The sequence below is a fragment of the uncultured Sphingomonas sp. genome (genome assembly GCF_913776855.1).
In the GTDB taxonomy this organism is placed as follows: domain Bacteria; phylum Pseudomonadota; class Alphaproteobacteria; order Sphingomonadales; family Sphingomonadaceae; genus Sphingomonas.
In genome coordinates, this window is the sequence record NZ_CAJYQD010000047.1 from 1 (window position 1) to 57,671 (window position 57,671).

Below are 57,671 nucleotides of genomic sequence, written 5' to 3' on the forward strand. Positions count from 1 at the left end.
TCTCGATCCAGTAGCCGTCGGGATCGGTGATGAAGGCGATGTCCTTCATCCGTCCCTCGTCGGGCCGCTTGCGGAACGTCACACCCAGTTCCTCGAACCGCGCGCACGCCGCGGCCACATCGGGCACGCTGATGCCGATATGCCCGAACCCACGTGGATCGTCGTTACCGCTGTGATAGCCGGCAAAGTCGGGATCGTCCTCGGTCCCCCAGTTATGCGTCAGCTCCAGCGTGGTTTCGCGCGTGAACACGAACCGCGCACGCTCCTTTGGGTCGCTCGGCACGGCTTCGCCATCGCGCAGGAAACCGAGAAAATAAAGCGAGAACGCCGCCTCCTCGAAATCCAGTTTCTGCAGCAACGTCATGCCCAGCACGTCCTGATAAAAGGCCAGGCTGGCACTGGGATCGCGGACGCGCAGCATCGTCTGGTTCAGTGCAAAGCCTTCGGTGCCGGTCGGTCGGGTCATCGCAATTTCCTTGAAGATGGTCGCCGCCGCAAACGCACGGGAACCGATTTCGCCGCCTCGTACGCGGACGCTTATGGTTGACGCGCATCGTATCCCGCGCAACGATCAGCGCCATGCATTCGTCCGAAAGGCCCACCCGCTTGTCCGCTGCCCCCCGCCTCGCGCTGATCGCGCTGCTGCTCGGCACCACGCCCGCCCTTGCCGACCCGATCCGCCAGACCAAGGGCGACTGGCAGGACAAGTTCCGCCAGCTGGAGGGCGAGGATTGGCCGACCCCGACCGATTACCGCAACGCATCGGGCGCGCCGGGCTATCGCTACTGGCAGCAAAAGGTCGATTACGACGTCAAGGTGTCGCTGAACGAGAACACCAAGGTCGTCACCGGCACGGAAACGATCCGCTATCGCAACAACTCGCCCGATGCGCTGCCCTATCTCTGGCTGCTGCTCGACCAGAACCAGTATAAGCGCTCGTCGATCGCCGAGCTGACGAAAACCGTGCCCGACGCGAAGTCGATCAGCATCCGCGACATCCGCCAGGTAGAGGCGATGAAAACGTGGGAAGGCGGCTTCACCATTTCCGCCGTGCGCGGTGCCGATGGCCAGCCGCTCGCCCACCGCGTCACCGACACGCTGCTGCGCATCGAACTGCCGCAGCCGGTCGCGGGCAATGGCGGCGAGGTCACGTTGTCGATCGACTGGTCGTTCCCGATGGCCGAGCAAAAGGTGGTCGACGGCCGCTCCGGCTATGAATGTTTCACGCAGCGGGGCGAGGACGGCAACTGCATCTTCGAAGGGGCGCAGTGGTTTCCCCGCCTCGCCGTCTATTCGGACTATGAGGGCTGGCATAACAAGGCGTTCCTCGACGCCGGCGAATTCACGCTGGAATTCGGCGACTACAAGGTCGCGCTGACCGTTCCCGCCGATCATGTCGTCTCGGCGACCGGCGTCCTGCAAAACCCCGATCAGGTGCTGACCCCGACCCAGCGCCAGCGACTGGAGCAGGCGAAGTCGGCGACCGCGCCGATGTATATCGTCACCCCCGACGAAGCACTCGCCGCCGAACGCAGCCGCGCGTCGGGTACGAAGACCTGGACCTTCGCCGCGCAGAATGTCCGCGACTTCGGCTGGGCATCGTCGCGCAAGTTCGCATGGGACGCGATGAACGTGCGGCAGGATTACGCCGCCAATCCCAACGTCATGGCGATGTCCTTCTATCCAAAGGAAGCGCGCCCGCTGTGGGACGCCTTCTCGACCAAGGCGATCGCCCACACCATCGACGTGTACGGCAAGTTCGCCTTCCCCTACCCCTATCCGGTGGCGCAGTCGGTGAACGGCCCGGTCGGCGGGATGGAATATCCGATGATTACCTTCAACGGCCCTAGGCCCGTGAAGGACCCAAAGACCGGCCAGCTGACCTATACCGAACGCGCCAAGACCGGGCTGATCGGCGTGGTGATCCACGAGGTGGGCCATGACTGGTTCCCGATGATCGTCAACAGCGACGAACGCCAATGGACGTGGATGGACGAAGGGCTGAACACCTTCCTCCAGTTCCAGGCGGAAAAACTGTGGGACAAGGATTTCCCGTCGCGGCGTGGCGAGCCGAAGGACATTGCCGAATATATGCTGTCCGACAATCAGGTTCCCCTGATGACTCAGTCGGATTCGGTGCTGCAATTCGGCGCCAACGGCTATGGCAAGCCCGCCACCGCGCTGACCATTTTGCGTGAGACCGTGCTGGGCCGTGAGTTGTTCGACCGTGCGTTCCGCGAATATGCCACCCGCTGGCGCTTCAAGCGGCCGACGCCCTACGACTTCTTCCGCACGATGGAGGAAAGTTCGGGCGTCGATCTCGACTGGTTCTGGCGCGGCTGGTTCTATTCGACCGACCATGTCGACATCGCGCTCGACAAGGTTGTCGAGGGCCGCATCGCCGGCGGCGACCTGGAGGCGAATGCCCGCGAACGCCGCGCGCTCGACGCCGCCGACAACACCTCGCTGACCGTGCGGGGCAATGCCGGACAGAAGACGGTGACCGAACGCGATCCGTCGACCCGCGACTTCTACGACCGGCAAGACCGCTTCGCCGTCAGCCCGCAACAGCGCCGCGACCTTGCCGAAAAGCTCGCCAAGCTGACGCCGGAGGAACGCGCCGCGTTCCAGGTGAAGGACAAATTCTATCGCTTCTCGTTCCGCAACATCGGCGGCCTGGTCATGCCGATCCCGCTGAAGCTGACCTTCAGCGACAACACGACCGAGATCGTCCGCATCCCGGCCGAGGTGTGGCGCTATAATCCAAAGGCGGTGACGTGGCAGTATGTCACGGGCAAGACGATCACCGGCGCGGAGGTCGATCCGCTGCTGGAAATCGCCGATGCCGACCGCTCGAACAATGTCTATCGTGGCAGCATCCGCCCGGTCGTGCTGGAGATCGAGGATGTCGAGGAACTGGAAAACCGGATGAAGGACTTTGACGTGCAGGTGAAGCCCGGCTCGCTCCAGACCTATCCCGCGCCGGTGTCGAAGTGAGGGCGCCGCTCGTCCTCCTTGCCGCTGTCACGGTGATCGCCCCGGCACAGGCGCATCGCGGGCATGACTCGCTCGCGGTGGTGACGGTGGCCGATGGCAAGGTCACCGTGTCGCACCGGTTCGAGGCGCACGACATCGAACCGGCCCTGTCGAAGATCGCTCCGCAAGCACAGGTCAGCCTCGACGATCCGAAGGCGGTTGCCGCGCTCCAGGCCTATGTGCTGCGCCATTTCACGCTCACGATCGACGGCAAGCCGGTGCCCCTGACCCATGTCACCACCGACCTCACCCATTCGCAGGTCCGCATCGACTATGTGGGAAAAGCTCCGCGCAAGCCGAAGATGGTGGCGGTCCGCTCGACCGTGCTGACCGATGTGTACCGCGCACAGGTCAATCAGGTGAATGTCCGACAGGGCAATGTGGTGAAGTCGCTGACCCTGCGCGGCGGCACGGGGGGCAGCGTCACGCTGTAGGCGCCGATGGTACCCCAGCCCAGGCTGGGGTACCGCTTCTCATCGGCCCGCGAACGCGAGACCTCCGATACCGAATCCCCGCGCAGGCGGGGGTCCAGAGCCAAGCAGAACAACGGCTTGTGCCCGGAACCCTGGCCCCCGCCTGCGCGGGGGTACGCGGTACGTTAATCGACAAGTACCGTCGCAACGAACTCCATCAAATTAGGCCTCACGCAAGGCGAGGTCACGCACCTCCACAGCCCGCCCGCAATGCCGCCACCCGCGCGGCACTCAACACCCCGCGATGCGACCCGCACGGCCGCCCGTCACCGCCGATCGCAACACTGAACGGCAACCCCGCCGTCTCTCCGAACAGGTCCTCGCGGATCGCCGCCAGTTGCACCGCATCCGGCACCCATCGCCCGGCCGACGGGACGCCCGCCATCATCGCCGCCGTCGCCCGCCCGCGATCGATCGGCACCACCAGCACCCGCCACGACCCCGCCGCCTCCCGCAGCCGGGGCAGTCCCGCGATCTCTCCATGGCACGGCGCACACCATGAGGCGACGAACAACAGGATCGTCCGCGGCGGATAGGCGGGCGGCGTCGCCCCCGCCGGCACCGCCGCCAGCAACAACGCCGCCGCCCATCCTCCAAAACCGGCCCCTCGCTTCATCGCATCCCCCATCGACGCTGTAACAATGCCGTGCTTTCTTCCGCACAAACAGGGGGGAAAGATGGTCGATCCGATTCTGCACGGCCTGCTGGCGCTGGTTCAGGCCACCGTCCCCGCACCGCCGGCCGCCATTGCCAAGCCGTTGACCCTGCAGGAACAGTTCGACGCCGCCAACGCCGCCTATTCCGCCAGGAACTGCGTCGAGGCGCTGAAGCTGTACGACGCGCTCGAACGACGCACCGCGACCAGCAAGAACCCGCTGCTGACCGGAGCGATCGCGGTGCGCAGCGGCATCTGCCGCGTCCGCACCGGCGACAGCGCGGCCGGTGCCGCCGCGATCCGTCGCGGCCTCCCCGCGCTTGCTGCAAAGCCCGACGAATTCGTCGCCGACCTCGGCGCCGCGCATCGGGCACTGGGCGACGTCGCCTATGACGCATTCGATTATGATACGGCCGCGACCGCGTACAAGGCTGCGCTCGACCTGGCCAAGGGCGTCGACCGGGTGATCCCGCTGCTGGCGCTGGCCCGCACCCTGTCGTTCGATCATGACGGCCGCGCGCTCGCCTACGCCGAGGAAGCGCGCAGGCTGACCGAAGCCGAACCTGATATCGACAAGGCGACGGTCGCGGCGGTCCAGACCCGCTATGCCCGCGTGCTGCTGAACGAAGGGCGCCATGCCGACGCCTATAGCGTGCTGAAGGATTCGCTGAAGAAACAGGGTGGCCTCGACAATCGCGTCAACCTGTCGGAGGTCGCGACCCGTGCCGACCTGGCGCAGGCCGCACTGCTGAACGGCGATCGCGAACGCGCACGGACCTATCTCTCCTATACCGGCGCGGCGCGGATGGAAAAGGCGCCCTTCGCCGGCGCGCGCCAGATGGAGCTGCCGCCCTGCGGTGCGGCCACCGGGCTGAAGCCGACCGATGTCGCGGTCATCGAATTTTCGCTGGGCGACGACGGCATCGTCCGCAACGTCTCGCCCATCTACACCACCGGCAACCGCACGGTGGCGCTGGCGCTGGCCCGATCGGTCGGCGACTGGTCGTGGCAGCCCTCCGACGCGGTGACCATCCCCGCCTTCTGGCGACAGACGGCGCGGGTGGAACTGCGCTGCTCGACCGCCGCCGAACGCCCGTCGATCAGCCAGCCGCTCGACGAAGCGTTCGACGCCTGGCTGACGTCGAAGGGATCGCCCGCCTTCGCCTGGGAAGAACAGCCCGCCGCCCGCGCCCTGCCGCTGGCCCGCGCGGAGGTACAGCGCGCCCGCGCCGCCGGCGACCGGATCGCCGAGTTGCGCGCGCTCGGCTGGATGTTCAATTCGCAACTCGTCAATGCCGAAGAAGCCCGCCCGCTCGTGGCCGAAGCGCTGACCCTCGCCCAGGCGACGAACGCCCCCGTGGCGGTCGCCACCCGTTTCCGGATCAGCGATGCCTATGTCGCGGCAAAGGAATATCGACAGGTCCTCGACGGCTTCCGCACGGTCCTGCGCCGACCGGAGGTCGCCGCCGATCCGCTGTCTGCGGCGACGGTGCGGATGATGCTGGCCAATGGCGGCAGTCAGGTCCGCGCGGCCGAACGCACCCAACTGATCGATGCCGTGCTGGCCGCGCCGCTGCCCGACACCCATCCGCTGAAGGTCGCCGCCCTGCTCAACCGCGCCGACCTGGCGGCACAAAGCGGCGACACCGCCGCAGCGCAGGCCGCCTTCACCCGCACCGGCCTCAGCAGCGATCAATGCGCGCTGATCGCCCCCACGCCGGCCATCGCCCGCTCGGGCGCGCCCGGCGGCTATCCGCAGGAAGCATTGCAGATGGGCTTCGAAGGCTGGGCCAAGGTCGAGTTCGACATCGCCGCCGATGGCCACACGCTGACCCCGCGCACCGTCGCTGCCTATCCCCCGTTCGTGTTCGGCGATGCCGCGCAGAAGATCGTGACCGACACCCGCTTCCGCAGCAGCTACCGCCCCGACAACAACACCGCCTGCACCGGCAACGCGCAGCGCTTCATGTTCCAGCTGCCGCGCTGATCGGCAGCGTGACGGCGGCGGCCAACCCGCCGCCGTCCGCCTCGCCAAGCTCCAGCCGCCCACCATAGAGGGCCGCAAGGTCGCGCACGATCGCCAGGCCGAAGCCATGCCCGTCGCCGCGTTCGTCCAGCCGCACGCCCGGATCGGTCGCCCGCGCCCGGTCGACGGCGGGGATGCCGGGACCGTCGTCACTGACCGACAGGCGCACCATCGCGCCCTCGCGCACCGCTACGACCCGCACGGCGGACCGGGCATGGCGCGCGGCATTGTCGATCAGGTTGCCGGCCAGTTCGTCCAGGTCCGCCGCATCGACCGCCACCGTCACATCGGCGATATCGGCCGCAACCGTCACGCCCCCGCCCCGGTGCAGCGCCCGCACCACCCCGACCAGCGCCTCGACCGCCGGCCGCAGCGCCGTCGCCGCCCGCCGGTCGACCACCCCGCCCCGCGCCCGCGACAGGTGATGGCGGATCGTCGCATCGATCCGCGCCACCTGCCCCGCCCTGGGATCGTCACCGAGGTCCAATGCCAGCGTCGCCACCGGAGTCTTCAATGCATGGGCCAGGTTCGCCGCCGACGCGCGCGCACTCGCCAGCGCGGCGTCATTGTCGCGCAGCAGCGCGTTCAGCTCGATTGCCAGCGGCCGCAGTTCGTCGGGCTGATCCTCCGGCACGTCGCCCGCCGCCCCGGTCCGCACCGCCGCCACCCGTTCGCGCAACGTCCTGAGCGGTCGCAGCCCCAGCCGCAGCTGCACCAACGTCGCCGCCGCCAGCACCAGCGCGACGATCGCCAGCGTCGCCAGCAACGGCAGCATCGCCCCGCGCAGCGGCTGTTCGATGTCCTGTCGCGGCACCGCCACGCCCAGCCGCACCGGCCCGGCCGGCGTATCGCGCACCAGCATCACCCCGTGCATCCGCGTGCCGTCGGCCAGTTCGGTATCGAACGGCTCCCCCTCCGCACGGCCGACCGGCGGACGCGGCCCGCGCGGTACCGGTGGCGCGGGCGGTCCGGCGATCGGCAGCATCGCACTGCCGATCGCGCCACCTGGCGCATCGATCGTCCATACGGCGCCGCGCGCAAAAGCGTCCTCCACCCCCGGCCGGGCCAACAGCGCGCGGTCGATGCTGCCATCGTCGCGGACCACCGCGCCCAGCAGGCGCAGCCGGTCGGCCAGCCGTTCGTCGACGCCGTGCGTGACGAACCGCTCCAGCACCTGCCCGATCGACACGCCTGCCACCGGCAACGCCACCAGCGTCATCGCGACCGACAGCGCCAGCATCCGCCCATGGATCGACCGGGGCACCATCATGGCTGTCCCGCCGTCAGCCGGTATCCCCGCCCGCGCACCGTTTCGATCAACGACGCGCCGATCTTCTTGCGCAGCCGCCCGATAATGACCTCCAGGCTGTTGGAATCGACATCGGCATCGCCTTCATAGACTCGCTCCATCAGGTCCAGCCGCTCGATCACCGTCTCCTTCGCCAGCATCAGTGCGGCCAGCACCCGGTGTTCCAGCGCGGTCAGCTTGATCGGCAGCCCGTCCAGTTCGAACACCCCGGTCTGCGTCTCATACGCCAGTGGCCCGCACGTTATCCGCGTCGCGCCATGCCCGGCCGACCGCCGCACCAGCGCGCGCAGCCGCATCATCAGCTCCTCGACCCGGAACGGCTTGGTCAGGAAATCATCGGCCCCGGCCTTGAACCCGGCCACCTTGTCCGACCAACCGTCGCGCGCGGTCAACACCAGCACCGGCAGGTCGCGCCCCCCCTCGCGCCATCCCTTCAACACCGCCGTCCCCTCGCGGTCGGGCAGCCCCAGGTCCAGCACCGCCACGTCATAGCGCTCGGTCTCGCCCAGATGCTGTGCGTCGATCCCGCTGGCACACAGGTCGACCGCGCAGTGTTCGCCACGCAACGCCCGCGCGATGGCGGGGCCCAGATCGGGATCGTCCTCGACAAGCAATATGCGCATGGGTCCTCCGCTATCCGCCCGGCTTAAACCGAAACTGAACCGCCGGGTTCAGCGTGGCGAGGGGACGAATCGCTAGAACGGCTTCATCGAACAACCAAGGAGTGAAGCACATGGCGAAATTTTCTCTCGGCAGTCCGGCCAAGCTGGGCCTCGGCGTGGCGATCGGCCTTGCCATCGGCGCGGCGGGCGGGGCCGGCGCGGTATCGCTGACCCGGCCGGGCGTCGAAATGGCGCCGACCGTGGCAACGCCGGTCGCGAAGCTGGCCAGCAGCAGCGGCGTGGTGACGGTCAAGGGCCGCGTCGCCGAAGTCTATGGCGATCGCTTCGTCGTACAGGACGGCACCGGCAAGGCGATGATCGACGGCGCCCGCGACGCCGGCGTGACGAAGGGCGCCCCGGTACAGGTCCAGGGCCGCTATGACGACGGACAGCTGCGCGCATCCTATGTGGTCGATGCGGCGGGTAAGGTGACGCCGGTCGGCCCGCCGCCGCCGCGCCCCGGCCACGGCCCCGAAGGCCGCGGCCCCGGCCCGCACGGTCCGGATGGTCCTGACGCGCGCGGTCCCGGTGGGCCGGGTGGCCCCGGCGGTCCGGGTGGTCCGGGTTGCGCTCCCGGTGCCATGCCTCCGCCCCCGCCGCCCGCCGACGGTGCAGCCCCGCCGCCGCCGCCGGCTAATGGCCAGCTCCCGCCGCCGCCGCCGGTTGGCGCCGCTCCTGCCGGAACCCCGCCGGTAGCCACTGCGCCGGCACCGGCACCAGTCCGGGCAACCCGCTAACCCCACCCCGATCGTGCATCGGCCTCAGCCGAGGTGCGTCGGGGAAGAACAGCCCCCGCCAACCAACTGCAGTATCCCCGCCTGCGCGGGGATACGGCCATGCGCGGTCCACCGGCCGGTGCCCCCCAGCAACCGCCTTTGCAGCCATACGCCAACACCCCCAAGACAAACCGAGGCAACCCGTGTAGGGCGTCCCGCCGCTGCCCGGAGCTTCCATGTCCCTCGGCCTAGATTTCGGCACTACCAATTCCGTCCTCGCCCGCACCGATGCCGATGGTGCGACCCTCGTTCCGCTCGACGGTCCCGACGGCACGGACGCCGTGTTCCGCTCCGCGCTGTGTTTCTGGCAGGACGACGTCCCCGGCGGCATCGCGGTCGAGGCCGGCCCCTGGGCGATCGACGAATATCTGCAATTCCCGGAAGGCTGCCGCTTCCTGCAATCGTTCAAGTCGGTCGCCGCCAGCCCCAGCTTCGACACCGCGCCGATCTTCACCAAACGCTACCGGTTCGAAGACCTCGGCCGCGCGTTCCTCGACCGCCTCGCCGCCCGCGCGCATGGCGTGCTGAACGGCGCAAAGCGGATCGTCGTCGGCCGCCCGATCACCTATGCCGGCCACCGCCCCGACGAAGCGCTCGCACGGGCACGCTACGACGCGATGTTCGCCGCGCTGGGTGCGGAGATCGTCTATGTCTACGAACCGCTCGGCGCCGCGTTCAGCCATGCCGCGACGCTGACCGACGCCGCGACGATCCTCGTCGCCGATTTCGGCGGCGGCACCAGCGACTTCTCGGTCGTCCGATTGGAAGCACCCGGCAGCGACCGCCGCGCGCGGCCCTTGGGCCATGCCGGCATCGGCATCGCCGGCGACCAGTTCGACCGCCGCATCCTCGACAAGCTGGTCCTGCCGCTGCTCGGCAAGGGCGGCACCTATCGCTCGTTCGACAAGGTGCTGGAAATCCCGGCGGGCCATTTCACCGACTTCACCGACTGGTCGCGCCTCGCACTGATGCGCAATCGCAAGACCATGGCCGAACTCGACAAGCTCCGCCGCGCCGCGACCGATCCCGCCACGATCGAACGGATGATCGCGGTGATCGAGGGCGAACAGGGCTATCCGCTCTACGACGCAGTCGGTCAGGTGAAGCGCGCGCTGTCCACGGGCGACGAGGCGACCTTCGCGTTCGAAGGGGGCGGCATCGCCATCGAAGCGCAGGTCACCCGCGACCAGTTCGAAGCATGGATCACCGACGACCTCGCCCGGATCATGGCGACGGTCGACCGCGCGCTGGCGGAGGCCGGGCTGGAAGCGGACGGCATCGACCGCGTGTTCCTGACCGGCGGCACCTCGCTCACCCCCGCCATCCGCCGCGCCTTTGCCGACCGGTTCGGGCAGGACCGGCTGGCGTCGGGCAACGAACTGACCTCGGTCGCCCACGGCCTCGCGCTGATCGGGCGGCAGGACGATGTGGCGGCGTGGACGGCATGAGCTTTCCTACACGGTCGCGGGATGCCATCCTCGGCGTCGCTGTTTGAACCGTCCGCCACCCTGCCCGCCCCGATCGTCGCCCCAGCGAAGGCTGGGGTCTCGTTCGGTTCCTGTCCCGCGCTACAACCAGAAGATCCCAGCCTTCGCTGGGATGACGTCCGTGGCAATAGGGTTCAACATCCACAGCGCAAACCGCGCACGAGTGTGAACTTAGTGAACTTTGACCCCGCGCGTCACCGGCCGGCCCGCACCATCAGCGCCCGCGTGACGCCGTTGGTCCACCCGAATCCGTCCTGCAACGCATATTCCCCGCCACCGCCGGGCTTCACTTCCTCGACGTCATATTTCTCGACCAGCTTGCCCGACGCCGCATATTCCCGCTCCACCGTCGCCAGGAACCGCCGCGCGATCTTGTCCGCCAGTGCGCGGTTGCCGCTACGGTCCAGCCCGTCGATCGCGATCCATTGCAGCGGGGCCCAGCCATTGGGCTTGTCCCATTGCTGCCCGGTATCGACCGTGGTCGTGCGCAGGCCGCCGGGCGCCAGCAACCGCCGCTCGATCGTATCCGCCACCCGTGCCGCGCGCGGTCCGGTGGCCAGGCCGACGAACAAGGGATAGGCGGTCGCCGCCGTCACCCCGTCGCGCAGCAGCGCCCGCTTGACGTCGTAATCGCCATAGCGTCCCCCGGCCTCGCTCCACAGCCAGCGATCGATCGCCGCACCGCGCTTCGCCGCCCGGTCGGCAAAGTCGCGCGCGGTCGCCGTGTCGCCAGCCTTCGCCGCCCCTTCAGCGATCGCCCGTTCCATACCCCAGAGCAGGCTGTTGAGGTCGGCGGGCAGGATGTCGGTCGTGTCGATCGTCGCCAGCGTCCGCCCGTCGCCCAGCCAGCGCGACGAATAGTCCCAGCCGCTCTCCGCCCCGGCGCGCAGGTCGCGATAGGTGTCGCGCGCCGGCCGACCCGCCGCATTCGCCGTCTCGACATCCTCGCGCCACGATTCGTCGCGGGGGCTGGTCCGCGCATCCCAATAATGCTGCAACACCGCGCCATCGGGCAGCGTCACCGTCCGCTCCGGCGACGTGAAGAACGCATGTTCGCGCTTCAGCGCCGCCAGTCGCCGCGCCGCAACCTTGGGGTCACGGTTCTGCGACAGACCCATCATCAGGTACAGGAACGGCGGCTGCGACCGGCTGAGATAATAGGTCCGCGTGCCGTTGGGCACATGACCGTACCGCTCGACCAGGTCGACGAACCCGTCGAGCATCGATTCGACCAGGTCCTGCCGCTTGTCAGCGACCAGCCCCAGCATCGTGAAATAGCTGTCCCAATAATATAGCTCGCGAAACCGCCCGCCCGGCACCACGAACCGGTCCTTGACCGCCAGCGCACTCGACCCCCGCTCCGGCGTCACCGGATCGCGGGTCAAATGCGGCCATAGCGCGGCGATATGCCGCTCGATCGGCAGGCGCGGGCCGTGGTCGGATTCGGGCACCGGCAACAGCCCCGGTACGTCGAAATTGGCAAGCACGAATGCCTTGAGCGCCGCATCGTCCAGCGGTCGCTTGCGGAAATCGGCTATGATGTCGGCATCGGGCCGCCGCGGCACCGCATCGACGAACGTCTTTCCATCGGGAAAGATGCGGCGCATCTGTACCGCTTCGAACAGCGGCCCGAACCGGTCGGCAGGCGTCGGCACCGCCTTCGTCGTCGTTGTCGCAGGCGTGGACGCGACCGTCGCGACCGGCCGCGTCCCTTCCGCCATGGTGCAGCCCGCCAACAGGGCCGGCATCAGCCAGCGGCAGCTTCGAACGACGGACATGGCACCCCCGGATAGTTGCGATACCGGTTCAATCCGCAACCGCCGGGGGCGTTCCATCCGCGTCAGGCGACCGTCTGCTCGATCACGCCGAAGATCGGATGATGCCGGTCGTCCTCCGCCCAGATGCGGACCGTGTCGCCGCTCTGCAGGAACGGCGTCTCCGCCTTGCCGCCGCGGATCGTCTCGACCGTGCGGATTTCGGCGAGGCAGGAATAACCGACGCCGCCGTCCGCCACCGGCTTGCCCGGCCCGCCATCGGCGTCGCGGTTCGATACCGTCCCCGACCCGATGATCGTCCCCGCGCCCAGCGCCCGCGTTTTCGCGGCATGGGCGATCAGCGTGCCGAAATCGAACGTCATGTCCTCGCCCGCCTGCGCCCGGCCGAACGGCTTGCCGTTCAGGTCTACGCACATCCGCCGATGCAGCTTGCCGTTCTGCCACCAGTCGCCCAGCGCGTCCGGCGTCACGAAGACAGGGGAGAATGCCGATGCCGGCTTCGACTGGAAGAAGCCGAACCCCTTGGCCAGCTCGCCCGGAATCAACCCGCGCAGCGACACGTCGTTGGTCAGCCCGACCAGCCGCACCGCCGCCAGCGCCTCCTCGCGCGAAGCACCCATGGCCACATCACCGGTGACGACCACCACCTCGGCCTCGAAATCGCAGCCCCACGCCGCATCGCCAAGCGGGATCGGATCGCGGGGGCTGAGGAAGCCGTCCGACCCGCCCTGATACATCAGCGGATCGTGCCAGAACGTCTCCGGCATCTCCGCCCCGCGTGCCTGCCGCACCAGAGCGACATGGTTCACATAGGCCGATCCGTCCGCCCATTGATACGCCCGCGGCAGCGGCGATGCGGCGTCCCGCTCATGGAACCGCTCCTTCGGGATGACGTCATGGTCGAGATCGGTGGCCAGGTTGCGCAGGTCGCCGGCATAGCGGTCCCAATCGTCCAGCGCGGCCTGCAGCGTCGGCACGACTCCGCTCGCATCGGCATACCATGCCAGATCGGAGGACACGACGACCAACCGGCCATCGCGACCGTGCTTGAGGCTGGCAAGTTTCATGGATGCGCTCTCCTGTCGGCTATCGTTGGGCCTCAGTCTTGCGCGGTTGGGCCGGCGATGTCGAGTGGGGCACGGCGATACGGTTTGTTAACCCGCGGGGGCGAAGGCTGACGGTCTTCCGATAGCAAGGACGTACCGATGCTGAGCCACGATACGCTGGTCGCCGAACACCTCGACATCGAAACGACCGCCGCCGACCTGCTGCTGCACGCGCGGCAGCGTCCACTCGATCCGGTGGCGGTCGCCACTGCCCGCTGGTCGCTCAGCCGCAAGTTGCTGGCCCATCTCGCGAAGGAGGATCTGCTGCTGTACCCGATGCTCCGGCGCAGCCCGGCGGCGGCGGTCGCGGATCTCGCCCGGCGATCGGCCGAGGAGGTCGGCGGGCTGGCCGACGGGTTCAAGGCGTATATTCGCCACTGGACCAGCGAGGCGATTGCCGGCGACGCCGACGGCTTCGAACGCGATACGCAGGCGGTCCTCGCCGCGCTGCACGCCCGCATCCTGCACGAGGAATCGCAACTCTATCGTCATATTCCGGGCGCTCCGGCCTCGCCCAAGGTGGACGGCAGCGCCCGAGCGGCCTAGTGCAGCGCGGAAACGCGCATTGCATGAGGGTATGGACGTGGCGAACGTAGCGGTGATCGGCGCCCAATGGGGTGACGAGGGCAAGGGCAAGATCGTCGACTGGCTGGCGGAACGCGCCGACATGGTCGTCCGGTTCCAGGGCGGGCACAATGCCGGCCACACGCTGGTCGTCGGTGGCACCACCTATAAACTGTCGCTGCTACCCTCGGGCATCGTGCGCGGCACGCCGTCGATCGTCGGCAACGGCGTTGTCCTCGACCCGTGGGCGCTGAAGGCGGAGGTCGAACGCCTGCGCGAACAGGGCGTGTCGGTCACGCCCGACACGCTGATGATCGCCGAGACCTGCTCGCTGATCCTCCCCTTCCACCGCGACCTCGACGGTTTGCGCGAGGATGCGAGCGGCGCGGGCAAGATCGGCACCACCCGTCGCGGCATCGGCCCGGCATATGAGGACAAGGTCGGCCGCCGCGCGATCCGCGTGTGCGACCTCGCCCATCTCGACCAGCTGGAGCCGCAGCTCGACCGCCTGACCGCGCATCACGACGCGCTGCGCGCCGGCTTCAACGAACCCGCCATCGACCGTGAACAGCTGATCGCCGAGCTGCGTGCGATCGCCGATTTCGTCCTGCCCTATGCACAGCCGGTATGGCGCGTGCTGGCGCAGGCCAAGTCGACTGGCAAGCGCATCCTGTTCGAAGGCGCGCAGGGTGTGCTGCTCGACATCGACCACGGCACCTATCCCTTCGTCACCTCATCCAACACCATCGCCGGCACGGCGGCGGGTGGGTCGGGGATGGGTCCGGGCGCGGTCGGCTTCGTGCTGGGCATTGCCAAGGCCTACACCACCCGCGTCGGTTCGGGTCCGTTCCCGACCGAGCTGGAGAATGAAACCGGCGAGCGCCTCGGCGTGCGCGGCCATGAATTCGGCACCGTGACGGGGCGCAAGCGCCGCTGTGGATGGTTCGACAGCGTGCTGGTGCGGCAGGCGGCGGCGGTCGGCGGCATCACCGGCATTGCCCTCACCAAGATCGACGTGCTTGACGGGTTCGAGGAAGTGGCAATCTGCACCGGCTATCGCCTCGGCGACCAGGTGCTCGACTATTTCCCCGCCCATGCCGCCGATCAGGCACGGGTCGAGCCGATCTACGAAACCATGCCCGGCTGGTCGGAATCGACGGCCGGCGCGCGCAGCTGGGCCGAACTGCCGGCACAGGCGATCAAATATATCCGCCGCATCGAGGAACTGATCCAGTGCCCGGTGACGCTGGTGTCGACCAGCCCGGAGCGCGACGACACGATCCTTGTCCGCGATCCGTTCGCGGACTGACGGCCTCTTCCCCCGCCCCCGTTCGGTTCGAGCAGCTTCGAGCTTGCCGAGAAGCGATAGTCGAGAACGCCCAGTTTGGGGCACCCCCTTCTCGACTTCGGTTCTCGACAGGCTCGAACCTCCGCTCGAAGCAAACGGGATGGCAATAGGGTTGGCCAGTTGAGCTTCAGACATAGCAAAAGGCCCGCCCGGACATGCTCCGGGCGGGCCTTTTCACATCACCGGATCAGCGCGGCGTACCGGTGGTCGGCGGGGTGGTCGTCGTCGAATCGCCGGTGGTCGGCGTGGTCGTGTCGTCGGTCGTCGTATCGTCCGTGGTCGGCGTACCGGGCCGCGACGGGCTGTTCGGCTGCGTCGGCACCGGATTGGTCGGGCCGGTCGTCTGCGGCGACGGCTGGGTCGGCCGCATCGGATCGGGCGTGCCCTGCGTGGTCGTCGGCTGGGTCGGCTGGGTCTGCGACGGCACCTGTGCCACAGCGGCGGTGGCGCCACCCAGGATCAACAGGCTCGCGAAAAGGGTCTTGCGCATCGAAATTCTCCTTGCGTCAGTCAGGAGTTTCAATGCCTTGGCTCGACAAAAGGGTCCGCCAGTTCCCTTCGGCCCATCGCGCGAAAGGATCGGAACGCGGACGGCCCGTGGCACGACGACGACCGACTGCCCCGGCCGGCATCCCCAAAACCGCCTCTGGCGAACGCCAAGCTGACCTTAGTGGCGGGGAATAGCGGAGGTCCTGCCAAACGCTCCGGGAGCGCCGAACCTGCCGTAAATGGGGCGGGCGCCCTACCCCACCTGTCCGCGATGGCGCAGCTTCTGGTCGGCCAGTACCAGCGCGACCATCGCCTCGACCACCGGCACCCCGCGAATGCCGACACACGGGTCATGCCGCCCCTTGGTCGCGATCGTCGTCGCCTGCCCATCCGGCCCGATCGTCTCGACCGGTGTCAGGATCGAACTGGTCGGCTTGAACGCCACCCGCAGCGTCACCGGCTGCCCGGTCGAAATACCGCCGGCGATCCCGCCCGCGTGGTTGGCCAGGAACTCCGGCCCACCAGCGCCCGGCCGCATCGGGTCGGCATTCGCCTCACCCGACAGCGAAGCCGCCGCAAAGCCATCGCCGATCTCCACGCCCTTCACCGCATTGATCGACATGGCGGCACTCGCCAGTTCGGCATCCAGCTTGGCATAGAGCGGCGCGCCCCAGCCTGCCGGCACGCCCTCGGCCCGGCACGCCACGACCGCGCCCAGCGACGACCCGGCCTTCCGCGCGCCGTCGACCAGCGCTTCCCACCGCGCCGCCGCCGCCGCATCGGGGCAGAAGAACGGGTTGCGGCCGATCTCCGCCGCATCGAAGTTCGCCGGGTCGATCGCGTCGCCGCCAATCGATTCGACCCAGGCAGTGATCGTCGCTTCCGGGATCACCAGCCGCGCCACCGCACCTGCCGCAACCCGCGCCGCCGTCTCGCGCGCCGACGACCGCCCGCCACCGCGATAGTCGCGAAAACCGTATTTCGCGTCATAGGCATAATCGGCATGGCCGGGGCGATAGGCCTTGGCGACGTCCGAATAATCCTTCGATCGCTGGTCGACATTCTCGATCATCAGGCTGATCGGCGTGCCCGTCGTGCGCCCATCGAACACGCCCGACAGGATGCGCACCGCGTCCGGCTCGCGCCGCTGCGTCGTGAAGCGGCTGGTACCCGGCCGCCGCGCGTCGAGAAACGGCTGGATGTCCCCTTCCGACAGCGCCAGCCCCGGCGGGCACCCGTCGACCACCGCGCCCATTGCCGGGCCATGGCTCTCGCCCCAGGTCGTGAAGCGGAACAAATGCCCGAAGCTGTTGTGGCTCATGCGTCCTCCCCCAAAGCCGCAAAGGCACGGGCATGGACGGCCGCGCCGGGTGTGTGGACGCACGGTCCGTCGTTCAGGCGGATGCCCATGAAGTTTTCACCGGCGTAGGGGCTGTCGAACCCCCGCGCCGTCGCCGCCTCGAACCCGAAGCGGCCATAATATGCCGGATCGCCCAGCACGAAGCCCAGCTCAACCCGCGCACTGCGCAGATGGGCGATGGCGGCAGCGACCAGCGCCTCACCCACGCCCTGCCCCCGCACGCGACGATCTACGGCCAGGGGGGCCAAGGCGACAGCAGCGACCTCGCGCGTATCAGCGGTGACCTGCATCCGGCTGGCGGCAATCATACCGACCACCGCGCCGGCATCCTCGGCGACCAGCACCAGCACCAGATCGCCGTCGATCGCCAGCTGCTGCACCAGCCGCGCCTCTTCGTTACGCGGGAAACAGGCACGCAGCAATGCATCCACCGCCGGCGCGTCTGCACCGGTCGCCGCCCGGATGACGCTCACCGCCTTACGACAGCGCGATGTCGGGCGCGTCCTCGGCCTTCATGCCGATGACGTTGTAGCCGGCATCGACATGGTGGATTTCACCGGTGACGCCGCTCGACAAATCGCTCAGCAGGTACAGCCCGGCCCCGCCCACATCGTCGATCGTGACGTTGCGGCGCAGCGGCGAGTTCAGTTCGTTCCACTTCAGGATGTAGCGGAAATCGCCGATGCCGCTGGCGGCCAGCGTCTTGATCGGCCCGGCCGAAATGGCGTTCACCCGGATGTTTTCCGGCCCCATGTCCATCGCCAGATACTTGACCGACATGTCGAGCGCGGCTTTGGCGACGCCCATCACGTTATAGTGCGGCACGACCTTTTCCGACCCGTAATAGGTCAGCGTGAGCAGCGTACCACCGTTCGGCATCAGCGCCCGCGCCCGCTTTGCGACCGCCGTGAACGAATACACGCTGATGTTCATCGTCATCAGGAAATTGTCGAGGCTGGTGTCGTAATAATGACCGCGCAGCTCGTTCTTGTCCGAGAAGCCGATGGCGTGGACCACGAAGTCGATCGTCGGCCAGCGTGCCGCGATCGTGTCGAACGCGGCGTCCAGCGCGCCCATGTCGGACACGTCGCATTCGATCAGGAAATCGGCACCCAGTTCGGTCGCGAGCGGCCGCACGCGACGCTCCAGCGCCTCGCCCTGATAGGTGAAGGCAAGCTCGGCGCCCTGCGCAGCCAGCTGCTTGGCGATGCCCCAGGCCAGCGACCGATCGTTGGCGAGGCCCATGATGACCCCCCGCTTGCCCTGCATCAAACCGTTCACGCGACTTTCCCTTTTTCGTCTGTTGCCGCACCCTCTAGCGCAGGGTCGGGTGTTTCCGCCAGCGCCGCGTTCAATTCGCCGCCGATGACCACGCCCAGGCCGACGATGTAGAAGAAGAACAGCGCGATCATCACGCCGGCCAGGCTGCCATAGGTACGGTCATATCCCCCCAGCGCATCGATCGCCAGCGGCAGCAGTTGCGTCGTCCCGATCCACACGGTCGCCGTCGCCACCGCCCCCGGCCATTTCGGGCAGTTCGAGTGCCGATATTTCTTGGGACTGAGCGAATAGAACAGCGTGTAGAGCGCGATGAACAGCGCCAGTGCCGGAAACAGCTTCGCGATCGACAGATAGGCGGCATAGGGCTGCAGGAACGGCAGCAGGCGATAGATGACCTGCTCGATACCGACCAGCACGACCTGAAGGCTGAACGCGATCATCAGCATCACGACCGATCCGACGATCAGTCCGATCGACCCCAGCCGATATTCCCAGAAGGGTCGCGAGAACGGGATGCCGTACGCCTGGCGCAGGATCGACCGCACCGTTTCGATGAAGCCGGTCGTGGTCCACAGTCCGACCAGCGCGCCCAGCCACAGCAGCGACCCCGACCGCGCCTGCAGCACGTCGAGGATCGGCTGTTGCAGGACATTCGCCACCTCGGGCGGCACGGTCTGCAGGAACGCGGTCACCGCATGGATGCTGTCCCCGCTGCGCCCCACGGCCCGCGCGATCGCCGCCGCGACGATGAAGAACGGGAACAGCGTCAGCAGCGAGAGATAGGCAAGGTTCCCGGCATGGGTGAAGCCGTCGTTGAACGTGCCGATCGCAACCCGCTTCATCACCTCGATCGCGCGCGCGGACGGCCGCAGCCGCGACAGCGCCGGGCGCCCTTCGCGGTGCCGGGCCTCGGGACTGGTCGGGGACGGCAGCTCGGTCATTCGGTTCGTTTCGGAAAGTTTCGCAGCCGGATCAAACGCCCAGCTTCGCCCGCAGGTCCGTGTCCGCGCCGCTCCAACCGGTGACGAACGCCGTCAGCTCGGCGTCATCGGCCGGAAGTTCGACCATCAGCGTGACCAGCTGATCGCCGCGCGTGCCGTCTTTCCGGTGGAATCCCCGCCCCTTGAGGCGCAGCGTCTTGCCCGACGTCGCACCCTTGGGCACGCTCAGCATCACTGCGCCCTCGACGGTCGGCACGCGCACTTTTCCGCCCAGTACCGCTTCGGCTAGGTTGATCGGCAGGTCGACGCGCACGTCGTCGCCATCGCGGGTATAGAAACGGTGCGGCTGCACTTCGACCGTGACGATCGCGTCGCCCGCGCCGCCGGGGCCGACATCGCCCTTGCCGGTCAGGCGCATCTGCGTACCGGTGTCGACGCCGGCGGGCAGCTTCAGGTCGATCGTCTTGCCATCGGCCAGCGTGATACGCTGCGGGCTGAGCTTCGCCGCATCCTCGAACGGCACCTGCAACCGATAGGCGACATTGCCGCCCTTTGGCTGCGGCCGCCGCCCGAAACCGCTGGCGAACCCACCGCCGCCGCCGCCGCGCCCGCCGAACAGCCCTTCGAAAATGTCCGAAAAATCGCCGCCCTGCCCTTCGGGACCCATATCGAACCCACCGCGTCCGCCGGGACCGGGACGGAAGCCGCCGGTGCCACCCCCGGCGCCGAAGCCGAACGGCGATGCCGGATTGCCGTCGCCATCGATCTCACCCCGGTCGAACCGCGCGCGCTTGTCCTTGTCGGTCAGCAGGTCATAGGCCTGCGTGACCTTGGTAAAGCGGTCGGACGCGGCCTTGTTGTCCTTGTTCCGGTCGGGGTGCAGTTCCTTGGCGAGCTTGCGATACGCCTTCTTGATGTCTGCTTCGGTCGCGCCGCGCGCGACGCCAAGGGTTGCATAGGGATCAGCCATGTCCCGGTAGCTAAGGCGCGCGGTCCGTGTCGGCAATGGCCTATGCCGACGAAACGGAAGCAAAACGAACGGCGGTTCAACGTCGGTTCACGGCGGACGCGGCACCGGATGGCGTCGCCTGCGTTGGCAGCGCAATCGCTTACCGGAGAATCCGCCATGATCCATGCCCCGCTGTCGCGTCGCCGCATTATTGGCGGCGCTGCCCTGCTCCTTCCGGTCGCCCTGCTCGGCGGCTGTGCCACGCCGCTGGGCAGCTACAGCGTGGAGGAAGGGGTCCGCCGCCTGCTCACTCTGTCCAGCCAGCGGGCGTTCGAACGGCTGATCCGTCCGGGCGGCTTCTATGACGATCAGCTCACCCGCCTGACGCTGCCGGATACCGGCGGGCAGAACAATGTGCTGGCGGCCGTGCTGCGGACCAATGCGGTGCGCGGGCGGATCGCGATGGCGCTGAACGACATTGCCGTCGATGCCGCCGATCGTGCCACGCCGGTCGTGCTGGATTCGATCCGCGGACTGACGCTGGCCGATGCCGTCGCGGTGCTGCGCGGCGGACCGACCGCCGCCACCGACCTGTTGGCGCAATCGGCACGCGGCGCGGTGATCGAGGCGATGTTCCCCGAATTTTCCAGCGGCCTGCGATCGGACGCGACCGAGATCCTGTCGGCGATCGTCACCGCGCAGACCGGCATCGACTATACTGCCATCGCCCGCAGCGCGGCGGACCAGGCGGGGAACGCGATCTTCCGCGCGATCGGGCGCGAGGAAGCGGCGATCCGCGCCGATCCGCGCCGCACCGGCGATCCGGTGCTGACCGCGCTGCTGCTCGGCACGGGCCGCTGAACCGCGCGGGCTTGGCAAGGGGGCCGGGCGGGCGGATAAGCCGCCCATGCCGACCCCCGCCCCGCCCGAACCCGAACTCGATGTCGCGATCATCGGTGCCGGCATCTCCGGCATCGACGCCGCATGGCACCTGCAACGGCGCTGCCCCGATCGAAGCTATGCGATCTTCGAGGCGCGCGGCGCGATCGGCGGGACCTGGGACCTGTTCCGCTATCCGGGGGTCCGGTCCGATTCCGACATGCATACGCTGGGCTTCCCGTTCCGGCCGTGGCGCGGGGACAAGGCGATCGCCGATGGCGGCGACATTCGCGACTATATCGCGGATACGGCCCGCGCCTTCGGCATCGACCGCCATATCCGTTTCCGCCATCGCATCGTCGCCGCCGACTGGTCGTCCGATACCGCGCGCTGGACGCTGACCTGCGACGTCGATGGCGTGATGTCGAAGATCACCTGCCGCTTCCTGTTCATGGGTTGCGGCTATTACGACTATGCCGGCGGCCATGCGCCGGATTTCGAGGGACAGGCCGACTTTGCCGGGCGGATCGTCCACCCCCAGCATTGGCCGCAGGACCTCGATGTCGGAGGAAAGCGCGTGGCGGTGATCGGCAGCGGGGCGACCGCGGTGACGCTGGTCCCGGCACTTGCCGCACGCGGCGCGCAGGTGACGATGGTCCAGCGCTCGCCCAGCCACATCGTCGCGCAACCCTCACGCGACCGCGTTGCCCACTGGCTCTACCGCCTGCTGCCCGAATCGATCGCCGGGCGGCTCGCCCGGTGGAAGAGCGCGGGGCTGGGCCTCGCCGCCTACACCTTCGCCCGCAAATGGCCCCGCCGGATGGAGGCGCTGATCCTGAAGGGCGTCCGAGCCGAACTGCCCGACATGGCCGATGTCGACCGCCACTTCACCCCGCGCTACGACCCGTGGGACCAGCGACTGTGCCTGGTGCCGGATGCCGACCTGTTCGCGGCGCTGCGCGACGGGTCGGCGACCATCGCTACCGACACCATCCGCCGCTTCACCCCGAACGGCATCGAACTGGGGTCGGGCGCGCAGGTGGATGCCGACATCATCGTCACCGCCACGGGGCTGAAGCTGCACCTGCTGGGCGGCATTCGGCTGCGGATCGACGGCGATCGCTTCGTTCCCGCCGATCACCTGATCTATCGGGGCATGATGGCGTCGGGCGTGCCCAACCTCGTGCTGGCGCTCGGCTACACCAATGCGTCGTGGACGCTGAAGATCGATCTGGTGTCGCGCCGCATGTGCCGGATGCTGAACCATATGCGGCGGCTCGGCTACGACATCTGCACCCCCGCGCCGCCCGGCCCCGATGTCGAACGGCGCCCGCTGCTCGATTTCAGTTCGGGCTATGTCACCCGCGCCGCAGCGATCTCTCCGGCGCAGGGGTCGCGCGCGCCGTGGCGGCTGCGACAGAATTACTTTCTCGACTATGCGACGCTGCGCTTCGCATCGCTGGGCGACGGCGTCCTGCACTTCGCCCGGAGCGACCGGGAATCAGAGGACGCCTGACGCCTCGACCGCCACACGATCGTCCAGCACGACGCGATTCCGGCCGTCCCGCTTGGCCTGGTACAGTGCCAGATCGGCCCGGTGGAGCAGTTCGGCAGGCGGTGTCTCGCCGGTCGCCAGCGCGATCCCGCCGCTGACCGTCACCTGCACCGCGACGCCGTTCGCCACGATCGGCGACTCCGCGACGGCGGTCCGTACCCGCTCGGTGGTCGCCAGCGCCTCTTGCGGCGACACGTCGGCGAACAGGATCGCGATCTCCTCGCCACCATAGCGCGCCACCACATCGACCGCCCGCACGGCCCCCGCGATCCGGCCCGCGACCGCTTCGATCACCAGGTCGCCGACCTGATGCCCGTGCGCATCGTTGATCCGCTTGAACAGGTCGATATCGAGCATTGCGACGACATAGGTTCGGCCGCTCTGCAACGCCGCCTCGCGGGCGGTGTCCAGCAACGCGATCATGGTACGCCGGTTGGCCAGCACGGTCAGCGGATCGGTGCTGGCCAGCAATTCCAGCCGGGCATTGGCCGCACGCAGCTCCTGCGTCTGCTGTCCGACGACCGTCTCCAGCATACGGGTCCTGCGGCGCAGCACGACCGTCCGTAGCTGGACGATCCCGACGATCGCCAGCACCGCGATCGCCAGCAACGCCAGCCGGACCCACCACCATTCATGCCACGCCCGCGCGACGATCAGGTCGAGCCGGGTCGTGACGACGCGGGGATGCACGCCCGGAATTTGCGCCTGCAGTTCAAGGATATAGGCACCACCGGGCAGGTTGGTATAGATCGCCGTCGCCGGGCTGGCCTGCGGAATTTCCACCCAGTCCTGATCGAACCCGCGCAGGCGGTAGCGATAGCGTATCTCCTCCGGCGCGGCATAATCGCTGAGTGCAAAGGCGATGCGGATGCCATGGCCATCGGACCGGATCGTCCGCGACCCGGTGCGCGGATCAAAGGGGACGATGCGGCCATCCTCCTCGATCTCGCTGGGCGCCAGCACCGGCGCCGCCACCGGGTGCAGGGTCAGCATCCGTTCCGGTCGCAGGACCAGCAACCCGCCGGTACCCCCGAACAACACGTCGCCGGCCTGGGTGATCGCCGTCACCCGCTGGCTGAACGAATCGGTGGTCAGCCCGTCGCGGCGGCTGACGGCCAGGACCTTTTCGTGGCGCGGATCGATCACCGAAACGCCGCTGGCACCGGTTGCCCAGATGCGGCCGGCATGATCGACCTGCACCGCCGCGACATTGTCGTTGGCCAGGCCCCGCGCCTCGTTGATCGCGTGGAAGCGCCAGCGCTGCCCCCTGAACTGGCCGCGTGCGACCCCGCCATAGGTGCCGACCCACAACGTATCACCCAGCGGCAGGATCGACCCGGTATAGTTTTGCGGCAGGCTGGCCGGATCGGCCGGGTCGTTGCGATAGGTGACGAAGCGGCCGGTTGCCGGATCGAACCAGTTGATCCCGCGCGGCGTCGCCAGCCACACGCCCCCGCCCGGCGCCGCAACGATATTGATGACTTCGTTGTTGGCCAGCGACGCATTGTTGCCGGGGACATGGCGATAGCGTTGCATCCGCCGGGTCCGCTCGTCCCACACGAACAGCCCCTTGTATGTGCCGATCAACAGCCGCTGGTCCTGGCGCAGCATCGAAATGACCGGGAGGTCGCCCAGGTCGGGCACCGGCAGCGACCGTTCGGCCAGCGTCTCCGGATCGATCTGCACGATGCCGCGTCCGCCGGCCAGGATCGTCCCGTCGGGGTTCTCTGCGAACGCCTTGATGTCCTGTCCGGCATGGGCACCATCCAGCCGCAGGTGCCGCACCACGCCGTCCGCCCGATCGATCCGGTCGATCATGCCGTTGCTCATCCCGACCCAGATCCGGTCGCGGCGGTCGACCATCAGTCCGCGGACGTTGCGATCGGACAGCGAGTGCCGTGGATTGGGCATTGCATTGCCGATGGTGAAGATTCCGTCGATCCGCGGGTCGGTATGCGATGCGCCGACCTCGGTCGCGGCCCATAGCCGGCCGGTACGATCGATCGTCAGGTCGCGCACGGTATCCCCGGCCAGCGAACCGGGATTGCCCTGGATGTTGCGCATCGACCGCACCGAGAACGCACCCTGCGTCGCGATGCGCAGCACGCCCACCCCGTCCGTCCCGACCCATACCACGCCGTCCGGCCCGATCGCGAAGGCGCGGATCGTGCGATGCGCGATCTGCGGCGCGCCGCCCGACAGCGCCGCCGGCTGGACGAAGCGTCCACCCGGCAACTGCACGAAGATGCCGTGCGACCCCGTTCCGACCCACAGCCGCCCCGCCATGTCGCGGGTGATGGCCCATACGTCGCCGATGTCGGGCGTCGCGACGGCGGCAAACTCGCCTTTCCCGCGGCGAAGGACGAACAGGCCGTTTTCGCCGCCGGCATAGAGCGTTCCGTCGGCATCGCGATGCACCGCGAACGCCCCCTCGGCCAGCGCGTTGCCCGGTCCGGCCACCGGGTCCACCCGGTCGCGCGCCGCATCATAGCGGAACACGCCCTGGTCCGATGCGATGAACGCCCCGCCCCGCCCGTCCGGCTCGATCGCCATGATGCGGGTTCCCAGCCCCACCCCCTTCGCCCCGGCCAGGGGCACGAAACGGTTGGAAGACGGATCGAACCGCACCAGCCCGCCGACATTGGTGCCGACCAGCACGCCGCCACGCGGCAGTTCGAGCAGCGACCGGATATAATTGTCGGGCAGCCCGCCGGGCGCGCCGATAGTCTGGCGAAACACCCGCAACCGCTGCCCGTCATAGCGCGCCAGCCCGCCGCGCGTGCCGATCCACATCAGCCCGTCGCTGCTCTGCACGATCGCCGTCGCCGTCGCGTGGTGCAGCCCCGCATCGCCATCCAGCGTCTGGAACCACGGCGTGCGCCACGTCGCCCATGCATCGGGCATCGACGATGCCGAAGCGCTCCATGGAAGCATTCCCAGCACGAGCAGGATCAAGAGGACGAGGGGTCGCATTGCCATTTCCGGCAGCAAACCTCGCAGAAGCTGGTTTAAACAGGCTTAACGCTGGTTATGATTCAGAGCGGTATCGCGCGCCAGCCGCACCGCCCCGTCCAACGGATCGCCCAGCGGCGGGCACAGATGCGCCGCCGTCCGCACGCGCAACCATGGCTGCAACCGGGGGGCCAGCCCGCCGACCAGCGTACAGCGCGCGACGCCCCGCGCCACGATCGTCTCGACAAAGCGTTCGACATGGCCCGCCGCATCCTCGACGATCGACCGGGCGATAGGATCGTCGGCATCGGCATGGTCCATCACGATCGGTGCCAGCGCGCCGTAATCGCGTGGGGAGGCGGTTGCCATCCACGCCACCGCCTGCAGCACGTCGTGGCCGAATCGCGCCGCGACGGCATCGGCCAGCGGCGTCCGCCGCGTCCGTCCGTCCAGCGCGCGCAGCGCGTGGCGCACCGCGCTCAGCCCCAGCGCCGCCCCGCTCCCCTCGTCCGACACCGGAAAGCCATAGCCGCCCAGCGCGACCTCCTGCCCGTCGATCCGCAGCAACGCCGCGCTGCCGGTGCCCAGGATCAGGATCGCACCATCCCCGCCGCCATGCGCGCCCAGATGCGCGACCTGCGCATCGCTCGCCAACGCGACGGAGGCGACACCGAAATCGGTGGCCTCCAACGCGGCGCGAATGCCGGGGCGTCGGATGCCGGCAATGCCCATGCCGACGCGCACCTGCGCCCGTTCAGGCGGCGACAATCCGGCCGTGGCCTGTCCGATGACGTCGGACAGCACGCCGCGCAGCGCGTCGATGCCGATGCCGGCATTGGCCGCCCCCGCCTGCCCCGCCCCGATTTCCCGACCGCTCCCGTCGACCAGTCGCGCGCGGCAATGGCTGCCGCCGGCATCGATGCCCAGGGTGAACGTCACGCCTCCCCCTCCCACTGCCGCGCGCGCGACGTGTGACCGATACCGGGGTTCAGCTGGTTGCGCGGATCGAGGTCGCGATAGAAGCCGGCCAGCGCCGGTCCGGCATGATACAGATGCCCGACATTATGCTCCGCCGGATATTTCGCGCCCACCGCGTCCAGCCGGTCCCACAGCGCATGTTCGAACGCCAGCGGGTCCGCACCTTTCCGCACGATATAGTCGCGGTGGAACACATGGCAGAAGAAATGCCCGTAATAGAGCGTATCGACCACCTGCCCGCCCAGCTCGTCCGGCAGCACCTCTGCCCAGTCACGGGTGTTGCGCGGCAGGGCGACGTCCAGCGCGACGATGTCCTCCACCCGGTCGGCATGGACCGCGCGATACCGCACCGCCGCCCCCGCCGCGACGAAGCGGTGGAGGAACGCCTTGGCCGATTCCTCGGCCGAACATTCGAACCATGCGTCGGGCAACAGCGTGTCGAGCAGCGCCGCGGTCGCAGGTGCGTCGGCCGCCGGCATCTTCAGCAGCAGATGATGTTCGAACCGGTCGCGAAACGCGCGCATCCGCCGGGGCAGGTGATCGCCCAGCAGGCTGCCCGCCCGCTGCAATACCCGATCGCTCAGGTTGCGTACGAACCGCCCGGTCACGCCATCGACCCACGCCTTGGCCGCGAACAGGCGCGGCAGCCGGTCGGTGCCCAGCCGCTCGATCGCGCGGAACGTGTCGCGGCCATAACGATCGGCGATGTCGAACGCCCCGCGATGCATATATTCGCCCGCGATCGGCAACGCCGCGAACGCGGCGAGCATCGTCCGGCGCAACTCGGTCAGCCGGTCGGGATCGTTCGTCCCGATATAGAAGGTAACCGTCGCATCCTCTCGCGCGAACGTGTCCAGCCGCACCGCGAACACGATCAGCTTGCCCGCACTTCCCGCCGCTTCGAACAGGCAGCGCGGGTCGGCATTGAACCGCGCCGGAACCGCGCTGTCGATGTCGCGGACATGGGTGACGTAGCGATGGTCGTGCGCCGGCCGGTCCGCTGCCGGATCGACATCGGCGGCGGTGAAGTCGCCCCGGTCCAGCCGCCTCAGCACCACCTCCGGATCGTCGCCCAGCGCGATGCCCAGATGGTTGACCAGCCGCAACGTGCCGTCCGCGCCGACGCGGCCGAACAGTGCCAGTTCGGTATAGGCCGGCCCCCGCCGGATCAGCGACCCGCCCGAATTGTTGCAGACCCCGCCGACCACCGACGCGCCCAGGCACGACGACCCGATCACCGAATGCGGCTCCCGCCCCAGTGGCCGCAGCGCCGCCTCGAGGCCGTAGAGCGTGGTGCCCGGCAGGCACACGACCTGCGCGCCACCGCCCAGCAGATGCAGCCGGTCGAGCCGCGTCGTGCTGATGATGACCAGCCCGCCGGGATAGTCGTCGCCGTCCGGGGTCGACCCGCCGGTCAGCCCGGTATTCGACGCCTGCATCAGGATCGATACGTCGGCGGCGACGCACGCCTGCGCCACGCGCCACAATTCGACCAGCGTGGCGGGCCGCACCACCGCGATCGCCGCGCCGCCACCGGTCCGATACCCCTGCCGGAACCGCGCGGTCCGGCGCGGATCGGTCAGCACGTGCCGCCGCCCGACTGCGGCGCGCAGTCGGGCGATCAGTTGTCCGGTTGCCGAAGAGTCCGTCATGCAATCCCGTCCGCCACACTCATCCGTACCCCGGCGAAGGCCGGGGTCCAGTTGGGGGACCTCCGTCATCTACGGAAAATCCTTGCCAACTGGACCCCGGCCTTCGCCGGGGTACGGCATCTCGACTTACGCCAGATCCTGTAAACGGCCCATCACCGCGTCTGCATCCGGATGCCCACCCGGAACGACCGCCCCAGTAGGTCCGAATAGGTGCTGTTCGCCGCCAGCCCCGTCTCCGGCAGCAGGATCGGCTCGCGATTGAACAGGTTGGTGACGTTCAGGAACAGTTCGGCCTTGGCCCCGGCCCCCATATCGACCTTGCCGGTCAGGTTGAGGTCGAAATAGGTCGCGCCGTCGATCCTGTTGCTGTCGATCGTCGGGAATTGCGACACGATCCCCGATGGCCGCCCGACCGGGCAATTGGTCGAACACACGATATAGTTGTTTGAATAGGTACCCCCGGAAACCCCGCGCGCCGTACCGGTGATGGCGAAGCTGTCGGTGTCGTAGGTCGCGTTGAAGCGATAGATCCAGCTCGGCAGGCTGGCCCCGCCCAGCTGCCCGACGATATCGACCGGCACGACGTTCGGCACGCCGGTATCGGTGATGTTATCGATATAACGTGTCGCCAGCGCCTTCAGCGTGACATTGCCCGGCGCGCTGTCGACCACATCGGCCAGCGGCAGACGATAGGTCGCGTCGAAATCGACCCCGCGCACCGTCTGCCGCGCGAAGTTGAACGGGCTGGCGCGGAAGAAGAACTCGCGATCGCCCAGCGGGTCGGCGCCGTACGCCGCGCAGAACTCCGTCCGTCCCTCGAAACAGCGATTGATGATGTCCTGCGCAAAGAACTGCCCGATCGCATCCTGCAGCTTGATGAGGAATCCGTCGGCCGAAAACGAGAAGCCGGGGATGAAGCGCGGTTGCAACACCACGCCGACGCTGGTCGAATCGGCGATCTCGGGCTTCAGGTTCAGGTTGCCCGTGGTCGTCTCGCGGAAGGTGACGCCGGTCCGCCCGGTGAACGGATCGGTCAGCGTGTTGGTGCGCGACGTGCCCGCCTGGAACAGCTCGCTCAGATTGGGTGCGCGGATGTCACGCGACCGGGTGACGCGGAACCGGATGTCGTCGACCGGCGCCCAGGTCGTCCCGACCTTCCACGTCGTCACATAGCCCGAGGTCGAATAATCGGTCGCACGCACCGCGCCGTTGAACTCGACGCCGGCCCCCAGCGGCACGACGGTTTCGAGATATGCTTCCTTGACGTTGTAGCTGCCCCTGGTCGGCAGGAAGTTGCCGACCGACCAGCCGGTCTGGAACTCGGGCGGGACATAGCCCGACACCTCTTCCTTGCGATATTCGCCGCCCACCGCGACGCTGACATCGCCGGCCCAGGTGGCGAACGGCACGACCGACAGGTTGATGCCCGCCACCGTCTGCTTCAGCGTCTGGTCGCGATACGGGTCGCCCAGCGCGTAATCGATCGCGCCCTGGCTGGTGACGCCGACGCCCAGCCGGTTCATCGGCACGCAGCCGTTGGTCGGCGCGGTGAGCGTCGACCGGCACACGATCGTGCCTGCCGCGACGCCCAGCGCGTTGCCGGCCGGCGCGAACACCGCGTCGGTCGCATTCGCCATGCGCGCGACGTTCATGATGTCGCGCAGCTGCTCGCGCGCATTCGTCTCGCCATATTGGCCATAGGCGCTCCACACCGCCTTGTTGCCGAACAGCTGGAAATCGCCCTCCGCACCGATGGCATAGCGCTGCACGTCGCGGCTGCTGTTGTTCTTGCGATAGGGCAGGTCGACGGCGGTGGTGCCGATCGTGACCGACGTGATCCCGGCCAGCCGCGCCGCGCCCAGCGTGTTGATCAGATACGCATTGTCGCTGCGCAGCGTCGTCGTGGTCGACAGCTGCGGTCCGGCATTGAACAGCGTCTTCTGCCAGTTGTACGACGCTTCGCCGAACACCGTGATCCAGTCGGCCAGCTGATAGCTGACGCGCCCGAACACGCCGTGCCGGTCGTCATCGGCGTCTAGGCCGATATTGCGCCCCTGGTCGTTCAGCTGCCAGTCGCCGCCCTGCGTCCGGGTCGGCGCGGTGCTGCCGCCAAGGGCCGGCGAATTGAAGCTGCCGTAGTTGAACTGGTTGATCGACCCGCCGGCCCCGAAATAGATGCCACGCAGCCGGTTGGCGGTGCCGCCGGTCGAATTCAGGATGATCCCGCCCGGCGTCGCATTGGCGACCCCGATCTGGTTCAGCGTCAGGAACTGCGGCAGGCCGTTGGTATTGGTATAGGCCGGGTTGGTGACCACCACCCGCCCACGCGCGTTCCATTCGCGATCGACCTGGAAGATGCCGTCGCGATGCGCGACCTCCCCGCTCAGCAGCACATGGCCGCGCCCGTCGGCAAAGCTGGTCCCGCCCGCCACGCTGAACGAATAATTGAACCCGTCGCCATATTCGGTGATGCCGCTGTCGGCGGAGACCTTCAGCCCCTCATAGGTCTTGTCGAGCGCGAAGTTGACCACGCCCGCGACCGCATCCGACCCATATGCCGCCGACGCGCCGCCGGTCACGATCTCGACGCTCTTCACCAATGCCTGCGGAAAGGTGTTGATGTCGACCAGCCCGGTGACGCTCGACCCGACCGAGCGCCGCCCGTCGAGCAGCACCAGCGTGCGGATTTCGCCCAGCGCGCGCAGGTTCAGCGCGTTGATGCCGGCCAGCCCCGAACTGATCGCGAGGCGCGAATTGGCCGGGCGCAGGCTGCCCGCCACCGCCGGGATCTGGTTCACGAAATCGGCCAGGTTGTTGGTCGGCGAGCTGTTCTGGATCTCGGCCGTCGTCAGCACGGTCAGCGGCGTCGGCGACTGGAACCCGTCGCGCACCACGCGCGATCCGGTGACGAGGATTTCGCCCTCCGCCTGCGTCGCGGGATCGGCGGCCTGTTCGGTCGGGGCGGGCACGGCCTCCTGCGCGAACGCCGGGGTCGCGATGCACGTCGCGATGCACAGGGCGGCAAGGCTGGTCGCGCGGGCCAGTGCCGGGATGGTCCGCCGGAAGGGCATGGTCGTCGTCATGGAATGCTCCCCTTCGCCCGTAGGTCGGGCTGCATCTGTTACCGTGTTGGTTCCTGCGGCATCGCCGGATCGATCCAACGTCGTCCGTGTCGAAGGCGAAAGCTGCGCGGTGGGAGGGACCAGCGTCAAGCGATGCACGGCTTCTATCGCTTCACCAAACCATAGCCGCAGATTATGGGCGGCCCTGCCATAAACGCGCCCTATGGGCCGGGGCGCGGTTGTCATACCCTGCGCGCGCGCCACTGGCCTAGCCTTTGGCCGCCTGCAGCTTTGGGGACGCCAAGTGATGATGAACCGCCGTGCCTTCCTTCAGGGGTCGGCCGCCATGGTCGCCCTCGCGCCCGTAGCCGCCCATGCCGCACCCGACACGCTCTCCGCCCCGATCGAGATCGTCGACGACATCTACGGCGTGCCCCATATCTGCGCCGCGACCATTCCCGACGCATTCTACGGACAGGGCTATGTCGTCGCGCGCGACCGGCTGTTCCAGATCGACCTGGGCCATCGACGCGAACTGGGTCGGCTGGCCGAGGCGTTCGGCGTGGACTTCGCGAAACACGATGCCGCCGCACGCCTGTTCCACTATCGCGGCGACCTGAACGCCGAACTGCGCAAAGTGCCGGCCGACGTGCTGGCCTGCACCCGCGCCTATATCGCCGGCATCAACGCCCGCATCGACGAAGTGCTGGCCGACCCGACCTTGCTGCCGCAGGAATATGCGATCCTCGGCGTGCAGCCGATCAAATGGGCGATCGAGGATTTCGTCCTCGCCCGCGGCGGCGCGATCGGCAACGCCGATGACGAAATCCGCCGGGCGCAACTGGCGGCGATCGGTCTGCTCGACCTCGACGCGATCGTCGCGCCGCTGCGCCCCAGCTGGCAGATGACCGTCCCCGACGGCCTCGACACCGCCGCCGTCTCCCCCGCCGACCTCGGCGTGCTGCGCCAGGGCGGGCTGCCCTTCGGCCCCGACACCCCGACCCGCGATCCAGCCGAAGGGCCGATGGAGCGCGCCAACGCCGGCAGCAATGCGTGGACCGTCGCCGGGAACCGTACCGCGACCGGCCGCCCGATCCTGGCGAACGATCCGCATCTCGGCATCGGTGGCTTCGGCCCGCGCCATGTCGCGCATCTGACCGCCCCCGGCCTCGACGTGATCGGCGGCGGCGCGCCCGGCCTGCCCGGCATCATGCAGGGCCATACCGACCGCTTCGCCTTTGGCCGCACCAATTTCCATATCGACCAGCAGGACCTGTTCATCCTCGACCTCGATCCGGCCGATCCCGAACGCTACCGCCACAATGGCGGCTGGAAACGCTTCACGAAGATCGACGTGGCGATCCCCGTCAAAGGCACCGCGCCCTATGTCGCGACGCTGCGCTATTCGGTGCAGGGCCCGGTCGTGTCGCACGATCCGGCGAAACGCCGCGCCAGCGTGCTGGCGTCGATCGCGATGCAGCCGGGCGGCGGCGGCGCCTTCGCGATGGTCGCGATCAATCTTGCGCGCGACTGGGCGTCGCTGCGCAAGGCATTCCGCCTCCACCCTTCGCCGACCAATTTCCACTACGCCGATACGGCGGGGAATACCGGGTGGCAGGTGATCGGCTTTGCCCCCATCCGCAAGCGCGGCGACGGGCTGTTGCCGGTGCCGGGCGACGGGCGCTACGACTGGACCGGGATGCGTGATTTCGCGTCGCTGCCCAACGAATATAACCCGAAGAAAGGCTGGTTCGCCTCCGCCAACCAGAACAACCTGCCCGCCGACTGGCCGCGCGACCGCATCCCCGCCTTCTCGTTCCGCGCGCCCTATCGCTACGAACGGATCGCCGACGTCCTCGCCGCCCAGCCGAAGCACAGCGTGGCCGACAGCGTGGCGTTGCAGTTCGACACGGTATCGACGCCCGCGCGCCAGTTGCTGGCCGTCCTGCCCGCCACCCCTTCGCCGGCGGGCGACATGCTGCGGCGCTGGGACGGGCGCCTCACCGCCGATAGCGGCCCCGCCGCGCTGTTCGAAATCCTGTGGCGCGACGTGTCGAAACGCGTGCTGGCGGATGTCGTCCCGGCGCGGGGCAAGGCGCTGATTACGGAGATCGATTCGTCGGTGTTGCTGACCATGCTTACCAATCCCCATGGCACGCTGCGCGAAACGGTCCTGGCGCCTGCGCTGGCGTCGGCATGGGCCACCGCCCAGTCGCTGCTCGGCCCCGATCCGGCCAAATGGCGCTGGGGCAGCCTGCATCAGGTCCGCATCGCCCACCCCCTGTCGCGCATCCCCGCCATCGCCGCCGCCTTCCCCCCGATTGAGGGCGGGGCATCGGGCGGCGACAGCTACACCGTCATGGCCCGCTGGCTGGGCGATGGCCCCGGCTGGCGTGTCGGCGGCGGGGCCAGCTATCTGCAGGTCATCGATGTCGGCGCATGGGACAATTCGGTGTTCCTGAACCTGCCCGGCCAGTCGAACGATGCGCGCAGCCCGCATTATCGCGACCAGGTTGCGCCATGGATCGCCGGACGCCCCCTGCCGCTGCTGTTCAGCCGAAGCGCGGTGGACGGAAAGGCCGCGCGCCGTGCTACGCTCACGCCCAATTCGCAAAGGAATCGCCGATGACGCGCCTGCCCCTGATCGCCCTGCTCGCCGCGCTTGCGGGTCCGGCCGTCGCCGCAGCACCTCGGGTCGACATCGTGATCCGCGGCGGCACCGTCTATAGCGGGGCGAATGCAGAGCCGATCACCGGCGACATCGAAATCGCCGGCGATCGCATCGTCTATGTCGGCCCGACCCGCCGGACACCGGCGGCGCAGGTGATCGACGCGAAGGGCCAGATCGTCGCCCCCGGCTTCATCGACGCCCACACCCATCCCGACAGCTATATCCGCTCGACCGATGCGAAGGAGCGGCTGAACCTCCCATGGCTGGCGCAGGGCGTGTCGACCATCGTCATCGGCGTCGACGGATATGGCACGCCCGATGTCGCGGAGGATGCGCGCAAGCTGATGGCCGGCGGCATCGGCACCAATGTCGCGCCGTTCGTCGGCTTCGGCGCGGTGCGCGGCCGGGTGCTGGGACAGGACGACCGCGCCCCCACCCCCGCCGAACTGGCCCGCGAAAAGGCGCTGGTGGCCAAGGCGATGTGCGAAGGCGCGTACGGCTTTTCCACCGGCCTGTTCTACGCGCCGCAGAGCTTCGCCAAGACCGACGAAGTGGTCGCCATCGCCCGCGAGGCCGCGATCCGCGGCGGGATGTACGACACGCACCAGCGCGACGAATCCAACTATTCGATCGGCCTGATCAACTCGACGAAGGAAGTGATCGAGATCGGTCGCGAGGCGAAGATGCCGGTCCATATCGCCCATCTGAAGGCGCTGGGCGTCGATGTGCAGGGCAAGGCCCCCGAACTGATCGCCACGATCGAGGCTGCACGGAAAGCCGGACAGAACGTCACCGCCGACCAATATCCCTGGCTGGCGTCCGGCTCCAGCGTCGACGCCTCGCTCGTCCCCCGCTGGGCCAATGACGGCGGCTATCCCCGCCTGATCCAGCGGTTCGACGACCCGGCGACGCTGGCGAAGATCAGGCAAGAAATGGCCGAGAATCTCCGCCGCCGCGGCGGCAAGGATTGGCTGCTGCTGACCAGCGCCGGGATGCCGTGGACCGGCAAGACGCTGGGCCAGATGGCGGACCAGTGGAAGCTCGACCCGATCGACGCCGCGATCAAGATCCTGCGCGTCGCCGATGCGACGGGCAAGGAACCGGCCGGCGTCTCGGTCGCCAGCTTCAACATGATCGACGCCGATGCCGACCTCATCATGCGCCAGCCTTGGGTCGTGACCAGCTCGGACGGATCGAACGGCCACCCGCGCCAATACGCGACCTTCCCGCGCAAATATCAGGTCTATGTCCGCGAGCGGAAGGTCATCACGCTGCGCGACTTCATCCACCGTTCGACCGGCGCGACGGCGGACATGTACCGGGTGGACCATCGCGGTTACCTGAAGCCCGGCTATTATGCCGATGTCGTCGTGTTCGACCCGGTGAACTATGCCCCCCGCGCAACCTATGTGAACCCCCGCATCCCCAGCGTCGGGGTCAAGGCGCTGTTCGTGAACGGCAAGCTGGCGCTGAAGGACGGCGCGACCACCGGCGCCGCCCCCGGCCGCGCGCTGTTGCGCCCGACGCCGAAACAGTGTCCGGCGACCTGACCCGCCCGTCACTCCGGATCAAGTCGAGACCTTCGCGAAACACGCCTCTTGTACCCCGGCGAAGGCCGGGGCCCAGTTGGGGGACGTCGGCAAGGTACGGAAAAGCCTGTCCAACTGGACCCCGGCCTTCGCCGGGGTACGGGATTTTCGAGTGATCGGACCACTTCGCACAGGTCTCGATCTAGTCCGGCGTGAAGACCCCAACCGCAACCTCCGACCACCCCATAACCAACCGCTATACCTCCCCGCGACAGCATGATTGGGCACCCGCCCACCCCCCGCCCTATCCCGGTGTCCCGACAGCCAGCAGGGTGCGCGATGATCCCCGGTCCCTTCCTCCTCTATCTCGGCCATTCCGACGACGCGGTCGGTATCAAGACCTCGCGCGGGGTCGCCACCTTCCGCCCCGACGAATGCGTCGGCGAATGGCGGCATGACGACTGCCCGCTGACCCTCGGCCTGCCACGCATGGATGCCGCACAGGGCCGTGCCGCCGGGGCCAACACGCTGATCCTCGGCATCGCCAATGCCGGCGGCCGCATGGGCGACGCGCTCATCCACGACGCGCTCGCCGCGATCGCGGTCGGCATGAACGTCGCCTCCGGCCTGCACCAGCGGCTGCGTGACGTGCCGCAGATCGTCAAGGCTGCGCAGGACGCCGGCGTCCAGCTGTTCGACGTGCGCGATCCGCCCGCCCACCTGCCGGTCGGCAATGGCAGGCGCCGCGCGGGCAACCGCCTGCTGACGGTCGGCACCGATTGTTCGGTCGGCAAGATGTATTCGACCCTTGCCCTTGAGCGCACAATGGTCGCGCGCGGGATGAAGGCCGACTTCCGCGCCACCGGACAGACCGGCATCCTGATCGCCGGATCGGGCGTCCCCGTCGACGCGGTGGTCGCCGACTTCATCTCCGGCGCGATCGAAACGATCACCCCGGCACGCACCGACGATGGCTGGGACCTGATCGAGGGGCAGGGGTCGCTGTTCCACCCGTCCTTCGCCGGCGTGTCGACCGGCCTGCTCCACGGCGCGCAGCCCCGCGCGATCGTCATGTGCCACGACCCGGCACGCGACCATATGCGTGGCCTGCCGCACTATGCCGTGCCGGGCATCGCCGAATGCCTCGCCGCCAACCTGTCGGTCGCGCGCCTGACCAGCCCGGACGTGCAGGCGGTCGGCATCGCACTCAACACGGTGAAGCTGCCCGAGGACGAGGCCCGCCGTCTGTGCGCCGAAACCGCCGAAGCGCACGGCCTGCCCTGCACCGATCCCTATCGCTTCGGCGCGGACCCGATCATCGACTGGATGCAGACATGCTTCGACATCTCGACGTCGCCCATGACCGTTTCGGCCTGAGCAACCCTTTCCGCATTTCGCGGGGGGTCAAGACGGCGGCCGATGTCGTCACGGTCACGATCGCGCAAGGCGACGTGACCGGCCAGGGCGAGGCCGTCCCCTATGCCCGCTATGGCGAGGGGATCGACGACACGCTGGCCGCGATCCGTGCCGTCGCCCCCTCCATCGCCGATGGCGCCTGCCGCAAGGACCTCGCCGCCCTGCTTCCCGCCGGTGCGGCGCGCAACGCAACCGACTGCGCGCTGTGGGACCTGGAGGCGCGCCTCGCCGGGCGGAGCGTCGCCGCGCTCGCCGGCCTGGGCGAACCGGTCGCGGTGCCCTCCGCCATCACCATCGGCCTCGATACCCCCGATGCGATGGCCCGCGCGGCGGCAAAGGTCGCGACTGTGCCCTTGCTGAAGATCAAGGTCGACCGCACCGACCCTGCCGCGCAGATCGCCGCCGTCCGCGCCGCAGCGCGTGCCCCGCGCCTGATCGTCGATCCCAATGAAAGCTGGACGATCGACACGCTCGAAACGCTGAAGCCTCACCTCCTCGACTGGCGCGTCGACCTGCTCGAACAGCCGCTGCCCGCGGGCGAGGACGGCGCGCTGGCGCAGTTCGACAGTCCGGTCCCGATCGCCGCCGACGAAGCGCTCCACACCGCTGCCGACCTCGATCGCCTTGCCGGCCGCTACGACGTGGTGAACATCAAGCTCGACAAGACCGGCGGGCTGACCGAAGCACTCGTGCTGGCCCGCAGGGCGCGTGAAAAGGGATTCGGGTTGATGGTCGGGTGCATGGTCTGTTCGTCGCTGGGCATCGCGCCTGCCATGCTGATCGCCGGACAGGCCGCCTTCGTCGACCTCGACGGGCCATTGTGGCTGTCCGAAGACCGCCCCGGCGGCGTCACCGACGATAACGGCATGTTGTCACCCCCCGCCCCCGGCTTCTGGGGCAATTGATGCGCCGCTGGTTCGCGATTCCCCTGTGGCAGCGGGTCGTGGGCGCGCTGTTCGCGGGCGTCGCGATCGGGTTATTGTGGCCGGAGGCTGCGGCGGCGATCAAGATCGTCGGCGATCTGTTCGTCCGCCTCATCAAGATGCTGGTCGTGCCCGTCGTCCTCATCACCATCGCCGCCGGCATCGCGTCGCTGGGCGATCCGCGGCGGTTGGGCGGGATCGGCGGGCGGACCGTCGCGCTGTTCGCCTTCACCACATTGGTCGCGGTGTCGGTCGGCATGGGGTTCGGCCTGCTGCTGCAACCGGGCAGCGGCATCGCGCTGACCGGCGTCGCGCCGCATGTACTGGGGCCGCCGGTCACCCCCGCCGACCAGCTGCTCGGCATCGTACCCGTGAACATCGTCGATGCGCTGGCGAAGGGCGACATGCTTGCCATCATCTTCGTCGCGGTCCTGCTCGGTATCGCCAGCGTGGTGTCGGGCGAGGCCGGCAAGCCCGTAGTGGCGCTGCTCCAGGGCCTGTCCGCTGTCCTGCTCCACCTCGTCCGCATCGTGATGGAGGTGACCCCGTTCGGCGTCCTCGCCCTGATCGCCAACGCCGTCGCGGGGGGCGGCATGGCGGTGTTCGTCAACGTCGGCTGGCTGGCGCTGTGCGTCATCCTCGGCACGCTGGCTCAGATGGCGTTCCATGCCGGGCTGCTGCGCTTCGTCGCCAGGCTCCCGGTGGTGCGCTTCTTTCGCGGCATCGTCGACGCGCTGATCGTCGCCTTCTCGACCGCCTCCTCCTCCGCCACACTGCCGGTCGCGCTACGCGTTAGCCAAGACAATCTCGGCATCGCCCGCCCGATCGCCTCGACTGTGCTGCCGCTGGGCGCCAGCATCGGCAAGGACGGGACGGCGATGTATGTCGGCCTGCTCGGTCAATTCGCGTTGCAGGCGCTGGGGATCGTCCCCGACGCGTGGATGCTGGGCGTCATGCTCGCGACCGGCGCGCTTGCCGCGTTCGGCACCGCACCCGTTCCCTCCGCCTCGCTGTTCATGCTCGCGGCGATGCTGGGCGCGGTCGGGGTCGGCGCGGAACAGACCGCGTTGGTCGTCGGCCTCGTCCTCCCGTTCGACCGGCTGCTCGACATGACCCGCACCGTCGCCTCGGCCAGCGCCAACCTGACCGTCGCCACGCTGGTCGCCCGTGCCGAAGACGGGCTGGACGAGGGCCGCTATCGGGGCCAAGTGGCGACATGAACCTGCGCCATATCGAGATTTTCCACGCCGTCTACGTCAACGGATCGGTCAGCGCCGCCGCCCGCGCGCTCAACATCTCGCAGCCCTCGGTCTCGAAAACGCTACGCCATGCCGAGACCTTGCTCGGCTTCGAACTGTTCCAGCGGACCAACAGCCGCCTCGTGCCCACCGAAGACGCCCATGCCCTGTTCGGCGACGTGGCCGACATTCAGGAACGCGTCCGGGCGCTGCGCGAAGCCGGTCGCAACCTGCGCAGCGGCGGCGGCGCGACCTTGCGTATCTCCGCCCTGCCCAGCCTTGCCCTCGGTGCGCTGCCGACCGCCGTCGCCCGCTTCATGGCGAAACGCCCCGACGTCCGCTTCGACCTGCAGACCGTCCATCACGACGACCTGCTGCGCAAGCTGTACGAGCGCGAGACCGACATCGCCATCGCCGCCGAAGTCCCGCGCGGCGCCCCGCTCGGCAAGATGTGGCTCGGCGAAGGCGAACTGGTCGTCCTCTACCGCGACGCCGACCTGCCGAACGCCGCACAGCGGATCGAACTGCCCCAGTTGGTCGGTCACCCCTTCATCACGCTGGCCGCCAGCGGCCCGATCGGCCAGCTCTTCGCGCAGGAGCAGGAACGCCTCGGCATCGAATTGCAGGAGGTGGCATCCGCCCGCACCTTCTACATCGCCGCCGCTCTGGTCCGCGCGGGCGTGGGGTTGAGCATCGTCGACAATTTTACCGCCGAAGCCTCGCTCGCCGACGGCCTCGCGATGCGGGCGTTGAAGCCGTCGCTGACCTTCGACGTCCACGCGATGCACCTGCTCGACCGCCCGCCCAGCGCGCTGGCCAGCGAGTTCCTCGGCGTCCTGCGCGAGGTGATCGAGGCACCGTAAGGCGCGCAAGGAATGTACCCCCAACCGGACCGTACCCCGGCGAAGGCCGGGGTCCAGTTGGAGAGGTCTGGCCGCAAGTTACTAACGTTCGCCAACTGGACCCCGGCCTGCGCCGGGGTACGACAGACGTGACGTCATCCCAGGCTTGATCCGGGGTCCCGCTTCTTCTCGACGACCGGAAGCCCCCACCCACGCTTTCCTACAAACCGCCGCCCCGCTACCCTATGCAGGCTCTTTCAAACCGCCGAACCCCGCCCCAAACCAAACGCCACACGAAAACGCGGCAAGTGTGAACTTCGTGAACTTTGAAATCGCCCCTAACCACTAAACCACTGATCTACCATCAAACCCCGCCACCACCGCATCCCCGGTCGCCGGCCGCAACTCAAAAATCCCGCTGTCGAAATGCCGCGTCGGATGCACCCGGTTGGTCAGCAGCGTCCACGCCAGTCCCCGCTCGAAATCGACCCACAGCCCGGTTCCGGTAAAACCGGTATGGCCGATGGTGCCCGCCGAACAGGCCTGCCCCCCGGACCATCCCGGAAAGCGGATTTCCCACCCGGCCGTCCGGTGCCCCTCGACCGGCGTCCGGATCGCGTCCAGCATCGCCGGCGACGCCCCGCTTCCGTCGAGCAGCCCCGCCGCGAAATCCAGCACCCCGTCGACCGTCCCGAACAGCCCGGCATGGCCGGTCCGCCCGCCCATCGCCGAGCAATTTTCGTCATGGACCTCGCCGACGAGCACCCGTCCGCGCCACGAACAATGCTCGGTCGCCACCGCCGGCCCCGGCGGCGGTCCCCAGCTCAGCCCCGGCCCCAGCGGCAGCGCCTCCAGCCCGGCACCGATGATCCGCTCGATGGCGATCCCCAGCAGGATGAAGTTGATGTCCGAATAGACCGCCGGCCCGTGCTTCCACTCGCGCTGCAACACGAACGCCCGCAGCCGGGCGGGATCGTCGCCATAGGTATAGATCGGCTCGACCGCCGGCAGGAAGGTGCGATGGACCAGGCAATCGCGAAACGTCAGCCGCCGCTCCGCCGCCCCGGCCACGTCATATTGACGGAGGTCGGGGATCGCATCGGTCAGCGGCCGGTCGAGGTCGATCCGCCCCTCGTCCGCTAGTTGCAGCACGAACCGCGTGGTCGCGATCACCTTGCTGACCGACGCCAGGTCGAACCAATGGTCTCGCGTCAGCGGCCGTTCCTCCGGCACACGCTGCGCCAGTCCGGCAACCCGCACCTCCCGCGCACCATCGGCGGTGACGATCCCCAGCGTCGCCCCCGGTATCCGCCCCTCTGCGACAAACCGTGTGGCTTCGCTGAACGCCCGGTCGATCACGCGTCATCCTCCCGCGCGCGAATCTTCGACAGCGCCGGCAGCAACGGGATCGCGGCAAGGCTTACCGCGCCCGACAACAGGAAGAACCCGTCATAGCCGATCACCCCGACCATCGATCCCCCGGCGCCCGCCAGCATCCGCGGCAACAGGAACGCAAAGCCGGTCAGGAACGCATATTGCGCGCCGGGATAGCGCGGGTTCACCAGCAGCGAGAGATAGACGACGAACACCGCGCCCGCAAAGCCGTTGCCGAACTGGTCCAGCGCGGTGGCGACATACAGCGTCACCTCGCTCACCGGCTGATGCGCCAGCCACACAAACCCGAAATTGCCGATCGCCGCGACGACCGCGCCCACCGCCAGCGCCCACAGCATCGGCCGCCGCGTGACCATCCATCCGCCTAAGCCAACACCGACCATGCTCGCCGCCAGTGCGACCACGCCGTCCGCCCGCCCGATCTGGCTGAGCGTATAGCCCAGCCCCTTTATCATCGGCTTGGACAGGTTCAGCGCCAGCACATCGCCCATCCGGTACAGCGAGACGAAGACCATCAGCAGGATCGCGGCATACTGAAACCGCCAGAAGAAATCGACATACGGCCCGATCGCGGTCGAGGTGCGGATCGGCGCAGTCGGCGGTGCCTTACGAATCCACGGCAGCGCGGCGGCCATGGCGACGAACGGGACCATGCACAGCCCCAGCACCCACGGCGTGACATTGCTCTTCGCATCGATCCCGATCGCGGCGGCGGCGCCCAGCAGGACATAACCGACGCCCGCCGTGACGGCACATGCAGCCGCAAGGATGACCGCACCGCCGCCGATCCCGGTCAGCAGTGCGACGATCCGCCCGCCGCCGCGCCCCACCTCCGGCCGCATGGCGCTCAGGATCGGGAACGGCAGGAACGCCGCCACCGCGACCAGCAGATAGGCGATCGTCCACCCGCCATTGTCGGCCAGCAACAGCGCGCCGCTCCCCGCCGCGACCATCGCCGTGCGATATCCCCACAGGTTCGCGGCGACGATCGGCCCCTGCTGGTCCTGCGTCGGGAACAGCTCGATCCGCCACGCATCCGCCGCGACCTCCAGCGTCGTGGTCCAGAAGGCGAGCAGCACTGCGAACAGCGCGGTCACCGGCAGCGACGCATCGTCCGCCGTCCACGCCATCGCCCCCATCGCGCTGACGATGCCCAGCTGCGCCAGCATGATCCACCCGCGCCGCTTGCCCCAGAAGCGGCTGAACCCCGGCACGTCATAGCGATCGAGCAGCGGCGCCCACACGAACTTCAGCGTCGGCAGCAGCTGCACCCACGCAAAGAACCCCAGCACCGTCAACGCCACGCCATGCGCCTGCAGCCTGAGCGCCAGCACGGTCGAGAACATGTAGAAGGGCAGCCCGGCGGCAAAGCCCAGCAGACCGTAGAGCAGCATCGCGCTGCGTCCGGGATGCGGGGCGGCGGCAGGCGGGACCGCAGCGGCGGCGGATGCGGTCATGGCTACTCCGGACACAGGCAAAGCATGAACCTCAAACGATCCGGCGTCGCCGTCAACCGGGCCATGGCCGCCGGTTATACCCCGTGACGCTTTTCGCTCACCCGCGGGGATCAACCCTGAAGATGGCGCTCGACGCGGTGCGGCTGAAGGTCTCCCCCCACACGCGGGGATCAACCCAGGCCAGTTATACAAACGCTTCAATAGGTCCTAAGCTTAGGGCGCATGAGGATTCACAATGCCGTTAGGATGCAATTTACAATATGAAAGGATCGAGACGTACTGACAGACGCCCGATGGGCGAAGATCGAACCGCACTATTGTGCAAACGGACGGACCCCGCTGGAGCGGCCTGGGCAACCGGCTGTTCGTGGAGGCGGTGTCGTGGATCGCGCGCACGGGCAGCTCATGGCGCGATCTGCCGGAGTGGTTCGGGAACTGGAGCACGGTGTTTCGGCGCTTCCGAGACTGGCACCAAGCTGATGTTTTCCGGCGGATATTCGACGCACTGTCGGATGAGCCGGACCTTGAATATGCTATAGTCGATGCAATGATCGTCAAGGTCCAACGTCACGGCCCAGGCGCATAAAGTGGCTCAGAGGCAGGTTATCGGTCGCTCCAGAGGCGTCATGACGTCCGAGATCCTCGCGCTGACCGATGCACTGGGTGATCTGGTGCGCTTTCGCCCGATGCCGGGCCAGCGCCACGACAGCGTCGAAGTCCCGTCGCTGATCGAGGGCATCGCCTTTGCAGGGCTAGTCGCGGACAAGGCGTTGGACAACAACGCTCTCGTCGCTGAACTCGACGATCGCGGTGTGCGGATCGTCCATCTCCCAGCACCCGGCCGTGCGCAGAGGCTCAAGATCGATGCCGCAATCTACGCGTGGAGCTCCTCAACGAGAACTGCTTCTGCAAGCTCAAGCAGTTCCAATGCATCGCCATGCGCGACTGTAAGACCGACCGCAGTTTCTAAGCGATGATCCACATCCTCAATGCCGCCATCAACTTCAGAAGAATCCTCACAGACCCTAAAACGTCACCCATTCCGTCCCGCCGGGGAAAATCACATCCTCCACCTTGTCGCCGATCTTGGTTACCGCCAGCAGCAGCGCCACGACCACGATCAGGTCGAACGCGAGGACCGCGCCCCAGACGAAGGCCGGGTGGAACGGGCCGATCCGGTCGTACCCGTCCTTCGTCACCCGCGGACGGTCACTGAACGCCGCCGCCTTCATTTGATGAGCGCCGCCTGCGCCGCCGCCAGCCGGGCGATCGGCACGCGGTACGGGCTGGCCGACACGTAATCGAGTCCGACCTTTTCGCAGAAGGCGATCGACGCCGGATCGCCGCCATGTTCACCGCAGATGCCGAGCTTGATGTCGCTCCGCGTCTTGCGCCCGCGCTCGGCCGCCAGTTCGATCAACTCGCCCACGCCCTCGACATCGATCGAGACGAACGGGTCGCGCGCATAGATGCCCTTTTCGACATAGGCGCCCAGGAAGCGGCTGGCATCGTCGCGACTGACACCCAGCGTCGTCTGCGTCAGGTCGTTGGTCCCGAACGAGAAGAACTGCCCGGCCTCGGCGATCTCGCCGGCCTTCAGCGCGGCGCGCGGCAGTTCGATCATCGTGCCGACCAGATACTCGATCGTCCGCCCCTTGTCAGCAAAGACCGCCTGTGCGGCCTTGTCGACGACCGCCTTCATGAGTTCCAGCTCGCGCCGGGTGCCGACCAGCGGGATCATCACTTCAGGGATCGGCGCCTCGCCCGACTTCTCCGCGACGATCACCGCGGCCTCGAAGATCGCGCGCGCCTGCATCTCGTAGATTTCGGGATAGGTCACGCCGAGGCGACACCCGCGATGGCCCAGCATCGGGTTGAATTCGTGCAATTCGGCTGCACGCCGCTTCAACTGGTCGACCGCGATGCCGGCGGCCTGAGCCACTTCGGCGAACTCGGCCTCCTGATGCGGCAGGAACTCGTGCAGCGGCGGATCGAGCAGGCGGATGGTGCAGGGCAGCCCGACCATTACCTCGAAAATCTCGACGAAATCGCTGCGCTGTTCGGGCAGCAGCTTGTCGAGCGCTGCGCGCCGGCCCGCTTCGTCCTCGGCCAGGATCATCTGCCGCACGGCGGTGATGCGCGACTGTTCGAAGAACATGTGCTCGGTCCGGCAGAGGCCAATGCCCTCCGCGCCGAAATCGCGCGCGGTGCGGCAATCGAGCGGGGTTTCGGCGTTGGTCCTGATCTTTAGGCGGCGAACGCCATCGGCCCATTCCATCAGCGTGCCGAAATCGCCGGCCAGTTCGGGCTGCACGGTCGCGACGGCACCCGCCATCACTTCACCGGTCGCGCCGTCGATGGTGACGATGTCGCCCTCGCGAATCTCGCGGCCGGCGATCTTCATCACGCCCGCCTTCGCATCGATCGAGATCGACCCCGCCCCCGACACGCATGGCCGGCCCATGCCGCGCGCCACCACGGCGGCATGGCTGGTCATGCCGCCGCGCGCCGTCAGGATGCCGCGCGCCGCGTGCATCCCGTGAATGTCTTCCGGCGACGTTTCGGTGCGGATCAGGATCACCGCGTCGCCCGCGTTCGAACGGCGCTCGGCGGTGTCGCTATCGAACACCGCGATACCGCTGGCGGCCCCCGGCGATGCCGGCAGCCCCTTGGTCAGCACATCGCGCGCGGCCTTCGGATCGAGCGTCGGGTGCAGCAGCTGGTCCAGCGCCTGCGGATCGACGCGCAGGATCGCTTCCTCGCGCGAAATCAGCCCTTCCTCGGCCATGTCCACCGCGATCTTGAGCGCGGCCTTGGCGGTACGCTTGCCCGAACGCGTCTGCAGCATCCACAGCTTGCCCTGCTGCACCGTGAATTCGATGTCCTGCATGTCGCGGTAATGCCGCTCAAGCCGGTCGAACACGGCGGCCAGCTCGCCATAGGCGTCGGGCATCGCCTCTTCCATCGACAGCGGCTTGGCGTTCGCCGCCGCCCGCGCGGCGGTGGTCAGGTATTGCGGCGTACGGATACCCGCGACCACGTCCTCACCCTGCGCGTTGATCAGGAATTCGCCATAATAGGCGTTCGCCCCGGTCGACGGATCGCGGGTGAAAGCGACGCCGGTGGCGCTGGTGTCGCCCATATTGCCGAACACCATCGCCTGCACGTTGACCGCCGTGCCCCAGTCGCCTGGAATATCGTTCAGCCGGCGATAGACCTTGGCCCGATCCGCCTGCCACGACCCGAACACCGCGCCGATTGCGCCCCACAACTGGTCCTGCACGTCCTGCGGGAACGGCTTGCCCCACAGCTCGACCACGATGTCCTTGTACTGCGCCACCAGCTCGCGCCAGTCGTCGGCGGTCAGGTCGGTGTCGAGATAATAGCCGCGATCTTCCTTCGCGATTTCCAGCGCTTCCTCGAACCGGCCATGGTCGAGTTCCAGCACCACGTCAGAATACATCTGAATGAACCGGCGATAGCTGTCCCAGGCGAAGCGGGCATCGTCGGACACCTTCGCCAGCCCCTCGACCGTCTGGTCGTTCAGGCCGAGGTTCAGCACTGTGTCCATCATCCCCGGCATCGATACCCGCGCGCCCGAACGTACCGACACCAGCAGAGGATCGCCATGGTCGCCGAAGCGCTTGCCGGTGATCCCCTCGATATGGGCGATGCCGGTCGCGACTTCATCGCGCAGGCTGTCGGGGAAGCGCTCGCCGTCCTCGTAATAGCGGGTACACATCGTCGTCGCGATGGTGAAGCCCGGCGGCACCGGCAGGCCGATCGACGCCATTTCCGCCAGGTTCGCACCCTTGCCGCCCAGCAGCGTCTTGTCGCCCGACCCCCCGTCCGAAACCCCGCCGCCGAACCGATAGACATACTGCGTCATGCTCGTTCCCTTTCCATCCGGGACCGCGAGGGCCACGGGGTTTGGTAGTGCCAACGGGCGACGAATCACCCCCCGTTCCCCACCCCGTTAAACGGGTTAAACCGATTGGTCAGCCCTCGATCTTCGAAAAATCGGCAACCCGGTGTACGGCGTCGCGGACCCGTGCCAACAGCTTGAGCCGCGCGGTGCGCTTATGCGGGTCGGCATCGTTGACCGTAACGTCGGTGAAGAACGCATCGATCGGTGCACGAAGACTGGCGAGCGCCGCCATCGCCCCGGCGAAATTCTCCGCCTCGATCGCCTGTTCCGCCCGTGGCTCGGCCACGTCGAGCGCCGCGATCAGCGCCGCTTCGGCCGGTTCGCGATCATAGGCGTTCGCTTCCCGCTCGGCCCGCGCCAGTTCGGCCACGACCGGCGCGAAATCGGGGTCTTCCACCATCGCCAGCGGGTCTTCCTCGCCGGTTTCAGGAATATGCCTGCTGGCGCCCGGAGCTTCCTTCTTCAGGATGTTGGCGGCGCGCTTGTAGCCGGCGAGCAGGTTCGTGCCGTCTTCGGTGGTGACGAAGGCTTGCAACGCGTGGACCCGGGCGAGCAGGCGGACGAGATCGTCCTCGCTGCCCAGCGCGAACACCGCGTCGATCAGGTCGTGACGGACGCCCGCCTCACGTTGCTGGACTTTCAGGCGGTCGGCGAAGAAGTCTAGTAGCCGCATAGCGTTCTGGACTAGTTCAGTTGCTTTCGATTTGAAGGCGTCGTTAAACGCAATTGCATCAACAACGCGATCAAAATCGACAGATTGCAGAATCCCTGCACGGTCGAAAGCTTCATAGTCGCGCCTAAAAGTCGCAACGCGATCCAACGGCCCGCTAAGACGGTTCATGAACTGAATGAAATAGTCAGACTGAAAGACTGCATTCAACGGCAGTCTAAATCCCGTTGCATCCAGCGCGCTGACCATAGCGATAGCCGCTCGACGAAGCGCAAACGGATCTTTTGATCCAGTCGGCGGGAGATCGATCGCAAAAAAGCCGATTAGCGTATCCAGCTTGTCCGCCAACGCCACGGCCACCGTCACCGGCGCAGTCGGAACATCATCCCCCTGCCCGACCGGCTTGTAATGATCGCGCACGGCCTCGGCGACCTCGACCGGCTCACCCTGCGCGGCGGCGTAATAGCCGCCCATCAGCCCCTGCAATTCGGGGAACTCGCCGACCATGCCGGTGACGAGATCGGCCTTCGCCAGTCGTGCGGCGCGCTCGGCGTGCGCCGGGTCCCCGCCCTTTACGACGCCGCTCTCGACCAGCCACCGCGCCAGCTTCGCCACTCGCTCGACCTTGTCGGCGACCGTGCCCAGCTTCTCGTGAAACACGATCTTTTGCAGCTTCGGCAGCTGGTCCTCCAGCCGCGTCTTCAGATCGGTTTCGTAGAAGAATTTCGCGTCCGACAGCCGCGCCGCCAGCACCTTGGCATTACCCGCGACGATCCGCTCGCCGCCATCCGCCGCGTCGATATTCGCGGTGCAGACGAACGCATTGGCCAACTGCCCCGCGCCATCACGGCAAACAAAGTACTTCTGGTTCACCCGCGCGGTCAGCTGGATCACCTCCGGCGGCACGGCGAGGAACGCCTCGTCGAAGCTGCCGAGCAGCGGCACCGGCCATTCGGTGAGGCCGGCATTTTCCGCCAGCAGCCCCTCATCCTCGACCAGCGTCAGGCCCGCGCCCTGCGCCGCCATCTTGGCACCGACCGCGATGATCGCAGCGCGCTCATTCTGGTCGACGATGACATGGGCGTCGCGCAACGTCTCGACATAGCTGTCCGCCGACGTAATCGTCACCGGGCCGTCGTGGTGGAAGCGATGCCCCATCGTCTCCGCGCCGCTGGTCACGCCCGCGACCTCGCACGGCACGACCGCAGTCCCGAACAGCGCGATGATGCCCTGCAACGGCCGTACCCAGCGTGGGGACTCCGGGCTGAGCGAGGCCGTGCCCCAGCGCATCGACTTGGGCCACGGGAAGGCGCGCACGATCGCGGGGATGGCGGCCGACAGAACCGTCGCCGTCTCACGCCCCGGCACCTCGGTCACCGCAAACAACACGCCGTCCCGCTCGGTCAACTGCTCCCGCGTCAACCCGGTCTTGCGCAAAAACCCTTCCAGCGCCTGCGGCGGCGCCGACGCGCGCGGCCCCTTCACTTCCTCCCGCACCGGCTCGGTTGCGTCCGGCAAATCATGCGCGATCAGCGTCAAACGGCGCGGTGTCGCATAGGTCGTGATCCGCGGCGCAGCGATTCCGGCCTTCGCCAGTTCGCCAACGAACAGCTTGGCGAGGTCCTCGCGGGCCTTGGTCTGCATCCGCGCGGGGATTTCCTCGCTGCGCAGTTCGAGCAGAAAATCGGTCATGCCACCCACCCCGAATACTTCGCTTGCCACGCGGGCGTCTGCGTCTCGATGAACTTCGCGCAACTGGCCTTCGCCAGATCGCGCACCCGGCCGATATAGGCCTGCCGCTCAGCCACGGAGATCACCCCGCGGGCGTTCAGCAGGTTGAACACATGGCTCGCCTCGATCGCCTGTTCATAGGCCGCGATCGGCACGTCGTTGGCCAGCGCATTCTCGCACTCCGCCGCCGCCTTCCTGAACAAATCGAACAGGCCGTCTGTATCGGCGACCTCGAAATTCCATTTCGACATTTGCCGCTCGTTCTCGAGGAACACGTCGCCATAGGTGACGCCGGCGTCATTGAACGCCAGGTCGTACACGCTGTCCTTGTCCTGGATATACATGGCGAGGCGTTCGAGGCCGTAGGTCAGCTCGCCCGCGACCGGCTTGCAGTCGAACCCACCCATCTGCTGGAAATAGGTGAACTGGGTGACTTCCATCCCGTCGCACCACACTTCCCAGCCCAGGCCCCATGCGCCCAGCGTCGGCGATTCCCAGTCGTCCTCGACGAAGCGGATGTCGTGTTGCGTGAAGTCGATCCCGATCGCCGCCAGCGACCCAAGATACAGCTCCTGCAGATTGGGCGGCGAAGGCTTCAGGATCACCTGATACTGGTAATAATGCTGCAGCCGGTTCGGGTTCTCGCCATAGCGGCCATCGGTCGGCCGGCGCGATGGCTGGACGAAGGCCGCATTCCACGGTTCCGGCCCCAGCGCGCGCAGCGTCGTCGCCGGGTGGAACGTCCCCGCCCCCATCCGCATGTCATAGGGTTGCAGGATGACGCAACCCTTGTCGCTCCAATAATCGTGGAGCGTCAGGATCATTTTCTGGAAGCTGAGCGGGGCGGACATGGTTTCGCCTTTGAATGCAGGAATGTCCCGCGCCTAGCCGGATCGCCGATCACCGGTCAAGCGAACCGGATGTCAGGTCTTGGCGACACGATGTCAGGTAGTATTGACATAACGGCCGAATCGACAGATAGATAGTCAGGTAAACACGACACATTGTCGCTGATCGTTGACATGGAAGGCCTAGCGATGCCCCGCCCCGACACCCAACGCTGCACGCTGTTCGTCGTCGCGCTGTGCGCCGCCGTCGCCGCGATGGCTGCCAACCGCAACGACCGGGCAGTACCGCCAGCCGCACCAGCCAGCGGCATTTCCTTCGCCGCCGAGCTCGGTGATGCGGCGGTGTCGCTATCGTGGCGGTGAGCGGTTCGTGAAGAACCGGCTGAAGATTTTGCGCGCGGAACGCGACTGGAGCCAGGCCGAACTGGCCGGCCGGCTGGACGTGTCGCGACAGGCGGTGAACGCGATCGAAACCGGCAAGCACGACCCGTCGCTGCCACTAGCGTTCCGCATGAGCCGGTTGTTCGGCCTGCCGATCGAACAGATTTTCGAGGATGACGTCGATGGTTGAAGAATGGGGCACCGCCCGCGAACGGCAGCGCCAGCGGCGGCGCCGGACGCTGATGATTATGGCGATTGTAACGGCCGCGCTGGCTCCGTTGCTCGCCGTCTTCCTCCTTGGCCTCGTGGAGGGATTCAGCGGCGCATATGACCCTGATCGGGCGATTCAAACGCGCAGCCATGCCGGCTACATCGCCACGGCCATCGCGCTGCTGGTCGTGCTGGTCGTCAAATATCGGATGTGGCGCAGCTCGGACGAGGTCGAACGACAGCAGGTAACGGCCGCGCTGGCAATGGCGGGCATTGTCGCGCTGGCTTCGCTGCCGGTGCTGTCGCTGGCGGAACAGCCGCTGGGGTTCAAGTTTCCCGCGCTGATCGGCTGGGCCATCGCCATCGCCGCGCTGGTCACGACCCGCATCGTCCAGCGCCTGCGCGGATGATCGCCCGGATCGTCGCCGCACTGTTCGGCTGGCTGTCGCTGGCCAGCCCGGTCGCGGCCCCGGCAGCGCTCAGGCCCGCCCTATGGGTCGCGCGCGACGGTGACACGACGATCTGGCTGTTCGGCAGCGTGCATCAGCTGCGGCCGGGTACACCGTGGCTGACCGGGGCGGTGGCGAACGCCTTTGCCGACAGCGACGTCCTCACCCTCGAAATCGCACCGGCCACGTCGGATGCGATGACGCGGGCGCTGGTGAAGGTCGCACCGGTCCGCCCGGCACCGCTGCCGTCCGACCTCGACCGACGCCTGCGCAGGCGCGCGCGCGACCTCGGCTTTCCCGCACAGGCTTTCGACGCGACCGACCCGTGGTTCGCCGCGACCACCCTCGCTGCCCAGCCGCTGGCCCGTGCCGGCTACACCCCGGCCCCCGCGCCCGAAACGCTGCTGGCGCGACTCGCCGATCGCAGCGGCACCGCGATCGAGCCACTCGAAACGCTCGACCGGCAACTCGGCATCTTTGCCGCCCTGCCGCAACCGGCGCAGCGTACCATGCTCGCCCGTGTCCTTGCCGATCCCGATCCGGTGCCGGCGATGGACCGTATCGTCGCGACCTGGGGCCGGGGCGACGTAGCCACGCTCGACCGGTTGCTGGCGAGCGACATGGACGAAGCCGGCCCGGCGGTCCGCACCGCGCTGCTCGACCGGCGCAACGCCGCATGGGCCGGGATGATCGCCAGGTGGATGGGCAAGCCGGGAACGCGGTTCGTCGCGGTCGGCACGGGACACCTGACGGGGCCGGGCAGCGTGCAGGCGCGGTTGCAGGCGATGGGGGTGGCGGTGACGCGGGTGCGGTAACGCCCCCAAACCTTGCCTTACGCCACGAACTCCCCTATGCGCCCGCGCTTGTTCGTGCCGGGGTCATCCCTGGAGGCCCGGCCGCGCAAGACACATGAACCAAGCATTCTAAGGAAGACATGATGAGCGATACGCTGCACCTGTCGGCCGAGACGCGCGATCGGGCAGGCAAGGGAGCCTCCCGTGCCCTGCGTCGCGATGGCCGCGTCCCCGCCGTGATCTATGGCAACAAGCAGGATCCGGAAAGCATCCACCTGAACGCGCGTGAGCTGATGAAGCAGCTGATGACCGGCCACTTCATGAACTCGGTCATCATGGTCGATGTCGGTGGCAAGAAGGTGCGGACGCTGGCCAAGGACGTCGCCTTCGACGTCGTCACCGACCAGCCGATCCATGTCGACTTCCTGCGCATCGCTAAGAATGCGACGGTAACCGTCGCCGTGCCGGTGGTGTTCACCAACGAAGACGACGCGCCCGGCATCAAGCGGGACGGCGGCGTGCTGAACGTCGTTGCGCACGAAATTGAACTGACCGTCGAAGCGTCGAACATCCCGACCGAGATCGTCGTCGACCTGACCGGCCGCGAAGTCGGTGAATCGATCCACCTGTCGGACGTCAAGCTGCCGAACGGTGCCGAGGCGACTGCTTCGGAAGACGCCGTGACCGTTGCGACGATCACGCCGCCGACCACGCTGACCGCCGAGGACGAAGCGCTCGACGCCGAAGTCGCCGAAGCACAGTCGGCCGAAGCCGCTGCTGAAGCCGAGGCGGACGAAGCCGACGCCGAAGGCGAGGACAAGGCCGAGGGCTGATCCGCCCCGCCTTGCGCAGCTTTGGGGAGCGGGATGGCCGAGGTCGTTCCGCTCCCTTTTGCGTTCGGGGGAGCCGGCCCCCGACTGAGGCAGCGCGCTTCCCATCCGGAACGTGACCAAAGCGCTCACACCCGCTACAGCCGCGCGCCACCCACCCGAAGGACCCCGCAATGCAGCTCTGGACCGGCCTGGGGAATCCCGGCCCGCAATATGCGATGCATCGCCACAATATCGGCTTCATGGCGGTCGACGCGATCGCCGAGGTCCATGGCTTCGCCGCACCCAGACGCGCCTTTCAGGGCTGGGTACAGGAAGGACGGATCGGGTCGGAAAAGATCCTGCTGCTGAAACCCGGCACCTATATGAACGAAAGCGGCCGCGCGGTCGGCGAAGCGATGCGCTTCTACAAGCTGGCACCCGCCGACGTGACCTTGTTCCACGACGAACTCGATATCGCGCCGTTCAAATTGAAGGTAAAGGTCGGCGGCGGCCATGCCGGGCATAACGGGCTGCGTTCGACCGACGCCCATATCGGCCCCGACTTCCGCCGCATCCGCCTCGGCATCGGGCATCCGGGACACAAGGATCGGGTAACCCCCTATGTGCTGGGCAATTTCGCGAAGGCGGAACTGGACGACCTGACCGACCTGCTGGGCGCGGTCGCAGCGGAGTCGCCGTGGCTGGCCGCGAACGACGATGTGCGCTTCATGAACGAGGTCGCGCGGCGGATGGGATAAGCGCAGTGTCCGGCGCCCCCGACCACCTCTCGCCCCCCCCAACACCGCAAGATCGGTCGAGCGCCCCGCCCCTTCCCGTGTGCATATGCCCGTGCCACACAAGGAACGGACATGACGGCGAACGCCTCCCCCTATCACGACCGGATGCAGCGGGCGCTCGACCATATCGACCGGCATCTCGACGACGATCTCGACCTTGCTCGCATCAGCGCGGTCGCAGCCTTCTCGAAATATCATTTCCACCGCCAGTTCGTCGCGACCTTCGGCCTGCCGGTACAGCGTTACGTCCAGCTCGCCCGGTTGCAGCGGGCATCGCACCGGCTCGCCTTCCACGGCGACCGCGTGACCGACGTGGCGCTCGATGTGGGATATGATGCGCCCGATGCCTTTGCCCGCGCCTTTCGCCGGCGCTTCAGACAATCGCCATCGTCCTTCCGTTCCGTGCCCGACTGGGCACCGTGGCGCGCGGCGCTCCTGCCGCTGGATCTTGCGAGGAACCGATCCATGCCGACCTACGACGTCACCCTGCGCGACTTTCCCGACACCCGCGTTGCGATCCTGTCCCATGTCGGCGACATGGCGACGATCGGCGACACCATCCGCCGCTTCATCGCGTGGCGACGTGCGAACCGCCTGTCACCGGCGGACCATGCGACCTTCAACCTCTTTCACAGCGATACGCAGGCGTTGGCGGCCGGCCCGGTCCGCATCGACCTGTGCGTCGCTACCGATCGCGTATTTCCGCCAGAAGACGGGGTTACCATCGGCCTGATCCCCGGCGGCCGCTGCGCCGTGGTGCGGTTAAGAGGCCAAGCCGACGACCTCGAGGCCCCGGCGCTCCATCTCTATCGCGACTGGCTGCCCGATAGCGGTGAGGAACTGCGCGACGTTCCGCTATTCTGCCAGCGGGTCCGCTTCTATCCCGACGTGGCGGAACGCGACGCGATCACCGACCTGTTCCTCCCCTTGCGATAGCGGGGACGGTACACGGCGTACCGGGCGTGCCGAGCGCAGGCAAACATCCCTTAACCAATATGCCCCAAGGTCTCGGCATGGCCCGATCCACCGAATCCGTTGCGCGCGTAATGCGCTCCGTGATCCTTTCGATGCTATCGGGCTGCACCTATTTCAGCGCTGCGTTCCTGTCGCTGACGTTGACGCTGGGCAATGACGGGATCGCCACGCTGTGGCCGCCCAGCGGTATCCTGCTCGCGGTCCTGCTGCTGGCACCGCGCGAACGGATCGCGTGGCACGTGGTTGCCGCAACTATCGGTGCGCTGGCCGCCAACCTGGCGATCGGTAATCCGCCAGCAACCGCGCTTACCTTCGCCGTCGCCAATATCAGCGAATCGATCCTGGCGGTATGGCTGCTGCGCCGGGACGGCCGGCGCGGCACCGCCTTTCTCGACCAACGCGACCTGTTGCGGTTCGGCAGCGCGGCCCTGGCCGGAACCATGCTCAGTGCAACGATCACGACGACCACGCTCCCACTCATACCCGAACGGCTTGCCTTGTTCTGGCTGTCGTGGCTGTCGACGGACCTGCTTGGCATCTTCGTCGTGGCGCCGGTCATCCTGATCTTCGGTCGGGCGCTGTATCGCCCGCGCGTCCAGGCGATACCGCAATCGATCGCCAGGACGATAGCCGTCTTCCTCCTGATCGCGGTCGTCTCGGCGATCACCTTTGCCCAATCGAGCTATCCGCCCCTGTTCGCGCCGATGCTGGCCGTGCTGCTGGCCGCGTTCTGGCTCGGCCCGCTGGGCGCGGCGGGCGGGGTGATGATCGTGGCCATGCTGTCGACCACGGCCCTGGCGCTCGGCATCGGGCCGATTGCGCAGGACGATATCGGGCCGCTCGAACGCAGCCTGTTGCTGCAATGCTATCTGCTCACCACCTTTGCCGCGTCGCTGCCGATCGCGACCCTGCTTGCCGCACGCGACCGGCTGCTTGCCCGGCTGGCCGAAAAGATGCGGCTGCTCGAACTGGCCGAAAGCGCGGCACAGGTCGGCCACTGGCGTCTCGACACCGGCAAGCAGCGGGTCACCTGGTCGCAGGAGGTGTATCGCATCCACGGCATCCCCGATACCGTGCCCCCGACGCTCGGCTCGGCACTGGACGCGTATCATCCCGACGACCGCGCGATGGTGACGGACCAGATCGAACAAGCGATGGCCAACCATGCCGGGTTCGAATTTCGCGCGCGGATCGTCCGGCCCGATGGCGAAGTGCGTCACGTCTTTTCGCGTGGGGAAATCGATCGGATCAACAATGACGGATCGGTATGCCTGTTCGGCATCATCCAGGACGTCACGGTGCAGGTCGCGCATGAAACCCTGCTCGACGACGCCCGGCTCCAAGCGGAGGAAGCCGCCCGCATCGCCACGATCATGGCCGAAACCGACCAATTGACCGGCATCGCCAATCGCCGCCGCACGCTGGCTGCGCTGGAACGCGCGGTGTCGACCTCCGACGCAGATGGCGGCCCGGTGTCGATCGCGATCTTCGACATCGACCATTTCAAGCAGGTCAACGATCGCTATGGCCACGCCACCGGCGATGTGGTGCTGCAACGCGTCGCGCACATCGCCACCGCCGAGTTGCGCAAGGCGGACGTGATCGGTCGGTTCGGCGGGGAGGAATTCGTCCTGCTGCTGCCCGACGCCACCACGGCCACGGCGTTGCGCGTCGCCGAACGGATCCGCCGCGCGATCGAAGCGGGCGCCGATCGGCCACCGGTGACGATCAGCGTGGGCGTCGCCGAACGACTGCCCGGCGAAACCACCGAAGCCTTGCTGCGCCGCGCCGACCAGGCATTGTACGTCGCCAAGCGCGAGGGGCGCAACACGCTGCGCCTAGCCGCCTGACCGGCAATCGAGGGCCGCTTTGCAGGATCATCCTTAGCGGTCATGGGTCCCCGACCTTGCCCCGTCGCGTGCCGGAAAGGTACACCCACGCAATGACCCGTTTGATCCAATGGCTTACCGGCCTGCTCCTCCTGTCGCTCGGCACCGTGGCACAGGCCGCCCCGCACTGCTCCCTCGCCCCCGGCGGCGACCGACAGGTCGTGGTCGGCCCGGACGGTCGCACGGTACTGATCCACCTGCCCCGCGCCCAGGTACCGGAAGCACCTGCCCCGCTGGTCATCCTGCTCCACGGCAGCGGCAGCACCGGCGCAGCGATGTTGCGTGATTCGAGGCTGGCCGAGGCGGCGGATCGGCACGGCTTCATCGTCGCCGCGCCCGATGCTGGCATTGCCCATGACAAGGGCTTCGTCTGGAACATTCCCGGCGTGCCGACTGTCGCCGGCACGGTTCCCGGCCCCGATGCGCCCGACGATGTGAAGTTCATCGGCGCGCTGATCGATCAGCTGGCTGCGCAAGGCTGTGTCGATCCGGGGCGGGTCTATGCCACCGGCCTGTCGGGCGGCGGGCGGATGACGTCGTGGCTCGGCTGCGTCGCGACCGATCGCTTTGCCGGCATTGCCCCCGTGGTCGGGCTGCGTGCCGGCAACCCGCTCGCCAGCGACCCCGCCCGCCCCGATCCGACGACCTGCCGTCCGTCGAAGCCGCTGCCGGTCCTTGCCTTTGCCGGCGACGCCGACACCACCAACCCGATCCAGGGCGGAGGCGCCAGATACTGGTCCTACACCATGCACGCTGCCGAAATGCGCTGGGCCGGCCTCAACGGCTGCACCGCCGCGCCCACCACCCGCTGGGTCGCGCCCAAGGTGTATGAGGAACGCTATACCGGCTGCCGCAACGGCGCGGACGTCGCGGGCAGGATCACGGTCGGTGGCGGGCATAGCTGGGTCGTCGACAATGACGCGCTCTGGGCGTTCCTGTCGCAGCACCGCCGCTGACCCTTTCCAAAACGTGTCCGATCGGCCAAGCCGCATCCATGACCGTCCGCACCCTGTTCCCGACCCAGCTCTACGAAGCCGATCTCGCCGATGCCCAGCTGGTCGATGAACTCGACGCTTCGGTCCGCGCGCTGGCCGAAGAGGATATGGCGGGTCGTCGCTGGTCGAAGGAGCATGGCTATCGCGGCTATACCTCCTATGCCTCGCTCAACGACCTGCCGCTGCGCGACCCGGTGTTCGCCGACCTGAAGCGCGTCCTCGATCGTCATGCCGCGAAGTTCGCCGCGGCGTGCGGCATGGAACTGGCCGGGCGCAAGCTGAAGCTCGACAGCCTGTGGGTGAACCTGCTGAAGCCCGGCGGCGGCCATTCCGGTCACCTCCACCCGCACAGCGTCGTGTCGGGCACCGTCTATGTCGCCGTTCCCGAAGGTGCCGGTGGCATCCG

Annotated in this window: 47 protein-coding genes and 1 pseudogene (1 of these 48 running past the window's edge); 26 read left to right on the plus strand and 22 right to left on the minus strand. The window is 67.7% G+C overall.

The annotated features are described in order from the left end of the window. Positions 1-466 (minus strand): lactoylglutathione lyase (gene gloA / locus QZ755_RS14405; protein ID WP_294324159.1); only part of this gene is annotated, 466 nt, incomplete at its 3' end. Between the two features lie 140 nt (positions 467-606). On the opposite strand from gloA, the gene QZ755_RS14410 reads away from it, so the two are divergent. Together QZ755_RS14410 and QZ755_RS14415 are read left to right on the plus strand one after the other, a co-directional pair. After that, the gene (locus tag QZ755_RS14410) at positions 607-2,997 is read left to right on the plus strand and encodes a M1 family metallopeptidase (protein ID WP_294324161.1); all 2,391 of its coding nucleotides are present in this window, start codon (positions 607-609) and stop codon (positions 2,995-2,997) included. Beyond that, positions 2,994-3,470: a DUF6702 family protein gene (locus tag QZ755_RS14415; protein ID WP_294324163.1), complete on the plus strand. Its 477-nt coding sequence runs from the start codon at positions 2,994-2,996 to the stop codon at positions 3,468-3,470. The genes QZ755_RS14410 and QZ755_RS14415 overlap by 4 nt, the downstream gene beginning before the upstream one ends. A 223-nt stretch (positions 3,471-3,693) precedes the next feature. On the opposite strand, the gene QZ755_RS14420 is transcribed toward QZ755_RS14415, so the two are convergent. Then, positions 3,694-4,125 (minus strand): hypothetical protein, encoded by a 432-nt coding sequence (locus QZ755_RS14420; RefSeq protein WP_294324165.1) that lies wholly within the window; start codon positions 4,123-4,125, stop codon positions 3,694-3,696. A 61-nt stretch (positions 4,126-4,186) separates the two neighbouring features. On the opposite strand from QZ755_RS14420, the gene QZ755_RS14425 reads away from it, so the two are divergent. Then, complete coding sequence (locus QZ755_RS14425; protein ID WP_294324167.1) at positions 4,187-6,151, plus strand: energy transducer TonB; 1,965 nt, start codon at positions 4,187-4,189, stop codon at positions 6,149-6,151. On the opposite strand, the gene QZ755_RS14430 is transcribed toward QZ755_RS14425, so the two are convergent. Both QZ755_RS14430 and QZ755_RS14435 read right to left on the minus strand, forming a co-directional pair. Continuing rightward, entirely contained in the window at positions 6,129-7,460 is a 1,332-nt protein-coding gene (locus QZ755_RS14430) for a HAMP domain-containing sensor histidine kinase (RefSeq protein WP_366509179.1), read from the minus strand. The two genes, QZ755_RS14425 and QZ755_RS14430, sit on opposite strands and share 23 nt — an antisense overlap. Further along, positions 7,457-8,122, minus strand: a complete 666-nt coding sequence (locus tag QZ755_RS14435) for a response regulator transcription factor (RefSeq protein ID WP_294324169.1) — start codon at positions 8,120-8,122, stop codon at positions 7,457-7,459. The genes QZ755_RS14430 and QZ755_RS14435 overlap by 4 nt, the downstream gene beginning before the upstream one ends. A 110-nt stretch (positions 8,123-8,232) precedes the next feature. Here QZ755_RS14435 and QZ755_RS14440 point away from each other — a divergent pair, with 110 nt between their 5' ends. After that, a complete protein-coding gene (locus tag QZ755_RS14440) occupies positions 8,233-8,898 on the plus strand; it encodes a hypothetical protein (protein ID WP_294324171.1) in 666 nt (221 codons plus the stop codon). A 215-nt stretch (positions 8,899-9,113) separates the two neighbouring features. Beyond that, positions 9,114-10,385, plus strand: coding sequence for an Hsp70 family protein (locus QZ755_RS14445; RefSeq protein WP_294324173.1), 1,272 nt, complete (start codon positions 9,114-9,116; stop codon positions 10,383-10,385). A gap of 233 nt (positions 10,386-10,618) precedes the next feature. On the opposite strand, the gene treF is transcribed toward QZ755_RS14445, so the two are convergent. Both treF and QZ755_RS14455 read right to left on the minus strand, forming a co-directional pair. Continuing rightward, positions 10,619-12,202, minus strand: coding sequence for an alpha,alpha-trehalase TreF (gene treF / locus QZ755_RS14450; RefSeq protein ID WP_294324175.1), 1,584 nt, complete (start codon positions 12,200-12,202; stop codon positions 10,619-10,621). Between the two features lie 62 nt (positions 12,203-12,264). Next, on the minus strand, positions 12,265-13,266 hold the full coding sequence (locus QZ755_RS14455; RefSeq protein WP_294324177.1) for a fumarylacetoacetate hydrolase family protein: 1,002 nt from the start codon (positions 13,264-13,266) through the stop codon (positions 12,265-12,267). Positions 13,267-13,404: 138 nt separating this feature from the next. Between QZ755_RS14455 and QZ755_RS14460 the strand changes: the two genes are divergently transcribed. Then, positions 13,405-13,851 (plus strand): hemerythrin domain-containing protein, encoded by a 447-nt coding sequence (locus QZ755_RS14460; protein ID WP_294324179.1) that lies wholly within the window; start codon positions 13,405-13,407, stop codon positions 13,849-13,851. Between the two features lie 37 nt (positions 13,852-13,888). Further along, positions 13,889-15,178: an adenylosuccinate synthase gene (locus QZ755_RS14465; RefSeq protein ID WP_294324180.1), complete on the plus strand. Its 1,290-nt coding sequence runs from the start codon at positions 13,889-13,891 to the stop codon at positions 15,176-15,178. A 226-nt stretch (positions 15,179-15,404) separates the two neighbouring features. Here the strand turns inward: QZ755_RS14465 and QZ755_RS14470 are convergent, their stop codons facing one another. The 6 genes from QZ755_RS14470 to QZ755_RS14495 all read right to left on the minus strand — a co-directional run bounded on the left by QZ755_RS14470 (position 15,405) and on the right by QZ755_RS14495 (position 20,258). Next, positions 15,405-15,707: a hypothetical protein gene (locus QZ755_RS14470; protein WP_294324182.1), complete on the minus strand. Its 303-nt coding sequence runs from the start codon at positions 15,705-15,707 to the stop codon at positions 15,405-15,407. Positions 15,708-15,959: 252 nt separating this feature from the next. Then, a complete protein-coding gene (gene aroC / locus QZ755_RS14475) occupies positions 15,960-17,027 on the minus strand; it encodes a chorismate synthase (RefSeq protein ID WP_294324184.1) in 1,068 nt (355 codons plus the stop codon). Next, entirely contained in the window at positions 17,024-17,539 is a 516-nt protein-coding gene (locus tag QZ755_RS14480; protein WP_294324186.1) for an N-acetyltransferase, read from the minus strand. Before QZ755_RS14480 ends, aroC begins: the two co-directional genes overlap by 4 nt. 4 nt (positions 17,540-17,543) lie before the next feature. Beyond that, positions 17,544-18,347 carry an enoyl-ACP reductase FabI gene (gene fabI / locus QZ755_RS14485; RefSeq protein WP_294324188.1) on the minus strand — a complete coding sequence of 268 codons (804 nt, stop codon included), beginning with the start codon at positions 18,345-18,347 and terminating at the stop codon, positions 17,544-17,546. Next, positions 18,344-19,288 (minus strand): YihY/virulence factor BrkB family protein, encoded by a 945-nt coding sequence (locus tag QZ755_RS14490; protein ID WP_294324190.1) that lies wholly within the window; start codon positions 19,286-19,288, stop codon positions 18,344-18,346. The genes fabI and QZ755_RS14490 overlap by 4 nt, the downstream gene beginning before the upstream one ends. A 31-nt stretch (positions 19,289-19,319) precedes the next feature. Beyond that, positions 19,320-20,258 (minus strand): DnaJ C-terminal domain-containing protein, encoded by a 939-nt coding sequence (locus QZ755_RS14495; protein WP_294324192.1) that lies wholly within the window; start codon positions 20,256-20,258, stop codon positions 19,320-19,322. Between the two features lie 156 nt (positions 20,259-20,414). Between QZ755_RS14495 and QZ755_RS14500 the strand changes: the two genes are divergently transcribed. Both QZ755_RS14500 and QZ755_RS14505 read left to right on the plus strand, forming a co-directional pair. Then, positions 20,415-21,098: a DUF4197 domain-containing protein gene (locus tag QZ755_RS14500; protein ID WP_294324194.1), complete on the plus strand. Its 684-nt coding sequence runs from the start codon at positions 20,415-20,417 to the stop codon at positions 21,096-21,098. 46 nt (positions 21,099-21,144) lie between these two features. Beyond that, on the plus strand, positions 21,145-22,632 hold the full coding sequence (locus QZ755_RS14505) for an NAD(P)/FAD-dependent oxidoreductase (protein ID WP_294324197.1): 1,488 nt from the start codon (positions 21,145-21,147) through the stop codon (positions 22,630-22,632). Here QZ755_RS14505 and QZ755_RS14510 read toward each other — a convergent pair. From QZ755_RS14510 to QZ755_RS14525, 4 genes are all read right to left on the minus strand, one after another. Continuing rightward, positions 22,618-25,644, minus strand: a complete 3,027-nt coding sequence (locus QZ755_RS14510) for a ligand-binding sensor domain-containing diguanylate cyclase (protein ID WP_294324198.1) — start codon at positions 25,642-25,644, stop codon at positions 22,618-22,620. The two genes, QZ755_RS14505 and QZ755_RS14510, sit on opposite strands and share 15 nt — an antisense overlap. A gap of 45 nt (positions 25,645-25,689) precedes the next feature. Beyond that, complete coding sequence (locus tag QZ755_RS14515; RefSeq protein ID WP_294324199.1) at positions 25,690-26,562, minus strand: BadF/BadG/BcrA/BcrD ATPase family protein; 873 nt, start codon at positions 26,560-26,562, stop codon at positions 25,690-25,692. Further along, positions 26,559-28,253, minus strand: coding sequence for a D-lactate dehydrogenase (dld, locus tag QZ755_RS14520; RefSeq protein ID WP_294324200.1), 1,695 nt, complete (start codon positions 28,251-28,253; stop codon positions 26,559-26,561). Before dld ends, QZ755_RS14515 begins: the two co-directional genes overlap by 4 nt. Before the next feature lie 152 nt (positions 28,254-28,405). Continuing rightward, positions 28,406-31,336, minus strand: a complete 2,931-nt coding sequence (locus tag QZ755_RS14525; protein ID WP_294324204.1) for a TonB-dependent receptor — start codon at positions 31,334-31,336, stop codon at positions 28,406-28,408. Positions 31,337-31,622: 286 nt separating this feature from the next. On the opposite strand from QZ755_RS14525, the gene QZ755_RS14530 reads away from it, so the two are divergent. From QZ755_RS14530 to QZ755_RS14555, 6 genes are all read left to right on the plus strand, one after another. Further along, positions 31,623-33,944 carry a penicillin acylase family protein gene (locus QZ755_RS14530; RefSeq protein WP_294324206.1) on the plus strand — a complete coding sequence of 774 codons (2,322 nt, stop codon included), beginning with the start codon at positions 31,623-31,625 and terminating at the stop codon, positions 33,942-33,944. Further along, positions 33,941-35,536 carry an amidohydrolase family protein gene (locus tag QZ755_RS14535; protein ID WP_294324208.1) on the plus strand — a complete coding sequence of 532 codons (1,596 nt, stop codon included), beginning with the start codon at positions 33,941-33,943 and terminating at the stop codon, positions 35,534-35,536. Before QZ755_RS14530 ends, QZ755_RS14535 begins: the two co-directional genes overlap by 4 nt. A 318-nt stretch (positions 35,537-35,854) precedes the next feature. Beyond that, complete coding sequence (gene dgcN, locus QZ755_RS14540; protein WP_294324213.1) at positions 35,855-36,892, plus strand: N-acetyltransferase DgcN; 1,038 nt, start codon at positions 35,855-35,857, stop codon at positions 36,890-36,892. Beyond that, on the plus strand, positions 36,850-37,836 hold the full coding sequence (gene dgcA, locus QZ755_RS14545; RefSeq protein WP_294324215.1) for an N-acetyl-D-Glu racemase DgcA: 987 nt from the start codon (positions 36,850-36,852) through the stop codon (positions 37,834-37,836). Before dgcN ends, dgcA begins: the two co-directional genes overlap by 43 nt. Next, entirely contained in the window at positions 37,836-39,074 is a 1,239-nt protein-coding gene (locus QZ755_RS14550) for a dicarboxylate/amino acid:cation symporter (protein WP_294324218.1), read from the plus strand. The genes dgcA and QZ755_RS14550 overlap by 1 nt, the downstream gene beginning before the upstream one ends. Next, positions 39,071-39,955, plus strand: coding sequence for a LysR substrate-binding domain-containing protein (locus tag QZ755_RS14555; RefSeq protein ID WP_294324221.1), 885 nt, complete (start codon positions 39,071-39,073; stop codon positions 39,953-39,955). The genes QZ755_RS14550 and QZ755_RS14555 overlap by 4 nt, the downstream gene beginning before the upstream one ends. Before the next feature lie 324 nt (positions 39,956-40,279). On the opposite strand, the gene QZ755_RS14560 is transcribed toward QZ755_RS14555, so the two are convergent. Further along, positions 40,280-41,293 (minus strand): serine hydrolase domain-containing protein, encoded by a 1,014-nt coding sequence (locus tag QZ755_RS14560; protein WP_294324224.1) that lies wholly within the window; start codon positions 41,291-41,293, stop codon positions 40,280-40,282. Further along, positions 41,290-42,786, minus strand: coding sequence for a permease (locus QZ755_RS14565; RefSeq protein WP_294324227.1), 1,497 nt, complete (start codon positions 42,784-42,786; stop codon positions 41,290-41,292). The genes QZ755_RS14560 and QZ755_RS14565 overlap by 4 nt, the downstream gene beginning before the upstream one ends. Positions 42,787-43,065: 279 nt before the next feature. On the opposite strand from QZ755_RS14565, the pseudogene QZ755_RS14570 reads away from it, so the two are divergent. After that, positions 43,066-43,756, plus strand: a pseudogene (locus tag QZ755_RS14570) (IS5 family transposase). Between the two features lie 55 nt (positions 43,757-43,811). Here the strand turns inward: QZ755_RS14570 and QZ755_RS14575 are convergent. From QZ755_RS14575 to QZ755_RS14590, 4 genes are all read right to left on the minus strand, one after another. Continuing rightward, entirely contained in the window at positions 43,812-44,018 is a 207-nt protein-coding gene (locus QZ755_RS14575; RefSeq protein WP_294324230.1) for a hypothetical protein, read from the minus strand. Further along, the gene (ppdK, locus tag QZ755_RS14580; protein WP_294324232.1) at positions 44,015-46,675 is read right to left on the minus strand and encodes a pyruvate, phosphate dikinase; all 2,661 of its coding nucleotides are present in this window, start codon (positions 46,673-46,675) and stop codon (positions 44,015-44,017) included. Before ppdK ends, QZ755_RS14575 begins: the two co-directional genes overlap by 4 nt. A gap of 109 nt (positions 46,676-46,784) precedes the next feature. Then, a complete protein-coding gene (gene glyS, locus QZ755_RS14585) occupies positions 46,785-49,076 on the minus strand; it encodes a glycine--tRNA ligase subunit beta (RefSeq protein WP_294324235.1) in 2,292 nt (763 codons plus the stop codon). Next, positions 49,073-49,939, minus strand: coding sequence for a glycine--tRNA ligase subunit alpha (locus QZ755_RS14590; protein ID WP_294324359.1), 867 nt, complete (start codon positions 49,937-49,939; stop codon positions 49,073-49,075). The genes glyS and QZ755_RS14590 overlap by 4 nt, the downstream gene beginning before the upstream one ends. Before the next feature lie 213 nt (positions 49,940-50,152). On the opposite strand from QZ755_RS14590, the gene QZ755_RS14595 reads away from it, so the two are divergent. The 10 genes from QZ755_RS14595 to QZ755_RS14640 all read left to right on the plus strand — a co-directional run. Continuing rightward, positions 50,153-50,326 carry a hypothetical protein gene (locus QZ755_RS14595; RefSeq protein ID WP_294324238.1) on the plus strand — a complete coding sequence of 58 codons (174 nt, stop codon included), beginning with the start codon at positions 50,153-50,155 and terminating at the stop codon, positions 50,324-50,326. A gap of 7 nt (positions 50,327-50,333) precedes the next feature. After that, positions 50,334-50,534, plus strand: a complete 201-nt coding sequence (locus QZ755_RS14600; RefSeq protein WP_066690346.1) for a helix-turn-helix transcriptional regulator — start codon at positions 50,334-50,336, stop codon at positions 50,532-50,534. Continuing rightward, on the plus strand, positions 50,527-50,964 hold the full coding sequence (locus tag QZ755_RS14605) for a hypothetical protein (RefSeq protein ID WP_294324239.1): 438 nt from the start codon (positions 50,527-50,529) through the stop codon (positions 50,962-50,964). Before QZ755_RS14600 ends, QZ755_RS14605 begins: the two co-directional genes overlap by 8 nt. Further along, on the plus strand, positions 50,961-51,818 hold the full coding sequence (locus QZ755_RS14610; RefSeq protein ID WP_294324243.1) for a TraB/GumN family protein: 858 nt from the start codon (positions 50,961-50,963) through the stop codon (positions 51,816-51,818). Before QZ755_RS14605 ends, QZ755_RS14610 begins: the two co-directional genes overlap by 4 nt. A 122-nt stretch (positions 51,819-51,940) precedes the next feature. Next, positions 51,941-52,630: a 50S ribosomal protein L25/general stress protein Ctc gene (locus QZ755_RS14615; RefSeq protein ID WP_294324244.1), complete on the plus strand. Its 690-nt coding sequence runs from the start codon at positions 51,941-51,943 to the stop codon at positions 52,628-52,630. A 170-nt stretch (positions 52,631-52,800) separates the two neighbouring features. Further along, entirely contained in the window at positions 52,801-53,367 is a 567-nt protein-coding gene (gene pth, locus QZ755_RS14620) for an aminoacyl-tRNA hydrolase (protein WP_294324246.1), read from the plus strand. Between the two features lie 111 nt (positions 53,368-53,478). Further along, positions 53,479-54,342 (plus strand): AraC family transcriptional regulator, encoded by an 864-nt coding sequence (locus QZ755_RS14625; protein ID WP_294324247.1) that lies wholly within the window; start codon positions 53,479-53,481, stop codon positions 54,340-54,342. A 119-nt stretch (positions 54,343-54,461) separates the two neighbouring features. Further along, complete coding sequence (locus tag QZ755_RS14630; RefSeq protein WP_294324249.1) at positions 54,462-56,231, plus strand: sensor domain-containing diguanylate cyclase; 1,770 nt, start codon at positions 54,462-54,464, stop codon at positions 56,229-56,231. Positions 56,232-56,323: 92 nt separating this feature from the next. Beyond that, positions 56,324-57,226: a PHB depolymerase family esterase gene (locus QZ755_RS14635; RefSeq protein WP_294324252.1), complete on the plus strand. Its 903-nt coding sequence runs from the start codon at positions 56,324-56,326 to the stop codon at positions 57,224-57,226. 38 nt (positions 57,227-57,264) lie between these two features. Next, positions 57,265-57,671 carry the 5' portion of a TIGR02466 family protein gene (locus QZ755_RS14640; protein WP_294324255.1) on the plus strand. 178 nt of this gene lie beyond the right edge of the window, so 407 of the gene's 585 nt are visible here — the first part of the coding sequence; the start codon lies at positions 57,265-57,267; its stop codon lies off the right edge, out of view.

What these genes read in the sequence shown, in the direction of transcription:
- glyS (WP_294324235.1), bottom strand. Translation starts at nt 49,076, where the DNA reads ATGACCGATTTTCTGCTCGAACTGCGCAGCGAGGAAATCCCCGCGCGG.
- dld (WP_294324200.1), bottom strand. Translation starts at nt 28,253, where the DNA reads ATGACGGACTCTTCGGCAACCGGACAACTGATCGCCCGACTGCGCGCC.
- QZ755_RS14420 (WP_294324165.1), bottom strand. Translation starts at nt 4,125, where the DNA reads ATGAAGCGAGGGGCCGGTTTTGGAGGATGGGCGGCGGCGTTGTTGCTG.
- QZ755_RS14460 (WP_294324179.1), top strand. Translation starts at nt 13,405, where the DNA reads ATGCTGAGCCACGATACGCTGGTCGCCGAACACCTCGACATCGAAACG.
- QZ755_RS14590 (WP_294324359.1), bottom strand. Translation starts at nt 49,939, where the DNA reads ATGATCCTGACGCTCCACGATTATTGGAGCGACAAGGGTTGCGTCATC.
- QZ755_RS14605 (WP_294324239.1), top strand. Translation starts at nt 50,527, where the DNA reads ATGGTTGAAGAATGGGGCACCGCCCGCGAACGGCAGCGCCAGCGGCGG.
- QZ755_RS14535 (WP_294324208.1), top strand. Translation starts at nt 33,941, where the DNA reads ATGACGCGCCTGCCCCTGATCGCCCTGCTCGCCGCGCTTGCGGGTCCG.
- QZ755_RS14435 (WP_294324169.1), bottom strand. Translation starts at nt 8,122, where the DNA reads ATGCGCATATTGCTTGTCGAGGACGATCCCGATCTGGGCCCCGCCATC.
- QZ755_RS14510 (WP_294324198.1), bottom strand. Translation starts at nt 25,644, where the DNA reads ATGCGACCCCTCGTCCTCTTGATCCTGCTCGTGCTGGGAATGCTTCCA.
- QZ755_RS14575 (WP_294324230.1), bottom strand. Translation starts at nt 44,018, where the DNA reads ATGAAGGCGGCGGCGTTCAGTGACCGTCCGCGGGTGACGAAGGACGGG.
- QZ755_RS14495 (WP_294324192.1), bottom strand. Translation starts at nt 20,258, where the DNA reads ATGGCTGATCCCTATGCAACCCTTGGCGTCGCGCGCGGCGCGACCGAA.
- QZ755_RS14425 (WP_294324167.1), top strand. Translation starts at nt 4,187, where the DNA reads ATGGTCGATCCGATTCTGCACGGCCTGCTGGCGCTGGTTCAGGCCACC.
- QZ755_RS14505 (WP_294324197.1), top strand. Translation starts at nt 21,145, where the DNA reads ATGCCGACCCCCGCCCCGCCCGAACCCGAACTCGATGTCGCGATCATC.
- QZ755_RS14530 (WP_294324206.1), top strand. Translation starts at nt 31,623, where the DNA reads ATGATGAACCGCCGTGCCTTCCTTCAGGGGTCGGCCGCCATGGTCGCC.
- QZ755_RS14525 (WP_294324204.1), bottom strand. Translation starts at nt 31,336, where the DNA reads ATGACGACGACCATGCCCTTCCGGCGGACCATCCCGGCACTGGCCCGC.
- QZ755_RS14615 (WP_294324244.1), top strand. Translation starts at nt 51,941, where the DNA reads ATGAGCGATACGCTGCACCTGTCGGCCGAGACGCGCGATCGGGCAGGC.
- QZ755_RS14610 (WP_294324243.1), top strand. Translation starts at nt 50,961, where the DNA reads ATGATCGCCCGGATCGTCGCCGCACTGTTCGGCTGGCTGTCGCTGGCC.
- QZ755_RS14595 (WP_294324238.1), top strand. Translation starts at nt 50,153, where the DNA reads ATGCCCCGCCCCGACACCCAACGCTGCACGCTGTTCGTCGTCGCGCTG.
- QZ755_RS14490 (WP_294324190.1), bottom strand. Translation starts at nt 19,288, where the DNA reads ATGACCGAGCTGCCGTCCCCGACCAGTCCCGAGGCCCGGCACCGCGAA.
- QZ755_RS14455 (WP_294324177.1), bottom strand. Translation starts at nt 13,266, where the DNA reads ATGAAACTTGCCAGCCTCAAGCACGGTCGCGATGGCCGGTTGGTCGTC.
- dgcN (WP_294324213.1), top strand. Translation starts at nt 35,855, where the DNA reads ATGATCCCCGGTCCCTTCCTCCTCTATCTCGGCCATTCCGACGACGCG.
- dgcA (WP_294324215.1), top strand. Translation starts at nt 36,850, where the DNA reads ATGCTTCGACATCTCGACGTCGCCCATGACCGTTTCGGCCTGAGCAAC.
- ppdK (WP_294324232.1), bottom strand. Translation starts at nt 46,675, where the DNA reads ATGACGCAGTATGTCTATCGGTTCGGCGGCGGGGTTTCGGACGGGGGG.
- QZ755_RS14430 (WP_366509179.1), bottom strand. Translation starts at nt 7,460, where the DNA reads ATGATGGTGCCCCGGTCGATCCATGGGCGGATGCTGGCGCTGTCGGTC.
- QZ755_RS14635 (WP_294324252.1), top strand. Translation starts at nt 56,324, where the DNA reads ATGACCCGTTTGATCCAATGGCTTACCGGCCTGCTCCTCCTGTCGCTC.
- treF (WP_294324175.1), bottom strand. Translation starts at nt 12,202, where the DNA reads ATGTCCGTCGTTCGAAGCTGCCGCTGGCTGATGCCGGCCCTGTTGGCG.
- QZ755_RS14445 (WP_294324173.1), top strand. Translation starts at nt 9,114, where the DNA reads ATGTCCCTCGGCCTAGATTTCGGCACTACCAATTCCGTCCTCGCCCGC.
- QZ755_RS14470 (WP_294324182.1), bottom strand. Translation starts at nt 15,707, where the DNA reads ATGCGCAAGACCCTTTTCGCGAGCCTGTTGATCCTGGGTGGCGCCACC.
- aroC (WP_294324184.1), bottom strand. Translation starts at nt 17,027, where the DNA reads ATGAGCCACAACAGCTTCGGGCATTTGTTCCGCTTCACGACCTGGGGC.
- QZ755_RS14500 (WP_294324194.1), top strand. Translation starts at nt 20,415, where the DNA reads ATGATCCATGCCCCGCTGTCGCGTCGCCGCATTATTGGCGGCGCTGCC.
- QZ755_RS14565 (WP_294324227.1), bottom strand. Translation starts at nt 42,786, where the DNA reads ATGACCGCATCCGCCGCCGCTGCGGTCCCGCCTGCCGCCGCCCCGCAT.
- QZ755_RS14440 (WP_294324171.1), top strand. Translation starts at nt 8,233, where the DNA reads ATGGCGAAATTTTCTCTCGGCAGTCCGGCCAAGCTGGGCCTCGGCGTG.
- QZ755_RS14555 (WP_294324221.1), top strand. Translation starts at nt 39,071, where the DNA reads ATGAACCTGCGCCATATCGAGATTTTCCACGCCGTCTACGTCAACGGA.
- QZ755_RS14625 (WP_294324247.1), top strand. Translation starts at nt 53,479, where the DNA reads ATGACGGCGAACGCCTCCCCCTATCACGACCGGATGCAGCGGGCGCTC.
- QZ755_RS14550 (WP_294324218.1), top strand. Translation starts at nt 37,836, where the DNA reads ATGCGCCGCTGGTTCGCGATTCCCCTGTGGCAGCGGGTCGTGGGCGCG.
- pth (WP_294324246.1), top strand. Translation starts at nt 52,801, where the DNA reads ATGCAGCTCTGGACCGGCCTGGGGAATCCCGGCCCGCAATATGCGATG.